The organism is Rhodoferax sp., from assembly GCF_044236835.1.
In the GTDB taxonomy this organism is placed as follows: Bacteria; Pseudomonadota; Gammaproteobacteria; order Burkholderiales; family Burkholderiaceae_C; genus Allorhodoferax.
On sequence record NZ_JBIIGC010000018.1, the window covers coordinates 1 to 57671 of the forward strand.

The 57671-nt window shown below is 61.2% G+C and carries 44 protein-coding genes and 1 pseudogene (1 of these 45 running past the window's edge); 22 read left to right on the forward strand and 23 right to left on the reverse strand.

What is annotated here, in order from left to right; translation table 11 throughout:
* Positions 1-296 (forward strand): hypothetical protein (locus ACILRC_RS12295; protein ID WP_395669708.1); only part of this gene is annotated, 296 nt, incomplete at its 5' end.
* A 15-nt stretch (positions 297-311) separates the two neighbouring features.
* Here the strand turns inward: ACILRC_RS12295 and ACILRC_RS12300 are convergent.
* From ACILRC_RS12300 to ACILRC_RS12345, 10 genes and pseudogenes are all read right to left on the reverse strand, one after another.
* Positions 312-428, reverse strand: a pseudogene (locus ACILRC_RS12300) (AAA family ATPase); the annotation flags it as partial.
* A gap of 31 nt (positions 429-459) precedes the next feature.
* Entirely contained in the window at positions 460-1791 is a 1332-nt protein-coding gene (locus ACILRC_RS12305) for a restriction endonuclease subunit S (protein WP_395669663.1), read from the reverse strand.
* Between the two features lie 14 nt (positions 1792-1805).
* Positions 1806-4760, reverse strand: coding sequence for a type I restriction-modification enzyme R subunit C-terminal domain-containing protein (locus ACILRC_RS12310; protein WP_395669664.1), 2955 nt, complete (start codon positions 4758-4760; stop codon positions 1806-1808).
* Positions 4761-4834: 74 nt separating this feature from the next.
* Positions 4835-6145, reverse strand: coding sequence for a TRAP transporter large permease (locus tag ACILRC_RS12315; RefSeq protein WP_395669665.1), 1311 nt, complete (start codon positions 6143-6145; stop codon positions 4835-4837).
* A complete protein-coding gene (locus ACILRC_RS12320) occupies positions 6142-6621 on the reverse strand; it encodes a TRAP transporter small permease (protein ID WP_395669666.1) in 480 nt (159 codons plus the stop codon). Before ACILRC_RS12320 ends, ACILRC_RS12315 begins: the two co-directional genes overlap by 4 nt.
* A gap of 3 nt (positions 6622-6624) precedes the next feature.
* Positions 6625-7644 (reverse strand): sialic acid TRAP transporter substrate-binding protein SiaP, encoded by a 1020-nt coding sequence (locus tag ACILRC_RS12325; RefSeq protein ID WP_395669667.1) that lies wholly within the window; start codon positions 7642-7644, stop codon positions 6625-6627.
* Positions 7645-7653: 9 nt separating this feature from the next.
* Positions 7654-8595 (reverse strand): dihydrodipicolinate synthase family protein, encoded by a 942-nt coding sequence (locus ACILRC_RS12330; protein ID WP_395669668.1) that lies wholly within the window; start codon positions 8593-8595, stop codon positions 7654-7656.
* Positions 8596-8646: 51 nt separating this feature from the next.
* Entirely contained in the window at positions 8647-9354 is a 708-nt protein-coding gene (locus ACILRC_RS12335) for a GntR family transcriptional regulator (RefSeq protein WP_395669669.1), read from the reverse strand.
* A 77-nt stretch (positions 9355-9431) separates the two neighbouring features.
* On the reverse strand, positions 9432-11069 hold the full coding sequence (locus tag ACILRC_RS12340; protein WP_395669670.1) for a methyl-accepting chemotaxis protein: 1638 nt from the start codon (positions 11067-11069) through the stop codon (positions 9432-9434).
* A gap of 322 nt (positions 11070-11391) precedes the next feature.
* A complete protein-coding gene (locus tag ACILRC_RS12345; RefSeq protein ID WP_395669671.1) occupies positions 11392-12096 on the reverse strand; it encodes a hypothetical protein in 705 nt (234 codons plus the stop codon).
* 1038 nt (positions 12097-13134) lie between these two features.
* On the opposite strand from ACILRC_RS12345, the gene ACILRC_RS12350 reads away from it, so the two are divergent.
* On the forward strand, positions 13135-16098 hold the full coding sequence (locus ACILRC_RS12350) for a putative bifunctional diguanylate cyclase/phosphodiesterase (protein ID WP_395669672.1): 2964 nt from the start codon (positions 13135-13137) through the stop codon (positions 16096-16098).
* Here the strand turns inward: ACILRC_RS12350 and ACILRC_RS12355 are convergent.
* Positions 16088-16900: an N-acyl amino acid synthase FeeM domain-containing protein gene (locus ACILRC_RS12355; RefSeq protein ID WP_395669673.1), complete on the reverse strand. Its 813-nt coding sequence runs from the start codon at positions 16898-16900 to the stop codon at positions 16088-16090. The two genes, ACILRC_RS12350 and ACILRC_RS12355, sit on opposite strands and share 11 nt — an antisense overlap.
* Before the next feature lie 201 nt (positions 16901-17101).
* The gene (locus ACILRC_RS12360) at positions 17102-17743 is read right to left on the reverse strand and encodes a nitroreductase family protein (protein ID WP_395669674.1); all 642 of its coding nucleotides are present in this window, start codon (positions 17741-17743) and stop codon (positions 17102-17104) included.
* A 271-nt stretch (positions 17744-18014) separates the two neighbouring features.
* On the opposite strand from ACILRC_RS12360, the gene ACILRC_RS12365 reads away from it, so the two are divergent.
* From ACILRC_RS12365 to ACILRC_RS12390, 6 genes are read left to right on the forward strand one after another with little or no spacing between them, the layout of a single operon-like run.
* Positions 18015-19184, forward strand: a complete 1170-nt coding sequence (locus ACILRC_RS12365; protein ID WP_395669675.1) for an ABC transporter substrate-binding protein — start codon at positions 18015-18017, stop codon at positions 19182-19184.
* A 49-nt stretch (positions 19185-19233) separates the two neighbouring features.
* The gene (locus ACILRC_RS12370; protein ID WP_395669676.1) at positions 19234-20154 is read left to right on the forward strand and encodes a branched-chain amino acid ABC transporter permease; all 921 of its coding nucleotides are present in this window, start codon (positions 19234-19236) and stop codon (positions 20152-20154) included.
* The gene (locus ACILRC_RS12375) at positions 20151-21125 is read left to right on the forward strand and encodes a branched-chain amino acid ABC transporter permease (protein ID WP_395669677.1); all 975 of its coding nucleotides are present in this window, start codon (positions 20151-20153) and stop codon (positions 21123-21125) included. The genes ACILRC_RS12370 and ACILRC_RS12375 overlap by 4 nt, the downstream gene beginning before the upstream one ends.
* Positions 21122-21889, forward strand: a complete 768-nt coding sequence (locus ACILRC_RS12380; RefSeq protein ID WP_395669678.1) for an ABC transporter ATP-binding protein — start codon at positions 21122-21124, stop codon at positions 21887-21889. The genes ACILRC_RS12375 and ACILRC_RS12380 overlap by 4 nt, the downstream gene beginning before the upstream one ends.
* Positions 21886-22602 (forward strand): ABC transporter ATP-binding protein, encoded by a 717-nt coding sequence (locus tag ACILRC_RS12385; RefSeq protein WP_395669679.1) that lies wholly within the window; start codon positions 21886-21888, stop codon positions 22600-22602. Before ACILRC_RS12380 ends, ACILRC_RS12385 begins: the two co-directional genes overlap by 4 nt.
* Positions 22603-22656: 54 nt before the next feature.
* Entirely contained in the window at positions 22657-23241 is a 585-nt protein-coding gene (locus ACILRC_RS12390) for a GNAT family N-acetyltransferase (protein ID WP_395669680.1), read from the forward strand.
* On the opposite strand, the gene pbpC is transcribed toward ACILRC_RS12390, so the two are convergent.
* From pbpC to aceE, 9 genes are all read right to left on the reverse strand, one after another.
* Positions 23238-25577, reverse strand: coding sequence for a penicillin-binding protein 1C (gene pbpC / locus ACILRC_RS12395; protein WP_395669681.1), 2340 nt, complete (start codon positions 25575-25577; stop codon positions 23238-23240). The two genes, ACILRC_RS12390 and pbpC, sit on opposite strands and share 4 nt — an antisense overlap.
* 10 nt (positions 25578-25587) lie before the next feature.
* On the reverse strand, positions 25588-30720 hold the full coding sequence (locus tag ACILRC_RS12400; protein ID WP_395669682.1) for an MG2 domain-containing protein: 5133 nt from the start codon (positions 30718-30720) through the stop codon (positions 25588-25590).
* A 202-nt stretch (positions 30721-30922) separates the two neighbouring features.
* Entirely contained in the window at positions 30923-31414 is a 492-nt protein-coding gene (locus ACILRC_RS12405; protein ID WP_395669683.1) for a DUF4442 domain-containing protein, read from the reverse strand.
* Positions 31414-31992, reverse strand: a complete 579-nt coding sequence (locus ACILRC_RS12410) for a TetR/AcrR family transcriptional regulator (RefSeq protein ID WP_395669684.1) — start codon at positions 31990-31992, stop codon at positions 31414-31416. Before ACILRC_RS12410 ends, ACILRC_RS12405 begins: the two co-directional genes overlap by 1 nt.
* Positions 31989-32876 (reverse strand): alpha/beta fold hydrolase, encoded by an 888-nt coding sequence (locus ACILRC_RS12415; RefSeq protein WP_395669685.1) that lies wholly within the window; start codon positions 32874-32876, stop codon positions 31989-31991. Before ACILRC_RS12415 ends, ACILRC_RS12410 begins: the two co-directional genes overlap by 4 nt.
* Positions 32877-33023: 147 nt before the next feature.
* On the reverse strand, positions 33024-33608 hold the full coding sequence (locus ACILRC_RS12420; protein WP_395669686.1) for a DUF2059 domain-containing protein: 585 nt from the start codon (positions 33606-33608) through the stop codon (positions 33024-33026).
* A gap of 345 nt (positions 33609-33953) precedes the next feature.
* Positions 33954-35810: a dihydrolipoyl dehydrogenase gene (lpdA, locus tag ACILRC_RS12425; RefSeq protein WP_395669687.1), complete on the reverse strand. Its 1857-nt coding sequence runs from the start codon at positions 35808-35810 to the stop codon at positions 33954-33956.
* 9 nt (positions 35811-35819) lie between these two features.
* Positions 35820-37532: a dihydrolipoyllysine-residue acetyltransferase gene (gene aceF, locus ACILRC_RS12430; RefSeq protein WP_395669688.1), complete on the reverse strand. Its 1713-nt coding sequence runs from the start codon at positions 37530-37532 to the stop codon at positions 35820-35822.
* 18 nt (positions 37533-37550) lie between these two features.
* The gene (aceE, locus tag ACILRC_RS12435; RefSeq protein WP_395669689.1) at positions 37551-40286 is read right to left on the reverse strand and encodes a pyruvate dehydrogenase (acetyl-transferring), homodimeric type; all 2736 of its coding nucleotides are present in this window, start codon (positions 40284-40286) and stop codon (positions 37551-37553) included.
* A gap of 261 nt (positions 40287-40547) precedes the next feature.
* On the opposite strand from aceE, the gene ACILRC_RS12440 reads away from it, so the two are divergent.
* The 5 genes from ACILRC_RS12440 to ACILRC_RS12460 all read left to right on the forward strand — a co-directional run bounded on the left by ACILRC_RS12440 (position 40548) and on the right by ACILRC_RS12460 (position 47245).
* The gene (locus tag ACILRC_RS12440) at positions 40548-42983 is read left to right on the forward strand and encodes a PAS domain S-box protein (RefSeq protein WP_395669690.1); all 2436 of its coding nucleotides are present in this window, start codon (positions 40548-40550) and stop codon (positions 42981-42983) included.
* A 4-nt stretch (positions 42984-42987) separates the two neighbouring features.
* Positions 42988-43614 carry a response regulator transcription factor gene (locus ACILRC_RS12445; RefSeq protein WP_395669691.1) on the forward strand — a complete coding sequence of 209 codons (627 nt, stop codon included), beginning with the start codon at positions 42988-42990 and terminating at the stop codon, positions 43612-43614.
* Positions 43615-43680: 66 nt separating this feature from the next.
* Positions 43681-44547 (forward strand): bifunctional methylenetetrahydrofolate dehydrogenase/methenyltetrahydrofolate cyclohydrolase FolD, encoded by an 867-nt coding sequence (gene folD / locus ACILRC_RS12450; RefSeq protein ID WP_395669692.1) that lies wholly within the window; start codon positions 43681-43683, stop codon positions 44545-44547.
* On the forward strand, positions 44544-46586 hold the full coding sequence (locus ACILRC_RS12455) for a M3 family metallopeptidase (protein WP_395669693.1): 2043 nt from the start codon (positions 44544-44546) through the stop codon (positions 46584-46586). Before folD ends, ACILRC_RS12455 begins: the two co-directional genes overlap by 4 nt.
* A 32-nt stretch (positions 46587-46618) precedes the next feature.
* On the forward strand, positions 46619-47245 hold the full coding sequence (locus ACILRC_RS12460; RefSeq protein WP_395669694.1) for a DUF4124 domain-containing protein: 627 nt from the start codon (positions 46619-46621) through the stop codon (positions 47243-47245).
* Between the two features lie 6 nt (positions 47246-47251).
* Here ACILRC_RS12460 and rpiA read toward each other — a convergent pair whose 3' ends face one another.
* Entirely contained in the window at positions 47252-47938 is a 687-nt protein-coding gene (gene rpiA / locus ACILRC_RS12465; protein WP_395669707.1) for a ribose-5-phosphate isomerase RpiA, read from the reverse strand.
* 133 nt (positions 47939-48071) lie between these two features.
* Between rpiA and ACILRC_RS12470 the strand changes: the two genes are divergently transcribed.
* Positions 48072-49151 (forward strand): quinone-dependent dihydroorotate dehydrogenase, encoded by a 1080-nt coding sequence (locus ACILRC_RS12470; protein ID WP_395669695.1) that lies wholly within the window; start codon positions 48072-48074, stop codon positions 49149-49151.
* Between the two features lie 33 nt (positions 49152-49184).
* Here the strand turns inward: ACILRC_RS12470 and ACILRC_RS12475 are convergent, their stop codons facing one another.
* A complete protein-coding gene (locus tag ACILRC_RS12475) occupies positions 49185-49658 on the reverse strand; it encodes a hypothetical protein (RefSeq protein ID WP_395669696.1) in 474 nt (157 codons plus the stop codon).
* Positions 49659-49784: 126 nt separating this feature from the next.
* Here ACILRC_RS12475 and ACILRC_RS12480 point away from each other — a divergent pair, with 126 nt between their 5' ends.
* From ACILRC_RS12480 to ACILRC_RS12515, 8 genes are all read left to right on the forward strand, one after another.
* On the forward strand, positions 49785-50546 hold the full coding sequence (locus tag ACILRC_RS12480; RefSeq protein ID WP_395669697.1) for an amidinotransferase: 762 nt from the start codon (positions 49785-49787) through the stop codon (positions 50544-50546).
* Positions 50547-50777: 231 nt separating this feature from the next.
* Positions 50778-51551, forward strand: coding sequence for a transporter substrate-binding domain-containing protein (locus ACILRC_RS12485; protein WP_395669698.1), 774 nt, complete (start codon positions 50778-50780; stop codon positions 51549-51551).
* Positions 51552-51589: 38 nt separating this feature from the next.
* Positions 51590-52300, forward strand: coding sequence for an ABC transporter permease (locus ACILRC_RS12490; protein WP_395669699.1), 711 nt, complete (start codon positions 51590-51592; stop codon positions 52298-52300).
* An 18-nt stretch (positions 52301-52318) separates the two neighbouring features.
* On the forward strand, positions 52319-53014 hold the full coding sequence (locus ACILRC_RS12495; protein ID WP_395669700.1) for an ABC transporter permease: 696 nt from the start codon (positions 52319-52321) through the stop codon (positions 53012-53014).
* 13 nt (positions 53015-53027) lie between these two features.
* Positions 53028-54242, forward strand: a complete 1215-nt coding sequence (locus ACILRC_RS12500; RefSeq protein ID WP_395669701.1) for a pyridoxal phosphate-dependent aminotransferase — start codon at positions 53028-53030, stop codon at positions 54240-54242.
* Positions 54239-56020 carry a 5-guanidino-2-oxopentanoate decarboxylase gene (locus ACILRC_RS12505; RefSeq protein ID WP_395669702.1) on the forward strand — a complete coding sequence of 594 codons (1782 nt, stop codon included), beginning with the start codon at positions 54239-54241 and terminating at the stop codon, positions 56018-56020. Before ACILRC_RS12500 ends, ACILRC_RS12505 begins: the two co-directional genes overlap by 4 nt.
* 6 nt (positions 56021-56026) lie before the next feature.
* Positions 56027-57532, forward strand: coding sequence for an aldehyde dehydrogenase family protein (locus ACILRC_RS12510; RefSeq protein ID WP_395669703.1), 1506 nt, complete (start codon positions 56027-56029; stop codon positions 57530-57532).
* Positions 57533-57540: 8 nt separating this feature from the next.
* Positions 57541-57671, forward strand: the 5' portion of a protein-coding gene (locus tag ACILRC_RS12515; protein ID WP_395669704.1) for an FAD-dependent oxidoreductase. 1972 nt of this gene lie beyond the right edge of the window; the window shows 131 of its 2103 coding nt (coding positions 1-131); its start codon is at positions 57541-57543; the stop codon falls past the right edge of the window.

Below are 57671 nucleotides of genomic sequence, written 5' to 3' on the forward strand. Positions count from 1 at the left end.
GCCTCGGCCTGGCGCAGAAAGCCAATGATCTGCTCTTCGCTGAATTTGCTTGTTCTCATGTCCATCATTCTCCGGGTGGATGGACTTCTTGGAAATTTGGCTGGTACGGTTTATGGGGGGCAGGTCACATCCTCTGGCGTTTCAGCAACCAGCCGCAAGTGCCCAAAATGCGTTTGGTTCGTGTAGCCCGGTCCGTGCCTGAGGGATTCGAACGATCTAGATGGACAATACAACAGCGATTCTTGCGTAAAGGTGTCTCGACCTGCTTGCCTGGACGCGATAGCGGCAATGACTGAGAAGTGAACGCCTTGAAGGACACTACTCTTCCCCGCGTTGTTTCCACCCACAAGAACATTAAGCCCTTGTAGTTCGATGTCCACCTTATCGACCTTCTTAAACTTTTCGAGTGTGAGTTTGGTGAGCTTCATTTAGGACATCCCTGTTGTACTTTGTAACTTCTTAAGGGCGAAAGAACGCCTTAGCCAACGTTGCCTGCCTCAAAGCCTGCGCGCGCTGGAGGTTGGCGTCGACCTCGGCTTCGACTTCGCGAATGATGGACAGGTGGCGGTCGACTTCAGCGACGATTCGGATTTGTTCAGCAAACGGCGGTGTCGGGATGGCAACCGCTTCCAGAACTTCCAGATTTATGTTCTTTTGCGCAGTCGCTGACGCAAAGCGGTCAAGACCATCTCTCGCAGTTCGGATGAAGCATTCAACGTACTCAACAGTTGGCGATCCAAGGTGCGGAATGAAACCAACAACGCTGTCAGGGAAACACGCTTTCAATTTCAGAATGCCCGTCTCGGCGATATTCGCGGCGATAGTGATGCACAGCGTACCGGGCGGCCACAGCCGACTTTGTGTAAGACCAAACTCACTGTACGTCTGTGTGAAGTCTGTGATGGAGCCATCCGAGCGGCGCACATCGCCGGTCTGAATAAAGGGAAATGGGCCGCCGTACAGTGCTTTGTCATCGCGCGGACGGTGCTTTGATTTGCCCCGATTCAACTCACCGAGTTGAGGCATCGTGGCCCAAGTCCAGCCTTCGGGCAACGCTTGCAGTTCGTCTGTCACTGGCGCTATTGGCTCTTTGTACTTGCCCTTGCCAGTCCAGCCCGCACGCCGCTCATCAAGAATCCGCTGCAAAAGCTGTTCGCCGGTTTCGTAGGTGCGGCCTTCGCGGCGGGCCAGGCTGGCTTCGGTTTCTACGAGGCGGCCTTCGACGGCGGCTTTGAGGACGGAGGCTTTGTAGCGTTTGAGGTTGGCTTTGACGCGTTCGAGGTTGGCGACGGCTTCGTCGAGGCGGGAGAACTGTTTTTCGAGTTCGGCGACGATTTCGTCTTGCTCTTTCAGTGTGGGAACCTCAATCTTGTGCGCGAGGAATGGACCGCGATTGATGTGCTTCATCGTGGATCCATGCAAGTGCTCAGACTTGATCATCTCCGCGATGGCCTTCTTCAGCGTGTAAAAGAGAAACTTCTTCGTGACAACAGACGTGTCCGGTACCACTTTGAAGATGTGCTGATTTAACAAGGCAGGCTCGCGATTCCAGATGAATGCGTCAAGCGTCGCGGACCAACTCACCAATATGTCGCCGGGGTTCACGACGTAGGCGGGATCAACCGCGCGTGTAGTTTTGTTCAGTGGTTTCGTGGGGCTGGTGAGGTTCTGTATTCGGATGATGGGCATGCCCTCATCGCCCCAGTCCGTGGGCTTGAAGGCCAAGCCGTTGATGTATTTCCCGGTCTCTCCAATGGTGCGCGTAGCCCAGTTTTGAGTCGCGTCACCCATAACCGTTACCGAACTCACGCCGCCAACTCCCGATTCAATTCCTCAATCACCTTAGGCAGCTCCTCACCAAAAAGCTGGTGCACCTTGCCCAGCCCGCCCTCGGTGTTGAACGGCGCGTATTCAAAGTCGTCTATCTCAATGCCAAGGTTGGCGGCTATGTGGTCGCGGATCATTTCTAGCCAGTGGATTTGTTCTTGGGTGAATGCTTCGACAGGCTCAGCATGAACGGAGGTTTTTGCGGCATTGTGCTGGGCCAGCCAGGCTTTGAAGTTGGCCTGCACGCGTTCAGGGTAGGGCACCAGCTCGTTGGTCTGCTGCATGGCAAAGCGCACCAGGCTGACCAGGTCGGTGAGCAGGCGGCGCTGTTTGGCGCCTTTGACCTTGTCTTTGCGCAGGGTGGCGTAGGCCTGCCACAGGGCGCCTTCGTCGATATTGAGCGGCGGGGCATGCATGGCGTCGGCCAAAGCTTTGACGTCTTCAAACTTCAGCGGCGCGCGCGTGGGCCTGCTGTACAAAATTTGCAGCGCGGTGATTTCGTCTTTGTGCTGGGCGATGAATTGCTCAAAGCTTTGCACCAGCGCGGTGGCGCGGTCGCTGCCTTCGCTAAAGCCGGCGTGCAGCAGGCTGTCTTGTGTGACCACGTCGATGACTAGGTCGGCCTTTTGCTTCATTTTTAGTAGCTGTTCGCGCAGTGTTGGCGAGGCGAAGGGCTTGGTTGCGTCTCTTAGCAGCCCTTCGACAAGCTCAGGGCGAACGGCTATTTCGTCGGGCGGACTAAGTGCTTCCACAATGCCGCGCGCCAGGTCGCGCAGGGTTTTGCCGCCACTCAGTTCCACCACCTTGGCGCGGTCGGCGTCGCTGGCGTCTTTGTCCAGCCGGGCCAACCTAGCGGCGATGCTGCTCAGCACTTCGTCTTCCACATTGCCCAGGCTCACCGCCTGCAGCAGCTTGTCCAGGGGCACGCTCTTTTTGCTGTCCATGGGGCGGCTGTCGGTTTTGTCGCGCTCGCACACCCCCACGCAGTCGACGATGACAAAGTGGTCTTTCTTCACACCCACGCCGTCCGGGCTGGGGTTGACCTGCGCCATGTCCGTGGGGTTGCACACGCGCACGCCACGGCCTTTCATCTGCTCAAAGAAGCTGCGGCTTTTGACACTGCGCATGAAGACGACGATCTCCACCGGCTTGATGTCGGTGCCGGTGGCGATCATGTCCACCGTAACCGCTACGCGCGGGTAGTAACCGGTGCGAAAGTCTTTAATCAGCTGCTCCGGGCTGGTGCCGCCGCCCTGGGCGCTGCGGTAGGTGATCTTTTGTGCGAACTCGTTGCCGCGGCCAAACTCTTCGCGCAAGATTTCCACAATTTTTTCGGCGTGGTTGTCGTCTTTGGCAAACACCAGCGTCTTGGGTAGCTCGGTACGGCTGGGGAACATGTCGGCCTGCCAGCGGTCGCGCAGGGAGCGCACCACGGTGCGGATCTGGTCGGGCGTTTGCACGGCGCGGTCCAGCTCTTCGGGCTGGTATTCAAAGTCGTCGTCCAGCTGCCAGGCGGTCTTGCGGCGGGTGGCTTTGTCTTGCGTTTCCAGCCAGAAGCCTTTGTCTACTTTGGCGCCCTGCTCGCTCACCTCGGTTTCAATGCGGTACACGTCGTAGTTGACGTTCACCCCATCGGCCACCGCCTGGGCGTGGCCGTATTCCATGACCAGGTTTTGGTTGAAGAAGCCGAAGGTCTGTTTGTTGGGCGTGGCGGTCAGGCCAATCAGGTACGCGTCAAAGTACTCCAGCACCTGGCGCCACAGGTTGTAGATGCTGCGGTGGGCCTCGTCGGTAACGACGATGTCAAACATCTCGATGGGTATGGCCTGGTTGTAGCCAATGGGCTCGGGGTCTTTGAACAGGGCCTCTATCTTCTCGGTCGATTCTTCGTCGGCCTCTTCCCCCAGCTCGCGCCCCTTGAGCAGGCTGAACATGCGCTGGATGGTGCAGATAACCACGCGGGCCGATGTATCAATCTGGTTGCCCTGCAGGTGCTGGACGATGTACTCCTCGCCGAACTTGTAGTTGTTGTAGGGGCTGGCGTAGGCGTCAAACTCTTTCTTGGTCTGGCGGGCCAGGTTGCCCCGGTCTACCAAAAACAGCACGCGGCGTGCGCCGCCAAACTTGATGAGCCGGTAGATGAAGCCAATGCTGGTAAACGTTTTGCCACTGCCGGTGGCCATTTGGATCAGGGCCTTGGGCTTGTTGGCGGCCAGGCTTTTTTCCAGGTTAGTAATGGCGCTGATTTGCGCAGGCCACAGCGCATAGTGCGCGCCACCGCTGCCCCACTCGGTCACCAGCTGGGGCATGTTCTGCATGCGAGCGAGGAAAGTGCCTTGCGGAACATAGGGCAGCCTCGGCTCCTCCACCCTTCCCCCTGAGCCCACCTCCGTTCGCCCTGAGCCCACATGCGTTCCCTCCCAGCCCATTTCCGTTCGCCCTGAGCCCACCTCCGTTCGCCCTGAGCTTGTCGAAGGGTGGGCTTCGACCGGCTCAGCCCGAACGGATTGCAGCCACTGCACCAGCAACTCGGGGCGAAAGAAGGCAAACACCGGTCGGGCGCGCGGCTCGGGGTCCAGGCCGTTGGTGAAGTGGGTTTCCACGCCGGTGCTTTCCCACACAAAGGGCAGCGGGCGCGCCCAGGCGGGCAGTGTGCGGGGCAGGCCTTGGGCGTAGCGGCTGCTTTGCAGCTCTACGCCGCGCAGTGTGGCGCCCTGCTTCTTGGCCTCGATGACGCCGCAAGCCTTGCCATTCACATACAGCAGGTAGTCGGCAAAGCCGAAGCCGCTTTGCAGCGCAAACTCGCGAATGGCAACGCCATGCACCCCAGCGTCCCCGGCCAGCAAATTGGCGTCGGCCGGGTTGCAAACGTGCCAACCTGCCGCGACAAGCAACTGATCGATACCGGCCCTGGCTTTTTGCTCTGGCGTCATTCCCACCCCCTTCGATTTCATTCTAGGTGAGACACGCGCGCCAGCGGCAGGCTGCAAGCGGCAGGCACAGCGCCTTAGCCAGTCGGCGCCGCGGTGCCGTAGCCCATGGTGCGGGGCAACCAGAGCACGATGTCGGGGAACACGGTAATCGCCACCAAGAGCAACAGCAGCATGACCAGAAACATCCAGCCCTCGCGCATCATGGCGCCAATCGGAATGCCGGTGAGCGCCTTGATAACAAACAGCAGCATGCCAAAGGGCGGGTGGATCAGGCCGATCATCATGTTGAGCACCACCAGCACACCAAAGTGCACCAGGTCCACGCCCAGCAGCTTGGCCGCCGGCAGCAGCATGGGCACAAACACCAGCAGCAGCACAGACACATCCAGAAAGCAACCCAAGATGAGGAACAGCGCGTTCACCATGAACAAAAACTGCAAGCGGCTCAAGCCCAGGCTGTCCACCCACGCGGCCATGGCCTGGGGCACGCCCTCGGAGGTGAAGGCGTAATTGAGCACAAAGGAGCCCGCCAAGATGATGGTGATGACCGCGCTGGCCCGGGTGGACTCCAGCACCACCGCCCCAAACGCCCGCCAGCTCAGCGCCCTGAACACAAAGGCCGCCAGCACCAGCGCATGCAAGGCCGCTACCGCCGCTGCTTCGGTGGGCGTGAAGGCACCCGAGTAAATGCCGCCCAACAGCACGATGGGCATCGACAAGGGCAGCGCGCCGCGAAACACGATGTTGGGCCACTCGCGCAGGGGGATCGGGTCTTCGCGGGGCATGTTGCGCTTGCGCGCAATAACGTGCACCACGCACATCATCAATATCGTCATGCACACGCCGGGCACCACGCCACCCAAGAACAAGGCACCCACCGACGCGCCCGACACCAGCGCGTAAATCACCATCGGGATCGACGGCGGAATGATGGGGCCCAGGGTGGCACTGGCCACCACCACCGCGCCGGCAAATCCGGGCGAATACTCGGGCTTCTTGAGCATTTGCTTGATGGTCACCAGCCCGGGGCCGGCCGCATCCGCAATGGCGCTGCCGCTCATGCCAGAAAAAATGACGCTCACCAAGATATCGACCTGCGCCAGCCCGCCACGCATGCGCCCCACCAAGATGCGGCAGAAGTCAAAAATGCGCTCGCTCACCGTGCCCGCATTCATGATGTTGGCGGCAAACACAAAAAGCGGCACCGCCAGCAGCACGTAGCTGTTGTACAGCCCGTTGCTCACCTGCTCGGCCACCAGCCCCAGGTCCTGGCCTTTGACGATCAGGTAGGCCACACCAGCCATCAGCATCGAAAAACCAATGGGCATGCGCAGCAGCATGCCCGACACCACCACACCCACCAAGGCCCACAGCGCCAAGCTCATGACAAGGTCCTTTGCACGTCCAGCCCCCGGCCCCGGATGGCCTCGCCAATCGCCCAGGCGCTGCGCACCACCAGCGCGACCAGCAGCAACACAAAGGGCAAAAAGATCCACTGGAACGAGATGTCGAGCACCGGCGACGTTTCGCGCCGCATGAAGTGCACATAGTCCCAACTGGCGGGAATGGCCCACAGCGCCAGGCCGCCGATCATCAGGTTGCCGACGATGCGCATCACGCGCCGGGTGGCGGTGCTCACGCTGTTCCAGACCAGGTCAAACACCACATGCTCGCGGTCGGGCACCATGATGGCGGCCGCCCACAGAATGGCCCAGAGGTACAAGATCACTGCCAGTTCGTCGGTCCAGGGCAGCGGCTTGTTGAAGCCAAAACGCGCCACGATCTGTAGCAAGAAGGTACAGAAAAGGCACACAAAAATCAGGCCACCGAACGCGTCGGCGGCCCGCTTCAAAAAACGCATGGCTTAGCGTGTGGCGTTGATGCGATCAAGCAAACCGGCGGGCCAGACCTGCGCGTAGTCGGACTTGGCGTAGGTCTCTTGCACTGCCTTGCGGAAGGCGTCCACATCCGGCGTGGTGACTTGCAGGCCCTGCTGGCGGAAGAAGTCGACGATTTGCCCTTCCTCGCGGATGCGGTTCTCGTTGTTGTACTGCGCTGCGGCCTGGGCTGCAGCACGCACGTTTTGCCGCTGCGCGGGGGTGAGCGCGTTCCAGGTTTTGTTGGAGATGGCAATGAAGATGCTGTCCACCAAATGGTTGGTCAGCACCAGTTGCTTGGTCACTTCGTAAAACTTGGCGGCGCGCACCGTGGGCAGCGGGTTGTCTTGCCCGTCGATGGTGCCGGTTTTGAGGCCCAGGTACACCTCGCCAAAGGCCAAGGGGGTGGCGGTAGCGCCCAAGGCTTCGCCCAAGAACAGCCACTCTTTGGTGCCCGGCATGCGCAGCTTGACGCCCTTGAGGTCGGCTGGCGTGCGCACGTTGCGCACCTCGCGCAGGTTGACTTGGCGGGTGCCCAGGTAGGCGGTGGCCAAGATGGTCACGTCCATTTTTTCAGAGACGGTTTTGAACAGGCCTTCGCCGATGGGGCCGTTGAACACCTTTTGCTGGTGGGCCGGGTCACGCACCACGTAGCCCGCGGTAAAGATCGAAAACTCGGGCACCAGCTTGGCCATGTCGAACGCGGAAATAGCCGACAACTCCAGGTTGCCGCGCGCCATCGCAGCCGGCTCGGTGCCTTGCTTGAACAGCGACGCGTTGAGATTGATCTGGGTGTCAAACTGGTTGGGCGACGAGGCATCCAGCGCATCTTTGAACACCGTCCACATCTTGGCGTGCCAGTCGTCGGGCACGGCGGGGGTGGAAATGCGCATCGGTACCTTGGTCTGCGCCAATGCGGCCGTGCCCAGGCTGAGCGCAGCACCGGTGGCCAACGCGGCCACGCCCGTGGCGAGCAGGCTGCGGCGGGTGGAAGAAATGGTTTTCATCGTTGTCTCCTAGGGGTGGGTGGGGAAATCGGTGCCGAGTTGCGCGCGCTGCAGCTGCGCGGTGAGTTCGGTATGGGCGCTGGGCGTCAGGGCCACCAGCGGTGGGCGCACCCGCAACCAGCCGGGTTCGCCGCGCAAGGTGGCCATCACGCTTTTCAGGGCCGGGATCAGCGCGTAGGGCTTGAGGGCTTCCAGGGTGGCGTCGACCCGCGATGCGTCTTGCGCGGTGCCCGCTGCCTGGGGGGCTAGCACCATGCGGTGCACCGTGCGCGGCAAAAAATTAGCCAAACCGCTGATGGCACCGGTGCTGCCCATGGCGCCCAAGGTGGGCAAATCCGGCTCAAAGCCCACATACACCGTCAAGGGCGGCATAAAGGCCTGCGCCAGCCGCACCGAGTGGGCACGGTCGCAGCTGCTGTCTTTGATGCCCACCACTATCTGTGGGTAGCGCGCTAGCAATTCGGCGATGACATGGTGGCTGAGGTGCACCCCGATCACTTGCGGTATGTGGTACAGGTACAGCCGCCAGTCGGTACGTTGCACACCCTCAATGATCTGGATGTAGCCGTTGAGGATGCCTTCGTCGCTGACGTCTTTGAAGTAGAACGCGGGCAACACCAAGCAGCCGTGCACGCCCAGCGCCACCGCATGGCGGGTGAGTTCCAGGGTGTCGACCAACGCAGCGCAGCTGGTGGACACCATGATGCGCTCGGCCGCAATGCCGCGGGCGATGAGCTGCTCGATGGCCTGCTTGCGCTCGGCCACCGAGAACGAGGGGCCTTCGCCGGTGGTGCCAAACACAGTGACGCCGCCGCAGCCCGCATTGATGAGCGCTTGCGCATGCGCGGCCAGCGCGGCTTGGTCGATATGGAGCTGCGCATCCAGCGGTGTGAGCATGGCCGGCCAAATGCCTTGGAAGCCATTGCGGGGGTTGGTCAGTGGGGTGGTCAATGGAACTCCGTGGACGGCTGGGGATGGTGGATGGGCCGGTGGTGGCAAAGGTCAGTGCGTCGCAGTGGCATGCAGCCTGGGCGCGCCGAGCACCCGCCGGTCTTGCCCCAGCACCCGCTGGTGCGCGCTGTGGATGTGGAAGGCTACTTTCGCCGCCACCGAGGAGGGGTCGCGCGACTTCAGGGCGTCAATCAGGTTGAGGTGCTCCTGCATCGCAGGCAGCAGCACCTCGGCAGACAAAGTGGAGCGCTCCAAATGAATCAGCCGCACCCGCAGGCTGTTGATGCGGTAGGTCTGGGAGATCAGCTCGTTGCCCAAGGTATCGATCATCAGGTCGTGCAAGCCCCAATCGACCGAGGTGGCTTGGGTGAGCAATGCGTCGGTGATCGGGCCAGCCTCGGCTTGGTGCACCACATCCAAGTGGGCTTGCTCGATGTCGGCCAAATCGGCGTCCGAGACGGACTGCACAAAATGCAGCGCCGCTTCGCGCTCCAGCATGGCGCGCAACTGGAATGCGTTGTGGATCAGCTTGAGGTCCACGTGGGCGATTTGCAGGCCCCGTTGCGGCACGGTGCGCAAAAGGCCTTCAGCCTCCAAGCGCGGAATCAGCTCGCGCACAGCGCCCAGCGGCATATCCAGCAGCTGCACCAGCTCGCGCTGCGACACGAATTGCCCGGGCCGAATGTGCGCCCGCAGAATCTGCTGGCGAAAGCTCTCGTAGGCGCGGGCGCGCAGGGATTGGGCAAGTGGGGTGGACATAGCGCACTAACATGTTAGTGCGCGCTCAAACGCGAGCGCCCCCGTGTTTACCCGCAACCAGGTCAGCGCGAAACGGGTCAGCGCAAGCGCTTGGGTTGCGCCGCCTGTGCCAGCGCGACAGTGCGCTTGACCGGCTGCGCGGTTTGCGCGTTACCGGCCAATTGGAACTGCTGCACCACTTGGGACAAGCGTGCCGCCTGCTCCCGCAGCGACTCCGCCGCAGCGGCGGACTCCTCTACCAAGGCGGCGTTTTGCTGGGTCATGCGGTCGATCTCGCCGACCGACTGATTCACCTGGCCAATGCCCGCAGACTGCTCGGATGCGGCCGCAGTGATTTCGCCAATGATGTCTCCCACGCGCTGCACACTACTCACAATGTCGCTCATGGCGGTGCCAGCGCCTTCGACATGGCGCACCCCGCCATCCACCGCCGCCACACTGCTTTGAATCAAGCCTTTGATGTCACTGGCCGCAGCGGCAGAACGCTGGGCCAGGCTGCGCACCTCGCTGGCCACCACCGCAAAGCCACGGCCCTGCTCTCCCGCACGGGCAGCTTCGACCGCCGCGTTGAGCGCCAGGATGTTGGTCTGGAAGGCAATGGAGTCGATCAAACCGATGATGTCGCCGATCTTGCGGCTCGACGCAGAGATCTCTTGCATGCTGGCAACCGCCTGCTGCACCACGCCACCGGCCTGCTGGGCCACATGGGACGCAGAGGCGGCCAACTGGTTGGCCATTTGCGAAGAAGACACAGTTTGTTGCACATTGGCCGTCAGCTGCGACAGGGACGACACGGCCTCTTGCGCATGGCTGGCGGTCTGTTCAGTGCGTTGGGACAGGTCTTGGTTTCCGCTGGCGATCTCCTGGCTGGCGCTGGCAATGTTGCCGCTGGCGTCGCGCACTTGCGCAACCAGTGCGCTCAGGCCTTGTTGCATGTCGCGCAGCGCCCGCTGCAGGTCGGCCACCTCGTCCTTACCCTCTGCGGCAATCTGCGTAGACAGGTCACCTCCGGCAATGGCCTGCGCCATCCTGCGAGCGTCCTCCAACGGGCGGCAAATGGAGTTCATATTCATGATCGTGGTGGGCACCACCACGACCACGGTGATTAGCACCGCCAGCACAAACAGCCACTGCGTTTGGGCGGACACCGCGTCTTGCTCGGCCACCGACTTAGTGACCTCCTCGCGCAGCACGCGATCCAGCTCGGTCATCAGTTTGTCGGCCTGGGCAAACTCATCTACCGCCTTGGCACTCATGCGGTTGGCCACAGTAGCGGTGTCGTAGCCGCTGGCCTGGAGCTGGCGCGCGACATTGGCAAACATCTCACGGTAGCTGTCCAGGCGCTTGATGATGTCGCGCACCACCGGGTTATCGACGTCTTCCTCACCCTCCAAAAACTGGCTGGCAATCGACTTGGCCTTGTCCTGGCTTTGGATCCATTTGGCGTAGGCCGCAGAAACCGCCTGGGGGTTTTCGTAGCTGATGATCATGTCTTTCTCATGCTGCCGAATCGCCCCCATCTCGCCACGCAACTCGGCCAGGTGGGTCACCTCGGCAAACGAGTGGTGCATGAACTCCTGGCTCATCCCGTGGATGCGAAACATACCCAACATGCCCGCACCGCCCAGCAATCCCAACAGCCCCAAAACCACGCCGATTGCGCCCAACATGCGTGCCCGAATCGTGAAATGCCGCATCGGAGAGAGAAAATTCATGGTTTACCGTCCTTTATCTTGATGCGCCGCAGACGTTGGGATGGCGCCGCTGCGAGCCATATCTACAGCCATAAACTGTGTGCGTTAAGGCGAGCGTTCGCGCTGAAGCATTCTAGGACTACCTACTTGGCACGCTGCTGGCATGTGCAGAGATGTGCCGCAGGTGTGAACTATGAACGGACTCGCTGCCCAGAAGCAAGCATTTGAGGATGCGTCCTTTGATGCAGATTAGGCTCCGCCCGCAAGGCGTACTCACAGTGGCTTTGGGCCTTCTCGCAATTGGTCTTGGCACCAACACATTTGGTTTGATTTGCCAGACTCCTCAGGGAACGGGTGGAAATGCCAAGCGCCCAGAAATCGAGTGGGCGGTACTCCTGACAGCTTCTTTCAGTTTGCGCCCCCAAACAACATGGGTCGGAAGCACCCGGTCTGGTACGACATGCGAGAAAGAATGTCCGGCGTCGGCCGCAATTGGGAGTGGAAGAAAAACCTGAACATCTATGAGGGCACCGGTCGACACCGCGTGGTAGCTGCTGATCAGAAACAGCTCCTTCCCAAGTACCAGCTTTCCAGCGTCGCGCAAGGCAATCAACTCTGGCTCCCAATCCTGCAACAAGGAGGTACTTTCAAAGGCGGGTGCCACCATCAGGCACTGAACGAATGTTGTATTGAACCCAGTGTTACCTTCGCGATAAATCATCTTGTCTGACTTGCACGAGGGAGAGTATTCCATCCAGCCCTCGTCCAATCCGCCGGGTGTTGCGCGTACCACCACGATAACCTGAGCGCCTGCTGCTGAATCTCGTAGAAAAACTTTGGACTGTACCGGCAAGGCGCCGGTCATTTCGCCTGTATAGGTGTGCTTGGTGTCAGCTAGCGGCAAGGACTTCCAGCCTGGCTCGGCGAACTTGATATTGATCCAGCCGACCGAAAAATCGTTGGCGACCGCACTCAAACTCCACAGTGCCAACGCACCACACACCAACCACCGCCGAACCAGCATGCACGCCCCCTGATTGAATTTCATAGTATTTCCCTTTTTTTGTGGCGGAACTGAAACTGACGAAACTCCGCCTACCGAGAACCAATAGCGGCTCAGTGCATCCCAGCAAAGGCTCTACGCACCACCATATCTTGTTTGGGGCCTCAGACTACCTCACGGAATGGGCGGAAATGCCAGGCGGCCAGAAATGGAATGGACACTTTTGCTAACCGCGTTCATCAACTCACGCCCCCAGACAAGGTGTCCAGGCGGAACCCCTTGGGGGACTGCTTGCCCAAGTGCACTCGCGTCCGTTGCGATAGGCAAAGATAAAAAAACCTGAACTTCCACATCTGTTCCACTAGCGACTGCGTGCCGGCTCAAGATGACAAAAAGCTGCGTACCTACAACCAAAGAGCCGGCGTCGCGCAATGCGATCAGGTCCGGCGCCAGTTCTTTTAGCACCGAGTTGGCTGTGTAAGCCGGGGTTACGACCAAGCACTTCGAAGATCTAGAGAAACCAGAGTTGCCTTCGCGATAAATGGAGTCATCGGATTTGCAGGGTCTGTCGTATGTCATGTAGCCAGGACCGGTGCCACCATTGGTTGCGTTGACAACCACGATTACCAGCCCCCCAGACGCAGCGTGGTCTCGCCAAAAAACCTTTGAACTTACAACCAAGGCGCCAACTCGGTCACCGCCGTAAGGTCGTTTGGTGTCTGAAAGCGCCAAAGATTGCCAGCCCTCCTCTGCAAACTTGACGTCAACCGACCCCACCGAAAACTCGGAGGCTGTGGCGCTCCAACTCAATAGCGCCAAGGCGCCAAACACGAACCACTTAGACAGTGGCCTCCCTGCTCCCTGGACAGCTTGCATATTGCCTCCGTGTTTTGTTGCAATGCACTTTAACTCACACCCGTGCCGGCGCTCCAGGATGTGAGCGCGACGCGCCGGGGCGGGCCTTCACCACAGGTGCAAGCGGCTCGGATAATGGGTTACGATGTGCTCTAAACAGAATAACCCGTTGGACACCGGACCACAGGAGCGACCCTTGGTCCGCTTTTTTTGGGCCCTTGGCTTGGCATGCACTCTGAACCCAATCCCTTTTCAATGGTGAAGGCCGTCATCGAGAACGCCCTGAACTGGCTGGGTACGCTGGTGTTTCCAGGGTTGCTGGTGGTGGTGTCGGTGGGCACCTTGGCTTGGCAGGTGGCACAAGCCAATTACCCTGCCGGGGAGACTCTCCCGATCCAGGTATGGGAACAACCCAAGTCCCATGCGGCAGGCACCGCGGACGCGGTGCTGCGCGAAGTGCTGCTAGCCAAACCCGTGGGCTCATTCAAAACCGAGCTCAGCACCAACGATTTCTGGTTTCTGGTGCAGGCGCCTGTCGCCAGAAATGGCGTTGGCAGCATTCTGGAGTTCCCCTCACGCCACACCTCCCAAATGACGTGCTGGGACAGCAAGACCGACCGCCTCATAGGCAGCGGTGACCGCAGCGCGGTGGAAGGCGCTTTTCAGCACAGCCAGGCGGGATTCGCAATTGCGGCATCTGGCCTGGAGGGGGTAAACCATGTGCTGTGCCGCGGCGCTTTTCGCGGACCGGCGAAGATTTCAGCAAAGGCCTGGGACCCCATGTCCCTTGCCCGCGCCCAGAAGGGGTATGAACTGACCGGCAGCCTGCTGGAAGCGGGCATCGGGGTCCTGACACTGACCATGCTGATTACCGCCTTGATCAACCGCAGCTGGCTGTACTGGGCGTTTGTGGGCTGGCTGATCTTGAATATGCGGATGGCGGCGATTTCGGAAGGAACCGATTTCTATTTCTTTGGATTGGGGCTCGGACCGGATCTCTTGATCGAGTCGCGGAAATGGACCGCTTGTCTGTTCTTCTCGATGACGGTTGCGATGTTTGGTCTGCTCTTTAAGAGCGAACTCGCAGCGGTGAGGGCCAATGTGTCGCTAACCGTTATGCAGCTTGCTGCAATTGTGCTTCCGGTCCTGTGTTTCTTCATGTCTTTTGAAGAGCTGCTGCAGTGGCTCTGGGTGTTTGTATCCCTTGGTGCTGCGGTCGGCGTCCTGAGTTTGTTCCATATCCTGCGCACTGCGAGATCCCGGGTGGCCATCTGGTACGCCGCGTCAATCGTCGTCACATTGATCGCTAGCCTCAACGAGGTGTTGGCGGCATCTTTTGGCGTCCTCACCTTGTCAAGTGCATTGAACAGTGCCACAGGTGCCCTGGCGGCCGCACTGCTGGTGGCCGCCGCTGTTGCGGAGCACATGCGTGCCGACCGGCTGGAAAAGCTAGAGGCCCAACGTGTACTGCGTACCGCCTACGAGGACTCGCCCATCGGCTTGTTTTCTATTTCCGCCACCGGCGCCATCCTGAACGCGAATCCGTCTTTTCGAAAAATGTTACGTACCCTGGGCTTGGACAAAGCCACCCAGGTATCCCAGATTTTTGAACGCAGGGTGACGCTCGACTTGGCGAGCCTGTACGGCACCAAGTCGCGCTTCATCGAGCTTCAAACAAAAGTCCACGACGCCCAGAAAAGCCAAGACCGGTGGTTTGCCATCAAGGCCTCCACCATGGATGGCAACACGGTGGAAGGTACTTTGCAGGACATCACGGAGCGCTTCATCGCGACCGAGCGACTTGAGTTTTTGGCCAACCACGACCCGCTGACGGAGTGCCTGAACCTGCGGGGTATCTCACGTACCTTAGGTCGGTTGGCCCGCCAACCCGCCGCCCTGGCCTACTTCGACCTGGATCGCTTCAAGCTGATCAACGACTTGTACGGACATTCAGCCGGTGACATGGTGCTCAAGCAGGTCTGTCACCGCATGCAGATGGTCGTAGGCACCGAGGCCATGCTTTCACGCGTAGGTGGGGACGAATTTGTTATCGCTTTTTCCGATTGCAACGTAGCCCAGGCCACTGCGCAGTGCGAGTCCATCATCAAATCCATCGCATCGGAGCCCTACCAGATTGGCCGGCAACGCTTCAGCCTCAATGTGTCGGCTGGCTTGGTAGGTACCGACCGCTTCAAGGACGCTCCGCTCAAGGAGGTGATCTCTGCCGCGGATACTTTGTGCCGCATGGCAAAAAAGCGACCAGCACAGCGGCTGCTGGTCATGGAGTCTGACAACAACTTCTTCCGCTCCCACAAAGAGGAGCTGGAGGTACTCGTTTACCTTGAGCGCGGTGAAGTGCCACAAGGCCTGTTCTTGATGATGCAGCCAGAGATTTCTTTGACTGAGCCCTTTGAATCATTGAATTTCGAGGTTTTGATACGCATGCGCAAGCTCGATGGCGACGTGATCTCCGCCGGCGTCATCATCGAGGCGGCTGAGATGCACGGAAAAACCGCCATCATCGACCGATGGGTGATGACCACTGCCATCGCCTGGATCGAAGCGCATCTGGGTGAGTTAAGCAACACGCGCTTCATCAGCATCAATCTTTCAGGTGGTTCACTTAACGACGAAGCCTTCACCGACGAGTTGTTTGCGCTATTTGAGCAGCATGCCCACATCGTCTCACTGCTGTGCATTGAGATCACCGAGTCCGTCGCGCTCACCGACATCACCAATGTGCAGCGGTTTATTGACAGGCTGCGCTCGCTGGGGGCCAAGGTGGCGATTGATGACTTTGGTGCCGGCTACTCGTCATTCGGGTACCTGCGCAATTTGTCTGTGGATGCGCTGAAGATCGACGGCTCCTTGGTCAAGGGAGCTGCACACAGCACCGCGGGACTTGCCATCATCGATGCCATCGGCAGCTTGGTCAACAGCCTGGGCATGAAGTCCATCGGCGAGTACGCCGAAGACCTCACCACCATCAAGGCGCTGGTCAATGCGGGAATCGATTACGCGCAGGGCTACGGAATCAGTCGGCCGGTCATGCCAGAGAGATTGCTCACCGCCAAGTCATGCGCGGACTTCATTGAAGACGGGGAGATTCTTGCGTTCATCACCCAGTTGCACACCGTGGAAGACCGCAACCTGCCGCTGTTCGATCCGCCGAACAACGGCCTCATCCATTGAACCGGATGGGTGCAAATAGCTCAGCTTCCAAAGTTGGGTTTTGTGCGTAGTCGTAACGGCTCACTGGCGCAGCGTGGTCTTGAGCGACACCTGCGCTGTCGGGGGCGCACTCCCCTTCAGGGCAAATCCACGGAAAATTCAATGGTGTCGCCGCGCTCATGTCCATATCGCCATGGTCCGTTCCCATGATGAATACATGCAAAGGGTGGTCCACGCTCCACATCTTGAGCGCTTCGCGCGGCGAGAGGCACATCACGCGGTGACCGATTCCACCGGCGTGGCGCATTGGATAGAAGCGACCGGGCTCGAGAACATCAGCGAACAACAGGCTTTCATAAATTCGATCAACCGGTCGGCGACCAGCCGCCAGCATCCAGTCGATCCGATTTTCCAGACAATAATGAAACTGGGCCTTGAACATGGCAGTGCGCACTAGGGATGCGTTGGGGCTGCCCTTGATGCACAGCCTGGTTGTCTCCATCATGCGCTTCTGCCGAAAGCGGTCACCAAGATGGATGGACGCTTGCAGCGGCAAGGGCTTGAAAACATTGGTGTGCATGCGCATGGTGCCCAGCAAGCTGTCGTCGAGCTTGGAGCGCACCACGATGACTTCGCAACCGAGGTCGTAATCGGAGCCTTCGGGGTCGATCAATCCGCGGGCAACGTCTGGCAGATGTTTGCCGTAGGAGGCAGCGCGAAACGCTGCCACATCACGAAGTTCTGACTGCTGCGCCATGCGCACCACGAAAGGCAGGGTTTCGGTGTGCTTGGGCGTATTCAGTGTGCTTGCGGTGGGTTTCATCGTGCGCTCCTAGACCAAAAAGTGAACCTTAGTCTAGGGGTCGGTGTACAGCCCAAAACCCGGGAAAAGCTCGAACAATCACCCGTTTATTCAGCCCATCTACCCGAGCGCGTGTGGTTTGTTGGCACAAACTCCCCGCTGGCGTGGCCGCCCAAGCGCCAAGTCCGCGGCCACGCATGCAGTGCCCATGCCGTTCGCTGCTTACTTCACCTCGGTTAGGAACTGGTCCAAGGGCCGACGTACCTTGGCAAGCTTGGCCAACCAGTCGCCCTCCTCCTGGCGGTAGCCCAACGGCAGGATCACTACACTGCGCAGCCCACGCGCGCGCAGACCCAGGATGTCGTCGAGCTTGGCGGGGTCGAAACCCTCCATTGGAGTGCAGTCCACTTGGGCCTCGGCAGCAGCCAGCAGAGCCACGCCCACTGCAATGTAGGCTTGGCGGGCGGCATGGGCATAGTTCACCTCGGCGTCACGTTGCGGGTAGCTGGCGAGCAGCATCTGCCGGTAGTTTTCCCAGCCCTCGTTCTTGAAGCCGCGCACCGCGTTGGTCAGGTCAAACATGTGGTTGATCCGCTCGACGGTGTAGTTGTCCCATGCCGCGAACACCAGCAGGTGCGAGCCGTCGGTGATTTGCGCCTGGTTCCAGGCGATCTCGCGAATCTTGGCGCGTACCTCTGGGTTGGTGACAGAGATCAGCTCGAACGGCTGAAGTCCGCTGGACGTAGGCGCCAAACGCGCGGCCTCCACAATGCGGTCCACCAACGGCTGCGGTACCGGGCGTTGGGGGTTGAGCTTTTTCGCGGCATAGCGCCAGTGCAGGTGGTCGGTCAAAGATGAGGACATGGGGGGTGCGTCGAACGCTCAGTAGTTGAGCGGCGATTATCCTCCCCGCACCCCAACGGAGGTACTCGCCCCCGCCTCGCCAATGCCCTGGCGTTTCACACACCGGTTGATGGCAGTGGTCGCACTGGGTTCATGGGTGCTCGAAACCGCGAGGGAGTTCCCGTGGGCAACAAGAGGTGTGCGAGCTGGTTCTATGAAAACCCTGATGCCCTGGGGCCCGGATAAAAAATAAAATCCCGCTGTTTTTCCTTCAACCCAAAGGTTCCCCAAGATGAAACTTTCGTCCAAGTCTTTCTCCGTCGCCTGCGCCATCGCGCTGACCAGTGCGGCAAGCTACGCCCAAGCGCCCCTGAAGATCGGCTTCTTGGGCACCATGTCGGGCCCGGCTGGCGCCTTGGGGCAAGACCAGTACGACGCCTTCATGCTCGGCATTGAGCACCTGGGTGGCAAGCTGGGCGACAGCCAGGTGCAGGTTCTGAAAGAGGACGACCAACTCAAGCCCGACCTTGGCGTAGAACTGGCCAAAAAGCTGATTGAGAAAGACAAGGTCAACATCATCACCGGTGTGACCTTCTCCAACGTGATGATGGCGGTGCACAAGCCCATCACCGATGCCGGAGTTTTCTTGATCGGCTCCAACGCGGGCCCCACCCCCATCACCGGCAAGGGCTGCAGCCCCATGTACTTCTCCACCTCCTGGAACAACGACTCCTTGCACGAGTCCATGGGCGCGTATGCGCGTGAGCAAGGCTATAAACGCGTGTACCTGATGGCGCCCAACTACCAAGCCGGTAAAGATGCACTGGCCGGCTTCAAGGCCCAGTACAAAGGCAACGGACTCGACGAGATTTATACCCAAATCAACCAGCCGGACTACTCGGCTGAAATTGCGCAAATGCAAGCGGCCAAACCCGATGCGGTGTACGTGTTTTACCCCGGCGGCATGGGCGTGAACTTTGTGAAGCAGTACCAACAGGCGGGTCTGTTGGGCAAGCTTCCCCTGTTGTCAGCGGCCACCGTGGACGGCACCAGCCTGCCAGCACTCAAAGACATCGCCCTGGGCATCATCACCAGCTCGCCCTACAGCCCCGACATCGACAACCCGCAAAACAAGAAGTTTGTCGACGACTTCCGCAAAAAGTACAACCGCCTGCCCTCGCTGTACGCTGCCCAGAGCTACGACGCTGCCATGCTGCTGAACTCGGCTTTGCAAAAGACCCAGGGCAAGTTGGACCGCGAGCCCTTGCGCGCAGCACTCAAGCAAGCCGACTTCAAATCGGTGGCTGGCCCGTTCCGGTTCAATAACAACCAGTTCCCCATCCGCAACTTCTACCGGGTCGATGTGGCCAAAGACAGCAGCGGCCAGGCCGCCTTTGTGACCAAGGGTGTGGTGCTCAAAGACCATCCCGACGCTTACGCCAGCCAGTGCGCCATGAAGTGATGGTGCTTCGCGCCGCACGGGCACCAGCGACACGCCCTGGCATGCGCCCATGACGTGGTCGCTGTTCTTCATCCAACTGCTCAACGGTCTGCAACTCGGGGTGCTGTTGTTCATGCTGTCGGCCGGCTTGACGCTGGTGTTTGGCATCATGAGTTTTGTCAACCTGGCGCACGGCTGCCTGTACATGATGGGCGCCTACTTTGCCGCTACGGTGTATGGCTCCACCGAGTCCTTCCTGGCCGCAGGCGTGGCGGCGGTGGTGGGTGGTGGTGTGTTGGCCGCTGTCGTGGAGCGGGTGGTGGCGCGGCCCTTGTACAGCCGCGATCACCTGGACCACGTGCTGGCCACCTTCGGACTCATTCTGTTTTTTAACGAGTTGGCGCGCTGGGTTTGGGGCGCGTCGCCCGTATATATGAATGTTCCGCCAGCCCTGTCAGGAACCATCGACATTTTTGGCGTGATGTACCCCAAGTACCGCTTCGCCATCATCAGCGTGGGTTTGCTGGCTGCGCTGGGCTGCTACCTGCTGATTGCCAAGACGCGGGTGGGCATGTTGATCCGCGCGGGCTCGCTCAACCCCACCATGGTGGCGGCTTTGGGCGTGAACATCCGTTTGCTCAACGCGCTGGTGTTTTCGCTGGGGGGCGCACTGGCGGGACTGGCCGGTTTGATGGGCAGCCCCATCTTGTCGGTGCAACCCGGCATGGGCGAACCGGTGCTGATATTGGTGATGATCGTCATCGTGATTGGCGGCATCGGCTCGGTGCAGGGCGCGTTTTACGCGGCGCTGATGGTCGGGGTGATTGACACCGCAGGGCGCGCCTTCTTGCCCCTGCTGCTGCGCGAGTTCATTGACCGCAGCAGCGCGCAGGCGGCGGGTCCGGCCATTGCCTCCATGCTGACCTGCATGTTCATGGCGGCCGTGCTCGCGCTGCGGCCCCAAGGCTTGTTCCCGGTGAAGAACCAATGAAGCTGCGCCTGCCCTTACTCATCACAGTGGGCCTGCTGATCGCGCTGGCGGTGCTGCCCCTGGTGGCGCGCTGGCTGGACGAGCCGTTTCTACTCACCTTCACCACCCGCGCCCTGGTGTTGGCGCTGGCCGCGCTGGGCTTGAACATCGTGCTCGGCTTTGGCGGCATGGTGAGTTTTGGGCACGCCCTGTACCTGGGCATCGGCGCCTACAGCGTGGGCATCTTGGCCCACCACGGGGTGGACAACGGGGCCGTGCAATTGCTGGTCACCGTGGTGCTTTGCGCGGTGGTGGGCCTGGCCACCGGCTGGGTATCGTTGCGTACCAGCGGCATCGGCTTCATCATGATCACGCTGGCGTTCGCCCAGATGTTTTATTACCTGTTTGTGAGCCTCAAGCAGTACGGCGGGGATGATGGCTTATCCATCGCCATGCGCAGCCAGTTAGTCGGACTGGACCTGGGCACGCCCGCGACCTTGTACTACACCGCCCTGGCCTGCATTCTGGCCGTGGTGGTGTGGACGCAGCACATGGTGCACGCGCCCTTTGGCATGGTGCTGCAAGCCTGTCGCATGAATGAGAGGCGCATGCAGTCTTTGGGGTTCCATACCCTGCGCTACAAACTCAGCGCCTATGTGCTGTCGTGCGTGGTTGCCGGTGTGGCTGGTTTTTTGTACGCCAACCTCACAGGCTACGCTTCGCCCGCCTACATGGCATGGACCTTGTCGGGCGAACTGATTGTGATGGTCGTCCTTGGTGGGATGGGCACGGTGCTGGGCCCCTTGGTCGGGGCCTTGACCTTATTGGGGTTTGAAGAACTGCTCAAAGGCATGACAGAGCGCTGGCCCATGGTGTTAGGGCCTTTGATCGTTCTGGTGGTGCTGGTCGCGCGCCGAGGCCTGTTCGGCCTGGCGCTGGACTGGGATGCACGCCGCGCATCACGCCAAACCTTACCTAAGGGTGTCGCGTGAGCGTCCACGGCACCGCACCCCTGCAAACCCAGGCCCTGGTCAAGCGCTATGGCGGCCTGCTGGCCACCGACCATGTGAGCTTGCGGTTGGCACAGGGTGAACTCCACGCCATCATCGGGCCCAACGGGGCTGGCAAGACCACCTTGATTGGCCAACTGGGCGGCGAGTTGCGGCCCGACAGTGGCGACGTGTTTTTGCAAGGTGAATGCGTCACCGCACTGGGCGCTGCCGACCGTGCGCTGCGGGGCTTGGCACGTTCGTACCAAATCTCGTCCACGTTCCCAGAGTTCACCGTGCTGGAGTGTGTGGCCTTGGCCAGGCAGGCCCACGATGGCCACAGCTTCGGCGCGTGGCGCGCTTTGCTGCAACGCAGTCAACTCGTAGACGCAGCCCAAAACGCGATTGCCCAGGCCGGACTGGACCACCGCACCGGCCAGCGGGTATCGGACCTCGCGCATGGTGAGCGCCGCCAGCTGGAGCTGGCCATGGTCTTGGTGGGCGAGCCCAAGGTGCTGCTGCTAGACGAGCCCATGGCGGGCATGGGCCACCAGGATGCATTGAAAGTGGTCGAGCTGCTGGCCACCCTCAAGGGCCGCTACACACTGCTGCTGGTGGAGCACGACATGCAAGCGGTATTCGCCTTGGCCGACACCATCTCGGTGATGGTCAACGGCGCCATCATCGCCAGCGGCAAGCCCCAAGAAATACGCCACAACGCCGAGGTGCGCACTGCCTACCTAGGGGACGAGGAGTTGCCCGAATGAGCACCGCCCCCCTGCTCCAAGCCCAAGACCTGGAAACCTGTTACGGCGATGCGCAAGCCCTGTTCGGCGCCAGCCTGTCGGTGGCAGAGGGCGAGTTTGTCACTTTGCTCGGACGCAACGGCATGGGCAAAACCACCACCGTGCGCTCCATCATGGGCATCATGGCGCCTCGGCATGGCCGCCTGCTGTTTGCCGGCCAGGACATCACGCACTTACCCTCGCACCAAATTGCCCGCTTGGGCATTGGCCTGGTGCCCGAGCAACGCCAGGTGTTTGCCAACCTCACCGTCCACGAGAACCTGGTAGCCACCGCGCACAACCGCCTGAACCATCGCGAACCCTGGACGCTGGAGCGGGTGTACCAATTGTTCCCGCGTCTCCAGGAGCGCGCAGGCAATTTGGGCGCCAACCTATCTGGCGGCGAGCAACAAATGCTGGCCATCGGACGCGCACTGATGACCAACCCAAGGTTGCTGATCCTGGACGAGGCCACCGAGGGCCTCGCGCCCTTGGTGCGCGCTGAAATTTGGGACTGCTTGCAAACCCTCAAGGCGTCGGGCTTGTCGGTCCTGGTGATCGACAAAAACCTGGTCCCGCTGATGCGCTTGGCAGACACCCATTTCATTTTGGAAAAAGGGCGAACGATCTGGCATGGCAGCTCCGGCAGTCTGATGGACGCACGCCACCAGCTCAAGGAGAGTCTGGGTGTCTGATGGGTGCGCTTGGTCGTACGCCTGCGGCAGTCGCTTTGGCAGGGCGCGGTGCCGATGAACCTGAATTCCAGCCGCCTGACTCTGCGCCCCGTGTGCCCTGCCGACCGGCCTATGCTGATCGCACTGGAAGCCGACACCGAGGTGATGCGCTTCCTCAACGGCGGGGAGCCTGTCCCCGAAGCGGGTCTGAGCGATGCTGACTTTCTGACGCCGCGCGGTGAAGAACCCGAGGTCCTAGCAGCCGAACTTCGCGAGAGCGGCACCTTCATAGGCTGGTTTGCCTTGTTTGACGACGGCCTGGTTGATGGGCTGAACACTGCGGAGATCGGCTACCGCCTGGCCCGATCCGCATGGGGTCAGGGCTATGCGACCGAAGGTGTCCAGGCCTTGGTCGACGCCGCGCTCAAGCACTTAGGTTATGACCGCGTACGCGCCGAGACGATGGCTGTCAATCTAGCCTCCCGCCGTGTACTTGAAAAATCAGGCTTTCGGTATGTCAGGACTGCACATCCAGAGCGCCATTGGCCCGTTCCCGGTGGTGAGCACGGTGAGCTTGTCTATGAAATTGGAATGAACTACCCGGTCAGGGTGCCCACCAGCCACAACCCTGAAGCTGTGCGAGGTTTGGATCTGCTCTAACGCACACTGACACTGGCCCGGTCAAAGCGACCATGCTCATCCATGACCGTGATGTCGACACGGCCCTTTTCGCTCAGTCTTTGCACCAGTGGAAGGCCCGCCGAACGGTGGGCAACCAGTCTGCCATTGAGCAGCCAATACACCTGCCCGCGGTGTCCCCGCACCTCGAGCCGGACCACCGGGTCCTGGTCTGGCCGGACACGCCGGATGACCTCGCCGTCAGTGACCCCTGAAATGCGCAGTCCCGCCTCCGGTTCACGTTGATTTTTGCACCCAGGATCCCAGGGCGGTGGGAACGCCTTTTTGCGCTGCTCAGGACCTAGCCAGGGCTCCAGTGCCGCTGGCCAGCGTGCGGCTTCGACCTGGCGACGCGGTCGCGTGCTGCACTGCGGAGTTACCCGCAAGCCGCTGGACGCATCGACTTGGTAGCTCAAGCGCATTGGGGCTGTGCGCAAACGGTCAGGAAAAGTCGGTGGCGCTGTGTCGTTAAGCAACCAAGCTAGGGCCTGCCTTTGGCATAGGCCCTCCTGGTCCGACTCGAAGCGCCCACCCAGCGGCCAACACACTTTCACTTGGCTGACCGACGCTGGTGGCGTACGCGACACCACCGCGTTGCCGTCAAGCGCGTCAAAGATGTCCACCAACAACGGCGCTGCCACGTTGGCACCGAAGAAGCCGGGATTGGGTGTGCCGTCTGGACGACCAATCCAGACACCGACCGTCAGCCTGTCCGAAACGCCAATGGCCCATGCGTCGCGAAAACCAAAGCTGGTCCCGGTCTTCCAGGCAATTCCGCGCCGTGCCCCCATGCCCGCCTCGACTGCCCGCCCAACGGGGCCACCCGACTCCAGAACATCACGGATGATGTATGCGGCGCCGGCCGAGAGCATGCGTTGCTCCACTTTGGGAGCCTGCGGCAGGTACCGTAGCGTTCCGGCCATGCCTTGGCGGGCGAAGGCTGTGTAGGCGCCAACCAGCTGCTCCAAAGATGTACTGGCACCGCCGAGGATCACTGACAGGTTGGGCGACTCGCCCTTTGGAAACTCCAGTTTCAAACCGCCGCTGCGCAATGCTGACACGAAGCGCTTGGGTTCGATGCGCTCCAGTACCTCCACCGCAGGCACATTCAGGGACTTCACCAAGGCCTCGGAGACGCTCACCGGTCCGTGGAAGCTTTGTTGGAAGTTACCTGGCTGGTACCCGCCAAACGATTGCGGCACATCGGCGAGCAGCGACTCTGAATGAATCAATCCCTCGTCTAAAGCCAATCCATACAGAAATGGTTTGAGTGTCGAACCGGGTGAGCGAGAGGCGCGCACCATGTCCACATGAGCGAAGCGCTCGTCATCCGAAAAATCTGCGGAACCCGCGTAAGCCCGAACCTCAAGGCTATCGTTGTCGACGACCAGTGCGGCCATAGAGACGCGTGGCGGCAAGCCACTGAGACGATGCGTCAGCAACAGTTCAACCGTCTGTTGTGCATAGGCGTCGACGGTGGTATCGACACGTTGGCGGCCAGCTGCCTGCCGCCGCAGTCGTTCTGCCAACAAGGGAGCCAACAGCGGGTCGCGTACCGTCTGGGCAACAACTGGCTCCTCAAGTGCGTCACGGACGTCATCGTCAAGCCATGTGCCAGCCATCCGACGCAGTACCTTGTCCCGCGCCTGGCGGGCGCGCTCCGGCGCACGGTCGGGACGCAATCGAGACGGAGCCTGCGGCAGCACCGTGAGCAACGCAGCGTCGGCATGGCTTAGCAAGCGGGCTGGCTTGCCAAGGTAAGCCCGACTTGCGGCCTCGACTCCCTGCAACGCACCGCCCATCGGGACGTGATTGACATAGAGGCCGAGAATTTCGTCTTTGGAGTAATGCGCCTCCAGCTGCAAGGCGCGCAACATTTGCTTGAACTTGCCCAGTATCGTCTTGGGCATGGGTTCGAGCATGCGCGCGACCTGCATCGTGATCGTCGAGCCGCCGGACACGATGTGGCCGTGGCGCGCCCATTGCCATGCCGCGCGGGCCAAGGCCAGCGGATTGACGCCAGGGTGCCAACGAAACCATCGGTCCTCATAACGCACAAGCGCCTCGATATAGCGTGGTGACACCTCCGCCAGCGTGACCGGGTGACGCCATACATGGTCGCGATCGGCAAATGCGCGCAAGGGCGTGCCGTCGCGGGCAACAATGAGCATTGCAGTAGATGCACCGGGGCCAGGCACGCGTGGTGGAAAAGCGCGGTCAACTATCAGCAGCACAACCAGAGCAGCCAGCACCCACCAGGCCCAAGTCGCAGGTGCTTTGGGCGCCCAACGCCAAGACGCGAGTCGATCCATGCGCATCCCCTTGCACTCAGGGCTGAGCGGTTAACGCAGCGGTGGACGCCTCCTCCTTGGCCTGCCGGGCATCGGTAACGGTCAGGGTGGCGTCGCTGACGGCTAAGCCATAGACGTCTGGGCGGTACATATCCTCAGCGTAGGTCGGCGGGAAGACAAACTTTCCCGGAGTCACCACGCGAGCGCGGTAGTACAACCGCAGCGTGCCTTGTAGACGGGCCGCAACAACAAAGCGGTCGTCACGAAACTCCACATGCTGAATGCGTGCATCCTGCATGGCATCGGCGGGATTGACACCTCCGATGGTGGTGCTGCCCATGCCCTCGCCCTGAGAAAGATTCAGGTTTTCAATTTCCAGTCCAGCTGGAATCTTGTCGACCACCATGCCGGTGTTCAGTCCGATACGCGCGTCGACGTTGATCCGTACGATCACCGATTCGCCAACACGCAGCGCACGCGAACGCAAAGGCGTGCCGTCGGCTTCAAAAAGTTCGCGCGACAAGGCGATGGCGTCACTGCGGTTGGCAGGCATCTTTGCCGGGTTGCCGCTCATGTTTAGCTGAACGTAGAGTTTTGCCTTGTGCGTATTCTTAAGGCGCAACCCACCTTGCAAAGTTGCCACGGCCAGCGACCTAAAGACAGGGCCCGAGGCGGTAAGCGTTTCTCGCCTTTGCGGGTCTGCAAGCTCCACCGTCCAACGCGCTTCGTTGTCGGTCTTGGTAGACAGGTTGCGACCAAGCAAAAACAGGGCGAGCTTTTCCTGCGTGCTGGTATGGCGGCTCTTGCCCAGTTCTGCAGCGGCAATGGCAACCAAATTGTCTTTGCCATCGACCTTTAGCTTGTGGTGCTCCAGGAGTGCATAGGACAGTGCCGCATCGCGTACCGGACTTCCATAATCGCCCCACCAATATCCTGCGTCTCGGCCTTTCTTGACGCCCTCGGCCAGCGCCGTTTGCGCACGGTTTTCATCGCCCATCCGTTGGAGCGCGAGTCCGAGATGAATCAGGGCCAGCCCCGAGTGGGCCTGCTCGCGCAGTTCGAACATCTGCCGCAATGTCGACAGCGGTGCCTTGGACTCGCGCGCAAGCACATACGCCCCATAAGCCAACACGCCAAAGCGGCCGGCTCCAGCGTAGCGGTGGTCCCGCCACCCATCCTCTCGGTAAGCCACCTTGCCGCGTGGTAAGCCCGCGGCGCCCTCCTGCAAGTTTTTCAGCAGAAACTCCATGGCGTTCCTGTGCATCGCCTGCGGAACATCGAACTCCTGCTCCCGGGCATCGATCAGGAAGTTGCTGACATAGGCGGATAGCCAATACTGGGTTTCGGACACGTTGCCCCACAGGCTAAAGCCACCGTTGGGTGCCTGCATCGCACCAAGGCGGGCAATGGCCTTACCAAGCATGTCGGCTCGCTGCTCACGGCTGTAAACCTTCAGTCCAAAGCGCCTGGCCCCCTCCTCGTCGACGAACACATGCGGGTAGGCAGTAGAGGTTGTCTGCTCGGCGCACCCGTAGGGATACACGAGCAACCCCTGTATCGCGCCACGCACATCGATCGGCGCCTGATCTGAAATCACCAAATGCGACTGAACGGTGCCCCGGATGAAACCACCCAGCTCCGCCTCTTTGACTTCGATACTTTCGCCGGGACCGATTGCGAGTAACTTGCTTACCTGTTGCAGCGGTGTCGCGGCCTGGACCTGCAAGCCAAAGCTGCGTTCGAGCTTGATGCCGCCATTGCTGCTCACCACAACCCGCACATCCGTTAGCCCCAAAGCGCTACCGGCCTCCATACCAAAGCGGACCGTCTGCTTCTGCTGGTCTTTCAGTGTCACTTCTCTCTCGGAATTTGTCAGCTTAAGACCTGCGCCACTGAGCACGCGCAGAGCTAATGTTTGTGTGCTTCCAGACAGATTGTGAAGGTCAACCGCGACCGTCGCGGAGTCACCCACGGTGAGAAAGCGCGGCATCATCAACTCAGCAACCAGCGGTGCCGCCACCACCGTTTCAAGCTCGGCATTGCCGAAAGTGTCAGGCGCCGCAACCACAGCCATCAGACGCAGCGTGCCGTTGAAGTCGGGCACGTTGAGCACAATGTCCGCTTCTCCCTGGGCGTTTAGCGCCACCGGACCAGAAAACAGGTCAACCAACATGACCTTCTTTGGCAGACTCTTGGTGACTTTAGGTGCGGCGTCGCCCCCAAACTTCAGCCTTCCCTTTTTGCCAGCCATCTTTTCGATCAGCCGACCGTAAACGTCGTACTGGTCGGCTCCATAGCGCTGTTTGCCGAAGAAATGTCCGTGTGGATCGGGAGTTACAAAACGGGTGATGTTGAGAATTCCAACGTCGACCGCCGACACCGTCACGATCGCCTGTTGGCCTGCGGCTGCGGGTGCCTTCACTTTCACCTTCAGTTTGCTGTCGGGCAGTACCTTCTTTGGCGCCTCCAGCGCGACGATCATTTTGCGGTCCTCCCGCTCAAGCGGCAGATGGGCCAAGCCCAAGGCGCGGGCCGGGGTGACCTTTTCGCCGCTGCTTCCGGGACGCATCACGGCGACCGACACATACAGGTCGTGCCGCTTCCAGTCCTTGTGCACCGGTACGTCAATCGTCGCGCCACCGACAGGCACCGTGACGCGCTTGAGCCACAGGGTTTGGTCCCCTTCCACCGTGACCAGTGCCTCGCCGGCGTGGGGGGGAGTGATGGTCAGTTTCGCAGTCTCGCCTTCTTTGTAGGCAGGCTTGTCAAACTTCATGGCGACTCGGTCTGGACGCACACCCTGCCCCTCTTCACCGCGCGCGTTCCAACCGGCATAGAAGCGCAGCTTCGAGACCAACCGAGTTTCCGGATCAGTAATCTCCAGCCGGTACCGGCCGTACTTGACTGGCAGACTGAGCTTGCCACGACCGCCCTGCGCAATGCCAACGCTGCCTGTGTCTACCAGCTCGTCGGTTTCAGTGAAGCCGCTGTGCCAACCGCGCTGGTCGTCGAAGCGCCAGTAGTAGTCGCGGTTCTCACGGAACAATCGAACCGGCAATGACTGTCCCGCCAACAGGGTGCCTTCGGCATTCACGCGGACCACCTCAAATTGGGCAAGACTGCCCTCACGTGCGTAGTCTCCGCTGAACAAGGGCCGCAAACCCACCATCACCGGCGCTGGCCAGATGTCGCGCTCGAAATTGCGCACCACCGGGCGGCCCCCGGTTTCCAACAGGCTCAAGGTGGTTCGAACGGAATACGGCGAGCGCCTGCCCTTGGCCGGTGACAGATCAACTTCGAGGTCGAGTTCGCCGTTCTCATCCAGTGTTTCCCGCTCGAGCTCAATACGATCGCGAGCGTTTTCTTCGTCAATGTCGCCAAACTCAAACCCTGGCAGTTTGCGGGCAAGGGGATTCTTTTGGCGCTCAAACACTGCGACCCCGACCAGTTGGTTACCGCTGGCCGGCGCACCATATAGATACGAACCCTTGACCGCAATGCGCAAGCTTTCTCTGGGCGACACCGTTGCCTGCTGGCTGGAGAGGTCAAGCTTCATACGCTCAGGCAAAAATTCCTCCACCCCAAAGCGGTAGCTGGTCGTCGCCAGCTTGTCGGCAGGATCGGAGCGCAACTCAAGAGTCCAGAACCCCGTCGGTGCGTCAGCTGGCAACTCAAGCCGCCGTTGGTAGTAGCCACCAACTTTGGCATCTGGGGACCAACTATCGGTGAACTGGCTTTTGCCATCCGGGCGACGCAGGATTGCTTGGATAGGTTGCGGGGCAACGGTTCTTCCGTCGGGATCACGGGCCAACACCGAAACGTCAAACTGCTCACCCGGCCGGTACAAATTGCGACCGGAGTATGCGAAGAGCCTCACTGGCCGTCCGGGCAAGCCCGTGACGTTGTACTCCGATAGATCGAGCGCTGGCTCTTTGAGCGTGATCATCGAGATTTGCTGACGGTGTCTGGCGACGACAACCTTAGCGCTGGCCGGCCGCTCAACGAAAGCGGCATGTCCATCGCCATCGGTCTGCGCGTGGGCAACAACTTTGGCGGCTTCGTCCAACCAGGCCACTTCGACGCCGGAGACTGCCTTTCCACTGGTCAGCGAGCTGACATACACGTCCGCTCCTTTCGCAAACAGCCGGGCGGAGAGGCCGAGATCGCTGACGTAAAAGTACGTAACCTGATACTCAACCCGAAATCGGTTGGGCTGGCTCATTACCGCGATGTAAATACCTGGCTCACGAAGCTCTTTGATTTCTTCCACCGGAATGAAGGTAACGCTGCGCTTGTTGGGTTTCTGCTCGGTGAGAAAGCGCCCCACAAAGACGCTGTCAGTGAGCTTGCCCATGGCGTCTAGCGACCAGTGGTTGATAGCTCCCTTGAGGTTCGTGGCGCGCCAATCTCCACCACCCTCGTCAAGGTAGTCATCGTCATCGTCCCGTTGCCGGCTCTGCACATTGCGTGGACCGCCTATCACCTTGTCGAGAAAGCGTGGCAGTTGGTCCGGCTTGACGCGCAGGAACTGAATGTCGACCTCAGGCACATTGACCGTCGTCACTGGGAGGCCGCCGTTTTGACTAGCCGGCAGAACCATCCCCAGACTGGGGAAAAAATAGGCCGGTGACAAGGTGGCGGTAAGGACTGAGTAGCGGCCATCCGCCGACAACTTTTCCCCAGAAGCGGAGGCAATTCCAGCGGAGACACGGATGACATAGCGTGTCTGCGGCTTGATGTGTGGGAAGTACAGAACACGCGGGTTGTCGGCAACAACCCAGGCGCCTTTTACCAACTTACCACCATCAGTTTTTACGTCGTCCGCCGATGTGCTGACCTGTGGCTTGGCAACGGATGGACGCTGGTCGTCATCATCCGCTTGGCGCGCCTGGACGCCATCTGCGGCGCGCTGTGGCATTTCGAAAACCTGAATGTGGTCGTCATGGCCATTGCGGGCGCTCATCGGATGGGTGAAGCTCAGGGCCAGAGCAGGCGCGCCCTCAAAATCACGGTTGGCAGCGTCGGCAATCTCGAAGGGGCCGACACCGAGGTCGTTGCCGTCAGCGCCACCACTTGTCGCGCGGAAGTGGATGACTGCAACAATAACCAAGGCCATGATGGCCACAAGTGCAGCAGACAAGACGACCAACCGCTTCGATTGCAAAGACATCAGTACTCCTCTCAACACATGTCGAGTAACTACCGGTTGATCACCAGCTCTTGGTCGACTTTACACAATGCAAAGGGAGTGATCGCGATCCATTGGGCGTTGACAAGCGATTTCAACGCAGCGCCTTCTTGACATGCGAGCTCCAAGATTTCTTCAAGTCGCATCACGCCGAAGAGGCAGAACTTACCGGTGCATCTTCGGCCTAAGAAGCACTGGGTTGGGCCGACGAGGCTGCGCCAGTGGAGCGCTTGCGGCGCAGGGCAATGGTTTTGTCAACGGTCGCAACCAAGGTCCCTTGGGCGTCGGTGACTTCGATGGTGGCAGTCCAGTCCAGATGATCGCGCGTCGCCAGCTGCTGGCGGATTTCGTCAAGTTGCGCAGGCGTGACCTGGAACACCGCACGCAGTTCGGCGTTGGATGCGTGTTTGAAGCGGATGTTCGCCGCTTTGTCCCAGACGGCGATATCGCGCCCCAGATGCAGACGGAAAATGGCAACGAAGAACGGGTCGGTCATTGCAAAAATTGAGCCGCCAAACTGCGTACCCATTGGATTGCGGGTCCATGCGCGGCTCTTCAGTCGCACCTCAAGTCCCAAAAGATCGCGGCGGATGGAAGCGAGACGAACGCCGGCACCGAAAAACGGTGGCCAAAAATTCCACAGCCAGAACAGATACGGGAGAAGTTTGCGCACCATCAGCTCTGCACCTTCGCGTTCAGCAACGTGTCCATCAGCAGCGTCATCTGCTGGGCCGCAAGCGTCAGCGGTGCAGTGCTGCGCTCCAGGCGGGCGAGCATGAAAGCACCTTCAAAACAGGCAATCACCATCTTCGCCAACGAGAGCGCTTGCGCTGCCGGCAGCGGTGCGAAGTGGCCAGCCAGCTGCTGTTCCCATTGCGCCATGATGTCCAGACATACCACGCGCAATGCCTCGTTCTCAGCGTGGAGGTCGAGCACCACCGCACCGACCGGACAACCGCTTTGAAAATTGCGGGCCTGCATCATCTTGGCTGCGAACAAAAAAATACTGGCAACGCCCTGCGTCACCGTAGGTGCCTTGGCAATTGCCGCCTCAGCCGAGACCGAAAACGCTTGCGCGTACATGCGCAAGGCCTCGGTCACCCATTGCTCTTTGCCGTCGGGAAAGAAGTGGTACAGCGAGCCCCGCGATGCGCCGCTCAAGGCAATCACATCGTTCAGGCCCGCGCCCGACAGGCCAGACTGCGACAGCAACTGCACCGTGGCATCCAGCACCTTTTGGCGGTTGGCGTTCATGGCGTGCTTGAGGTTGGAGTGAAGGCGGCGATGCGCGCATCGGCCCACGCATGGACATGTTCCCAGATCTGCCTGGATTCGGCGCGGAAGTAGCCCATGTGTCCAATGTTGCGCAGACCGTAATCCGCAGGTACCAGATCGCGGGACTCGACGGTCGCGCGCGTGTAACCCGCCATGAAGGCGTCGCGAGAGCGCGGCACGGCCCAAGCGTCGTCGATCGAGTTGGCTGCGACGATTGGCGTGGTCACCCGGGCAAAACCTTCAAGCTGCGCTTGTATAAGAGGGTCGTCGAAAAAGTAGCGCGGGAACTGACACCAGCGCCGCCACTGGCGGTACACATCGAGCGGTAGATCCTCACCCATGCCCAGAAGCTTGAACGGCAGATAGCCTTTCCACGCAGTGAGTATGGGTCCAATGAAACCCCACATTGCGCGCACCCTGAGCCGCTCCAGTGCAGGCATCCAACCGTGCCAACCCGCGCCGGTGCCGAAGGTGTACAGACCATCGACTTGACACTGCGGCGGCAACAGGCCCAACGCATGGCCACCGTACGAATGGCCGACCATGAGCAGGGGAAGATCAGGCCTGGCAACCGCACGAATCACCGTGGCGAGATCGACGCGCGCCCAGTCTAGGTAGTCCATCTTGTAACCGACCAGGCTTTTGGGCGCAGAGCCGCCCACACCACGGTAGTCGAAACTGAGGGCGACCATTCCGCGCGCGGCCAAGCTTTCGGCAAAGCGACGGTAGAACTGCTGTGTAACGGCGGTAGCACCCGCGATCACGACCACCGCTTTGGGCTGCTGCGCGTCAACCCAGTAACGTGTGGCGGCCAGGGTCTGTCCGTCAGGCGTAACAAGTGAGAAAGGTTCAGTGGAGTGCATACAGATTTCGTCCTTCTTCAAAATTATACAGAACGGTCTACATTATGCCGAACCCGAAAGGAGTCAGCTCTGAGTCAAGCTATTCGTGTCTATGGGACTTAGGGGAAGCGCCGCATTGCACCCCAAGAAAAGGGGTGGTCCTGACGCCTAGATAACAACGCCTTGTCGCTTGAATCGCGCCTTGATCCGCCTCTCAACGATGGGACCAATCGATTCGCCCCAACGTTGCCCGGCTTGCGTGCTTTCGTACACCAATCCAGGCATGCCACTGACGACCTTTTTTCCCAGGTCAGTCGAGTAAAACGCAATCAGTCCCTTGATTTCGGCTTCGTTGAAATGCTTGGCATGGAGCTGGACCATTTCGTTGATCAAACTGCCGATGTTTTCGTCAATTGCACCCATCACTTCTTCCGGCAAAGCCTGCAACACCTCGTCTGGGATATCAGGCCGTACCTTTTTGAGGAGCTGCGTCATTTGCGTTGCCATCGTCGCCCCCATTTGTTTGCCAATGGAGACAGCACCAGTCATGCGCAAAAGTTGCTCAATGTCTGCACGGCGCTCAGGCGAAAGGTCTTGCGCCTTGGCTGGCACAGCAAGGAACAACGCGAGGAGCCAAAACAAAGCGATGTGTCGCAAACTCATTTGAAAACTCCCATGTTGAAGTCGACCATGTTCCACAGTCTGGCTACGTTGAAAAAAGAGAATGAAACCGAATGCAGGCAAGTATGACACGGGCATTTTCCTTCGGAAGTCGCCCGACTCGCGCGGCTGGAGCCGCTGATGGGGAGCAGGCCCACTCCGCCAGGGCCCTGGATGCACCGCGCAATCAAGCCACCGATGAGTAACGGATGAGGTACTGACTTTGAGCTCGGCAGACCATCGGTGCACGACCCATGCGCCAGACGAGGTTCATCCAACAATGGAAGACTAAGGGGCAGCCGACAGGCTTGGGATCGCGTCGATAACGAGCTGCGGCTTTCCCCAAAGCACAACTAGGCGCCAAAGGCGGGAATAGGTCGTGACTGCTGAAAAGCGTTGCCAGCTCGGGCTTTGCAATACGGCGTGGCTGCAGAGGCCCTACTTCCGCGCGGGCGGCACGTCGGTACAAGACCCATGCGCCACCTCCGCCGCCATGCCGATGCTCTCGCCCAGCGTGGGGTGAGGGTGAATCGTCTTGCCGATGTCCACCGCGTCCGCACCCATCTCGATGGCCAGCGCAATCTCGCCGATCATGTCACCCGCGTGCGTACCCACCATGCCACCGCCCAGAATCTTGCCGTGGCCGTGCGCCTCGGGCGAATCATCGAACAGCAATTTCGTGACGCCTTCGTCGCGGCCATTGGCAATGGCGCGGCCGGAAGCGCTCCAAGGGAACAGACCTTTTTTGACCTTGATGCCTTGCGCCTTGGCCTGGTCTTCGGTGAGGCCGACCCAGGCCACTTCGGGGTCGGTGTAGGCCACGCTGGGTATCACGCGGGCATTGAATGCAGCAGCCGCCAGTTCTTTGTTGCCTTGCAATTCACCGGCGATCACTTCGGCCGCCACGTGGGCCTCGTGCACCGCCTTGTGCGCCAGCATCGGCTGGCCCACGATGTCGCCGATGGCGAAGATGTGCGGTACGTTCGTACGCATCTGGATGTCGACGTTGATGAAGCCGCGGTCGGTCACTGCGACACCGGCCTTTTCGGCAGCGATTTTCTTGCCATTGGGTGTGCGGCCTACGGCTTGCAGCACCAAGTCATAGACCTGCGGCGGTGGCGTGGCGCCGCCTGGCTCTGCCGACTCAAATGTCACCTCAATGCCCTGCGGCAAGGCGCGGGCGGAGACCGTCTTGGTTTTGAGCATGATGTTGTCAAAGCGCTTGGCGTTCATCTTCTGCCAGATCTTGACCAAGTCGCGGTCGGCACCTTGCATCAGGCCGTCCATCATTTCCACCACATCCAGGCGTGCGCCCAGCGTGCTGTAGACCGTGCCCATTTCCAAACCGATGATGCCGCCGCCCAAAATCAGCATGCGCTTGGGAACCGCTTTCAGTTCCAGCGCGCCGGTGCTGTCGACCACGCGCGGGTCCTGGGGCATGAAGGGCAGGCGCACGGCTTGTGAGCCTGCAGCGATGATGCACTTCATGAATGCCACCACTTTCTTGGTGCCAGTTTTCTCCTGACCGTCGCCGCTGGTTTCTTCCACTTCCACGTGGTTCGCGCCCACAAAGGCACCATAGCCGCGCACGGTGGTGACCTTGCGCATTTTGGCCATCGCTGCCAAGCCGCCGGTGAGTTTGCCGATGACTTTTTCCTTATGGCCGCGCAGCTTGTCGATGTTGACCACCGGCTTGCCGAACTCCACACCCAAGTCACCCAGATGGCTGACTTCGTCCATCACAGCGGCCACGTGCAGGAGTGCCTTGGACGGAATGCAGCCCACATTCAGGCACACACCACCAAGGGTGGCGTAGCGCTCAACGATGACGACCCTTAGGCCGAGGTCTGCTGCGCGAAACGCTGCCGAATATCCGCCGGGGCCAGCACCCAGGACGAGCAAGTCGCATTCAAGATCTGCACTGCCGCCGAAGGACGAAGCGGTAGAAACAGGAGCAGCGCCTGCCGCTACCGCAGCGGGCGCTGCCTTGTTCGAAGCGGGCGCAGTCACGGGCGCAGATGCAGATGCAACCGCCGGGGCCACAGTGGACGCTGCGCCCGCTGCCTCGAGCAAGAGCACCACAGACCCTTCTTTCACCTTGTCGCCGAGCTTGACCTTGAGCTCCTTCACCACACCGCCTTGGCTGGAAGGAATTTCCATGGAGGCTTTGTCGGACTCCACGGTGATCAAGCTTTGCTCGGGCTGGATGGTGTCGCCCGGAGCAACCATCAACTCGATGACGGTCACTTCTGCGAAGTCGCCGATGTCCGGAACTTTGATTTCAACGATGGCCATTTCAGTTCCTTAGAGCAACACGCGGCGGAAGTCGCCCAGAATCTGGCCGAGGTAGACGTTAAAGCGCGCGGCAGCCGCACCGTCGATCACCCGATGGTCCCAGGTCAATGAGAGCGGCAGCATCAACCGGGGCTGGAAGGCCTTGCCGTCCCACACCGGCTCGGTGGTGGAGCGGCACACACCCAAAATAGCCACCTCGGGCGCGTTGATGATGGGCGTGAAGTAGCGCCCGCCGATGCCGCCCAGGCTGGAGATGGTGAAGGTCGCACCCGACATTTCGGCAGGGCTGAGCTTGCCATCGCGGGCCTTTTTGGCGAGTTCGCCCATCTCGGTGGAGATCTGGAAGATGCCTTTTTTGTCGGCATCTTTGATGACCGGCACCATCAAACCGTTGGGGGTGTCGGCGGCAAAACCGATGTGCCAATAGTTCTTGTAAACCAGTGCGTCGCCGTCGAGGCTGCTGTTGAACTCGGGGTACTTCTTGAGCGCTGCCACACAGGCCTTGATCAAAAAGGCCAGCATGGTGACCTTGACGCCGCTCTTTTCATTCTCTTTGTTGGTGGATACGCGAAACGCCTCGAGGTCAGTGATATCGGCGTCGTCGTGGTTGGTAACAGCCGGGATCATGATCGCGTTGCGCAGCAGGTTGGCACCGCTGATCTTCTTGATGCGCGACATCTCTTTGCGCTCGACGGGTCCGAACTTGGCAAAGTCCACCTTGGGCCAAGGAATCAGCCCCAAGCCCGCGCCGTCGTTGTTCGATTGCACTTTGCTTTGCGCCGCAATGGCGGCGGTTTGCACTGCACCGGCCATCACCGAGCGGGTGAAAGCCTGCACATCCGACTCCACAATACGGCCCTTGGGCCCGGTGCCCTTGACTTCGTTAAGTGGCACACCCAGCTCACGCGCGAACTTTCGCACCGAAGGGGACGCGTGCGGCAGCCCCACCGTGCTGGCGCCGGGGACATGGGCGGGCGCGGCCAACGCAGCGGCTGGGGCAGCCGACACAGGTGCTGGCGTTGCAGTTGCAGCGCTGGTTGTAGGCACTGGCGCCGCGCTGACAGAAGCACTCGACGCGCCTGAAGGTGCGCCAGCGGCCGACGTAGACGCCGCGCTGGATGCGCCCTGCAGCACAGCGATCAAGTCACCGATATTGACCTTGTCGCCAACCTTCACCTTGAGTTCTTGCACCACGCCTGCCGCTGAGGACGGAATCTCCATCGACGCCTTGTCGGACTCCACTGTGATCAGACTTTGTTCGAGCTTGACAGAGTCGCCTGCCTTGACCATCAGCTCAATGACGGCCACGTCCTTGAAGTCGCCGATGTCGGGCACGCGCACTTCCACGGGACCGGTGGCCACGGGCGCCGCAGCCGGTGCCGTTGCTGCGCTCGCCTGCGGCGCTGCAGCCACCGCAGGCGCCGGGGCGGCCGAACCTGTAGCAGGCGCCGCCGATGCGGAGGAACCTGCTTGGGCAGCGGCATCCGCCACCTCCAGCAAAAGTACCACCGAACCTTCTTTGACCTTGCCGCCCAAAGCCACTTTGAGTTCCTTCACCACGCCTGCATGCGACGACGGGATTTCCATCGACGCCTTGTCAGATTCCACCGTGATCAGGCTTTGCTCGGCCTTGACGGTGTCACCCGCCTTGACCATCAGCTCAATGACCGCGACTTCATCCAAGTCGCCGATGTCCGGGACCTTTATTTCAACGATTGCCATGTTGTGTGTCTCCGGAACTTATGCGTAGAGCGGATTGATCTTGTCGGCATTGATGCTGTACTTCTCGATGCATTGCGCCACCCTGGCCACCGGCACGACACCGTCTTCGCTCAGCGCCTTGAGTGCGGCCAGCACGATGTAGTGACGATTCACCTCAAAGTGCTCACGCAATTTGCTGCGGAAGTCGCTGCGCCCAAAACCGTCGGTGCCCAACACTTTGTAGGTGCGGCCTTTGGGGATGAAGGGGCGGATCTGCTCCGCATAGGCCTTCATATAGTCGGTCGACGCCACCACTGGTCCGCTGGAAGCGGCCAACTGCTGCCCCACGAACGGTACACGGGGCGTCTCCAGAGGGTGCAACAGGTTCCAGCGATCAGCGTCTTGGCCATCGCGGGTCAGCTCGTTGAAGCTGGGGCAGCTCCACACATCGGCGGCAACACCCCAGTCCTTCTCCAGCAATTCCTGCGCGGCAATGCTTTCGCGCAGGATGGTGCCCGAGCCCAGCAACTGAACGCGTGGCGCCGCTGCAGCCTTGCCTTTGGCAGCGGCCTTGACCCCCTCTTTGCAAAGGTACATGCCCTTGATGATCTGCTCCTCGGTGCCTGCAGTGAGGCCGGGCATGGGGTAGTTTTCGTTGAGCAACGTCAGGTAATAGAAGACGTTGTCTTGCTTTTCCACCATACGCTTCAAGCCATGGTGCAGGATGACGCCCACCTCATGCGCAAACGTGGGGTCGTAGCTGATGCAATTGGGAATGGTGCCTGCCATGATGTGGCTGTGGCCGTCTTCGTGCTGCAAGCCTTCGCCGTTGAGCGTGGTGCGCCCCGAGGTGCCACCCAGCAAGAAGCCGCGCGCCTGCATATCGCCTGCGGCCCACGCCAGATCGCCGATGCGCTGGAAACCAAACATCGAGTAGTACACGTAAAACGGCACCATGATGCGGTTGCTGGTGGAGTAACTGGTCGCTGCCGCAATCCAGCTGCTCATGCCGCCGGCTTCGTTGATGCCTTCTTGCAGAATTTGGCCAGCCACATCTTCCCGGTAGTACATGACCTGGTCTTTGTCGACCGGGGTGTACTGTTGGCCTGCAGGGTTGTAGATGCCGACCTGGCGGAACAAGCCTTCCATGCCGAAAGTGCGCGCTTCGTCCACCAGAATGGGCACCACCCGTGGCCCCAGTGCCTTGTCGCGCAACAGCTGCGTCAGAAAGCGCACATAGGCCTGTGTCGTCGAGATTTCTCGGCCTTCCGCTGTGGGCTCAATCACTGCCTTGAATGTGTCGAGCGAGGGCACAGTAAAGCTCTCGTCGGCTTGGGTGCGACGGTGCGGCAAATAACCACCCAAGGCCTTGCGACGTTCGTGCAAATACTTGATCTCGGGCGTGTCGTCGGCGGGTTTGTAGAACGGCACGTTGGGCAAATCGCTGTCCGGTACCGGGATGTTGAAGCGATCCCGAAATGCCTTGATGTCTTCGTCGGTGAGCTTCTTGGTCTGGTGCACCGTGTTCTTGCCTTCACCCGACTTGCCCATGCCAAAGCCCTTGACGGTCTTGATCAGCAGCACAGTGGGTTCGTTTTTGTGGTGTACCGCAGCGTGGAACGCGGCGTACACCTTGCGCGAATCGTGACCACCCCGGCGCAGCTCAAAAATGGCTTCGTCGCTCATCTTCGCCACCATCTCGGCCGTACGCGGGTCCTTGCCGAAGAAATGCTTGCGCACATAGGCGCCGTCGTTGGCCTTCATGGCCTGGTAGTCGCCATCGACCGTGTCCATCATCAGCTTGCGCAAGGCGCCTTCCTTGTCGCGGGCCAGCAGCGGGTCCCAGCCCGAGCCCCACAGCAGCTTGATCACGTTCCAGCCTGAACCGCGGAACTCGCCTTCCAGCTCCTGAATGATTTTGCCGTTGCCGCGCACCGGGCCGTCCAGGCGCTGCAGGTTGCAGTTGATGACAAACACCAGGTTGTCCAGCTTTTCGCGTGCGGCCAAGCCAATCGCGCCCAGTGACTCCACCTCGTCCATCTCGCCGTCGCCGCAAAACACCCAGACCTTGCGGTTCTCGGTGTTGGCGATGCCGCGGGCGTGGAGGTACTTCAAAAAGCGCGCCTGGTAGATCGCCATCAAGGGCCCCAGACCCATCGAGACGGTGGGGAACTGCCAGAACTCTGGCATCAGCTTCGGGTGCGGGTAGCTGGAGAGCCCCTTGCCATCCACCTCTTGGCGAAAGTTGAGCAGTTGCTCTTCGGTCAAACGGCCTTCCAAGAAGGCACGGGCATAGACCCCTGGGGAGACGTGGCCTTGGATATAGAGGCAGTCACCTCCGTGCTCTTTGCCGGGCTCGTTGCTCTCTGCATGCCAAAAATGGTTGAAACCAGCACCAAACAGGCTGGCCAAAGAGGCAAATGACCCAATGTGGCCGCCCAGGTCGCCACCGTCAGCGGGGTTGTGGCGGTTGGCCTTGACCACCATCGCCATGGCGTTCCAACGCATGTAGGCGCGCAGCCGCTCTTCAATCTCCAAGTTGCCCGGTGAAGCCTCCTCCTGATCGGGCTCGATGGTGTTGACATAGCCTGTGTTCGCGGAGAAAGGCATGTCAATGCTGTTTTGCCGCGCATGTTCTAGCAGCTGCTCCAGCAAAAAGTGGGCGCGCTCGGGGCCTTCGGCTTCAATCACCGCGGACAGCGCGTCCATCCACTCGCGGGTTTCCTGGCTGTCTTGGTCGGCGGCGCCGCTTGCGCCCTGGGGTACTGCTGACATGGGGTCTCCTAGTTGCTTTTTGTCGACGTAATTTATTACGCGGGCAGGAGTTTCCCACAATTTATTTCTTATTTCAACCTATGCATTTTCATTTCATAATAAGAAATTCAACAGCATGCGACAGTACATGCACTCCCCTACACTCGCCTCGTGCCACCTCCCCCTCAACCACATCTGACTGGCCTGCGCGCGAGGCCCAGCGCCTCGCCCGCCATACGCTGGTGGCGCCGGCTCACTCCCCATCGGCAAGACCGGGTGGCCATGCTGGCGCCATTACTGGCTGTGGCCTTGTTCTTTGCCGCCATCGTCACCGCGCTGGTTTACCTGCACGTCGAAGAAGTTGCACGCGAACAAGAAGCTGTGCAGCGTGATGTTGAATACACACAGCAGCGCTTGCGCCTGCGGCTACTGGAGAGCCAAGAGCAGCTCGCTTCAGTGGCGCGAGAGACATCCAACCGCGAACTCGACACCGACGACTTTCGCGCCCGCGCCATGGCCTTGCTCGACCAGTACCCCGAAATGCAAGGGCTAGCCTGGATAGACGAGCGCCGACGCGTCAAAGTGGCGTCGGGCACCTTGAATACGCTTTCGCCCCCGCCACGCCAAGACATTCGACCGTCGGAAACGCAGGACGACTTCGCCGCCTTCTCGCAAGCGCGCGATATGAACCAACCAGCCTACCTGCTGCGCGCAGACAGCTTCGAGGATGTCCCGATGATGCGCATCTACGTCCCACTGACCGAGCGCAACCGGTTTGCCGGCGCTGTACTAGCCGAAGTGTCAGTGGACGCCCTGTACCGCCACGGAGTGCCCAATGAGGTGTCTGCTCGCTACGCGATCTCCTTGCTGGGCGAACAAGGCCGTGTTCTGGCTGGCATTGCGATCCCCAATAAGCCCGGCACCGCATGGCAAATGCCCTGGATACAGCGCACCGGCAGCTACACCATGCCGGTATCCCCTTTGGGCACTGGGCTGTCGATCCGCGGACAACCCTATCGGGCGTCTTTGGGACTGGTGGGCAGCGGGCTGTTTTGGTTGGTGAGCGCATTGAGCGCGATGACGGGCTGGATGCTGATCGCCAACTGGCGCCATACCCGGCGGCGGGTGCAAGCGCAGCAGGCACTGGTATCGGAGACCAACTTCCGCCGCGCCATGGAGAACTCCATGCTCACCGGCATGCGCGCGATGGACCTGACCGGTCGCATTACCTACGTCAATCCCGCGTTTTGCCAGATGACGGGTTGGAGCGAGGCCGAGTTGGTGGGGCGCAGCGCGCCCTTTCCCTACTGGCCTGAGAACGACCACGAGTTACTGATGTCGCGATTGCAGGATGAACTTGCCGGCAAACACGCACCGGGTGGCTTTCAGGTTCGGGTCAAGCGGCGCGACAACAGCATGTTCGATGCACGGCTGTATGTATCACCGCTGGTCGACGCGATGGGGCACCAGACCGGTTGGGTCACCTCCATGACGGACATCACCGAGCCCAACCGGGTGCGCGAACAACTGTCTGCGTCGCACCAACGATTTACGACCGTGCTCGAAGCGCTGGATGCGTCCATCTCGGTGGCGCCTTTAGGCGGGGATGAACTGCTGTTTGCCAACAAGCTGTACCGCCATTGGTTTGGCACCCAAGCCGATGGCCATTTGCGACTGGTGGCCCAGGCCGGCGTGCCCGCCAACCCGACCAGTGACGAGTCGCTTGACACCGTGGACTCCTTTGCCGGCCTGCCCACCGACGCGCTGGCCGACACCGAGACCGAGAGCGGCGAAGTGTTTGAGAGCGCGCTAGGCAAATGGCTGGAGGTACGCACCCGCTACCTGAGCTGGGTGGACGGCCGACTTGCGCAGATGGTGATTGCGACCGACATCAGCAGCCGCCGGCTGGCCGAGGAACAAGCCGCCACACAGGCAGAGCGCGCACAAAACGCCAGCCGCCTCATCACCATGGGCGAAATGGCCTCCAGCGTGGCACACGAACTCAATCAGCCACTGACCGCGATCAATAACTATTGCAACGGCATGGTCTCGCGAATCAAAGAGCACCAGATCAGCGAACCCGAGCTACTTGGCGCATTGGAAAAAACCGCACACCAGGCCCAGCGTGCCGGACAGATCATTCAGCGCATACGCTCGTTTGTGAAACGTAGCGAGCCCAACCGCAGCCCCTCCGACGTGAATCTCATTGTGGCCGAGGCCATCGAGCTGGCCGAGATCGAGCTGCGCAGGCGCAATGTGCGATTGAACCACTACATCGCGGCGCGCCTGCCGATGGTGATGGTGGATCCGATTTTGATCGAGCAGGTCTTGGTCAATCTGTTGCGCAACGCCGCCGAGTCCATCGACCTGGCGCAGCGGCCCACTTCGCAGCGTCTGGTCGAACTTCGGGTGGTGCCCAAGCAGATGGAAACCGGTGCGGTGCTGGAGTTCTCGGTGCAGGACAACGGCAACGGACTGGCACCCGAAGTGCTGGCGCGTTTGTACGAGGCGTTCTACTCCACGAAGGCCGACGGCATGGGTATTGGTCTGAGTTTGTGCCGTTCGATTGTCGAATCGCACCTAGGCAGAATGAACGGGGAGAACATCTACAATGGCGCCCACATCGCGGGGTGTCGCTTCTCCTTTTGGCTGCCACTGGCCGAGGCGCCTGACCCCGCCGCACGAACCACTGCCACGAGCTTGCCAACATCTGGATAACCCAATGAGCCTGATCCCGAAAAAAGGAACCGTCTATGTGGTCGATGACGACGAGGCTGTGCGGGATTCGCTGCAATGGTTGCTCGAAGGCAAGGGATACCGCGTGCGTTGCTTCGATTCGGCCGAGTCTTTCCTAAGTCGCTACGACGCGCGCGAAGTGGCCTGCCTGATTGTCGACATCCGCATGGGCGGCATGAACGGCATGGAGCTCCAAAACCGCCTGATCGAAAGCCGCTCACCCCTGCCCGTCGTCTTCATCACCGGCCACGGGGACGTGCCTATGGCGGTGGACACCATGAAAAAAGGCGCGATGGATTTCATCCTCAAACCCTTCAACGAAGGCCAGCTGGTGGGCCTGGTCGAGCGCATGCTGGACCACGCCAAGGATTCGTTTGCCGACTACCAACTGGCAGCCAACCGCGACGCGCTTTTGTCCAAGCTCACGCTGCGCGAGTCCCAGGTGCTGGAGCGCATCGTTGCAGGCCGACTGAACAAGCAAATCGCCGACGATCTGGGCATCAGCATCAAAACGGTCGAAGCCCACCGCGCCAACATCATGGAAAAACTCAGCGCCAACACCGTGGCAGACTTACTCAAAATCGCCCTTGGGCAGAATGCCCCCAAGGCCTGAATCCCCTCTGAACATCCTGCGTCCGACCCCTCGGGGCTGCGGGCGCTTTTTTGACTTCAAACGCCCATGACCCTGCCCACCACCGCCCAACGCATCGACGGCAATGCCCTCTCCTCCCAACTGCGCGGGGACATCGCCCGCCGCACTGCTGCCCTGCGTGCGCGCGGCTTGATACCGGGTTTGGCCGTGGTCCTGGTGGGTGACAACCCGGCCTCGCATGTCTACGTGCGCAACAAGGTCAAGGCCTGCGCCGAAGCGGGCATGCACTCGGTGCTGGAGCAGTACCCCGCCAGCATGTCGCAGGCCGATTTGCTGGCCCGCATCGACGCCCTCAACCGCGACCCCCAGATCCACGGCATCCTGGTGCAACTGCCGCTGCCCCCGCAGATCGACGCCAACTTGGTGATCGAGGCCATTTCGCCGACCAAAGACGTAGACGGCTTCCATGTCGCAAGTGCCGGCGCATTGATGGTGGGTCGGCCGGGCTTTTGGCCCTGCACCCCCTACGGCTGCATGAAGATGCTCGACTCCATTGGCTATTCACTGCGCGGCAAACATGCGGTGGTCATCGGACGCAGCAACATCGTAGGCAAGCCCATGGCGCTGATGCTGCTGCAACAAAACGCCACGGTGACCGTCTGCCACAGCGGCACCGCCAACCTGAAGTCCCATACCTTGCAGGCCGATGTGATCGTGGCCGCAGTGGGCAAGCGCAATGTGCTCACCGCCGACATGGTCAAACCTGGCGCGGTGGTGATCGACGTCGGCATGAACCGCAACGACGCGGGCAAGCTCTGTGGCGATGTGGACTTTGACGGCGTGAGCCAAGTGGCTGGCTACATCACCCCGGTGCCCGGCGGCGTGGGCCCGATGACCATCACCATGCTGCTGGTCAACACCCTCGAAGCCGCAGAACGCGTGGCCGCCGAATGAACCCCCTGCTGCAACCCGACGGCCTGCCGCTGTTCGACCAGATTCGCCCGGAGCATGTCGGCCCGGCCATCGACACCTTGCTGACGGCCGCCGATGCCGCCCTCGAGGCGGTCACGCGCCCCGAATATCCAGCGAAGTGGTCGGCCATTGCCGCCACCTTGGATGTCGCCACCGAGCGACTCGGCGCGGCCTGGGGCGCGGTGAACCACCTCAACGCCGTGGCCGACACGCCCGAGCTGCGCGCCGCCTACAACGCGGCCCTGCCCAAGGTCACTGAGTTTTGGACGCGCCTGGGCGCCGACGAGCGCCTCTATACCAAGTACCGCGCCATCGACACCGCCAGCCTCAACCCCGAGCAACAGCAGGCCCACAAGAACGCGCTGCGCAACTTTGTGCTCGGCGGCGCCGACCTGGTGGGTCCGGCCAAAGAGCGCTTTGCGCAGATCCAGGAGCAACAAGCCGCCTTGGGTCAGAAGTTCAGTGAAAACGCACTCGATGCCACCGACGCATTTGCCTACTACGCCAGCGCCGACATGCTCGAAGGCGTACCGGCCGACGTGCAGCAAACCGCGCGCGAAGCTGCCCAAGCGCAAGGCCGCGAGGGCTACAAACTCACGCTGAAAATGCCCTGCTACTTGCCAGTCATGCAGTTCGCACGCTCCAGCGCCTTGCGCGAAGTTTTGTACCGCGCCTACGTCACGCGGGCGTCCGACCAGCCCAGCGCCAGCGGACCCAACTTGGACAACACCCAAACCATCCACACCATCTTGGCCTTGCGCCTGGAAGAGGCACAGCTGCTGGGCTATCCCCACTTTGGCGCACTGTCATTGGTGCCCAAAATGGCCGACTCGCCCGAGACGGTGGTCACGTTCCTGCGCGACCTGGCCCGCAAAGCGCGACCTTTCGCCGAACAAGACCTCGCCGACCTGCGCCAGTTCGCCAAAGATCGCTTGAATTTGCAGGATCCGCAGCCCTGGGACTGGCCCTATGTAGGCGAACGGCTCAAAGAAGAGCGCTACGCCTTCAGCGAGCAAGAGGTCAAGCAGTACTTCACACTGCCCAAGGTGTTGGCCGGCTTGTTCAAGATTGTCGAAACCCTGTTCGACGTAGAGATCCGCATCGACAGCGCACCGGTATGGCATCCGGGCGTGACCTTCTACCGCATCGAGCGGCGCACTGCGCAGGGCCCGCAACTGGTGGGCCAGTTCTACCTGGACCCGGCCGCCCGCGCAGGCAAGCGCGGCGGCGCCTGGATGGACGATGTGCGTGGGCGCTGGTTGCGTCCTGACACGGGCCAACTGCAAACCCCGGTGGCGCATTTGGTCTGCAATTTCGCCGACGGCGTCGATGGCAAACCGGCGCTGCTCACCCACGACGATGTCACCACCCTGTTCCACGAGTTTGGCCATGGCCTGCACCACCTGCTGACCCAGGTCAACGAGCGTGACGTATCAGGCATTAGCGGTGTGGAGTGGGATGCAGTCGAGCTGCCCAGCCAGTTCATGGAAAACTTCTGCTGGGAGTGGAATGTGCTGCGCCACATGACCTCGCATGTAGAGACCGGTGAGCCACTGCCCCGGGCTCTGTTCGACAAAATGCTGGCGGCGAAGAACTACCAAAGCGGTCTGCAGACCTTGCGCCAAATTGAGTTCGCGCTGTTTGACATGCTGTTGCACACCGAGCATGTGCCCACTGCCGACTTCACCTCGCTGCTGCAAGAAGTGCGGGACGAGGTGGCGGTCATCGCATCGCCCACGTGGAGCCGCACCGCGCACACCTTCAGCCACATTTTTGCTGGCGGCTATGCCGCTGGCTACTACAGCTACAAATGGGCCGAAGTGCTGAGCGCAGACGCCTACGCCGCACTGGAAGAAACTGCTGCTCCCGACGGCACCCACAGCAAAGACACCGGGCAGCGCTACCTGCGCTGCATTCTTGAGGCCGGCGGCAGCCGCCCCGCGATGGAGTCCTTCCAGGCGTTTCGGGGCCGCGCACCGGATCTCGCGGCGTTACTTCGGCACCAAGGAATGGCAACCTAGGTCTTACACTGCCACGCAACCGAGGAACAGCCATGCCCGATTCCAAGATTGCTATGTCGGTCGCCGCAATAGCGCTTTGTCTGTGTGCCGGATTGCAGGCGCAGACGATTTACCGCATCGTGGGGCCAGACGGAAAAGTAACCTTCACCGACAAGCCGCCCAGCTCCCCTGAGCAAGGCACAGTGGCGTCCCTGGGTGTGGGCGCGGCTGCCACCGCCACCAACGCCAGCCTGCCCTTTGAGCTGCGCAGCGTGGCATCCAAGTTCCCCGTCACGTTTTACAGCACGGCCGACTGCCAACCCTGCGGCGCAGGACGCGGCTTGCTCACCGCGCGCGGCATACCGTTTACCGAAAAAACCGTTTCCAGCCCCGAAGACATCGCGGCGCTGCAGCGCCTGAGCGGCCAAACCGCCCTGCCCTTCCTGACCATCGGTGGGCAGAAAATTTCGGGCTTTTCCAGTGAAGAATGGAGCCAGACCCTGGACGCCGCTGGCTACCCCGCAGTCTCACAGCTGCCACCGAGCTACCGGCAGGCCATGCCCACGCCGCTGGTCGGTCTGCAAAGGCCCACTCCTACCCCAGAGGTCAGGCCTGCCAGCCCCACAAGCCCCTTACCGGACAGCACGTCCGCCGGCAACCCAGCCGGCATCAAGTTCTAGCGCCTCTCAATCGAAGTGCAATTCCCGCACCCCCGAGGCGGTGCCAAGCAAGCACACCTGCGCACGCTGGTGGGCAAACACGCCCGCGGTCACCACGCCCGGCCACTGGCTCACCATGGTCTCAAATGCCAAGGGCTGCGTGATCTTGAGGCCAGACACATCCAGAATCCACTGCCCGTTGTCGGTAACCAAGGGCGCGCCGGCATGCTGGCGCACGCCCGCCTGCCCGCCCAAACTGGCGAACTGAGCGCCCAGTCGGCGCGCTGCCATGGGAATGATTTCCACCGGCAGCGGGAACGCGCCCAGTGTGGCCACCAGTTTGGACTCGTCAGCGATGCAAACAAAACGGTCAGCAAGCGCAGCAACAATTTTCTCGCGAGTGAGGGCCGCACCCCCGCCTTTGACCATGCAGCCCTGGCCGTCAATCTCGTCGGCACCGTCGATGTACACCGACAGGCGGTCCACCGCGTTGGCGTCCAGTACGGTGATGCCCACCGCCCGCAGCCGTTCGGTGCTTGCCTCGGAACTCGACACCGCACCAGCGATCTGGTCTTTCATGCTGGCCAAGGCGTCGATGAACTTGTTCACGGTGGAGCCCGTGCCCACGCCCACGATCTCGCCGGGCACCACATAGCGCAGCGCAGCGCGCCCCACCAGGGCTTTGAGTTCGTCCTGGGTCCAGCGCTGCGGCATCGCTCCGCCTGATGCGCCCTCGGGCAGTTCGCCGCTGGCATTGGCGGGTTGCTCAGCGCGGTGCGCGGAAGAGTCGGGTTGGGATGGCATGGGGGAGAATCGCAGGAGTTAAAAATGACCGCAGGAATTATCCATGCCCCTTGTTCCCTACGGCCTGGCCCGTCCCTTTTTGTTTGGCCTGGACCCGGAACAGGCCCATGACCTGACCTTGGCGGCGCTGGCAGCCAGCCAAGGCAACCCCTTGCAACTCGCCTACCGCGCAACGCGGGTCGACGATCCGATCACCGTGGCCGGGCTGCGTTTCCCCAACCGGGTCGGCCTGGCTGCAGGTTTGGACAAAAACGCGCGTTGCATTGACGCCTTGGGCGCCATGGGTTTTGGATTTATCGAGGTGGGCACCGTCACACCACTGCCGCAAAGCGGCAACCCCAAGCCCCGCATGTTTCGTCTGCAAGAGGCCAATGCACTCATCAACCGGCTGGGCTTTAACAACCAAGGGCTGGCGGCTTTCGTGGCCAATGTTCAGCGCTCCGCTCTGCGCAGAAGCAAACACCCCAGTGTGCTGCTGGGGCTGAACATTGGCAAGAACGCGGCCACTCCGATGGAGCGGGCCACCGAGGACTACCTGCAGTGCCTGAGTGGCGTCTACCCGCATGCGGACTACATCACCGTCAACATCAGCAGCCCCAACACCAAGAATCTGCGCAGCCTGCAAACCGATGCGGCGCTGGATGGGCTGCTGGCAGCCATCGATACCCACAGCGCCGCGCTGGCCCAGCAGCACGGGCAACGCAAGCCGGTGTTCCTCAAGATTGCGCCCGACCTGGACGCCACGCAAATCGCGCTGGTGGCGGCCACGCTGCAGCGCTACGGTTGCGACGCACAAGGACGACCCACCCAAGCCTGGGGCGTGATCGCCACCAACACCACGGTTGCGCGCGATGCGGTGCAAGGCTTGGCGCATGCGCAAGAAGCTGGCGGCCTCTCGGGCGCGCCGGTGCTGGAGCTGAGCAACCGGGTCATCACCCAGCTGCGCCAGGCGCTCGGAGCGGACTTCCCCATCATCGGTGTGGGCGGCATCCTGAGCGCCGCCGACGCGGTATCCAAAATCGAGGCCGGTGCCGACATCGTACAAATCTACACTGGGCTGATTTACCGTGGGCCACGCTTGGTGGGCGAGTCAGCGCGTGCGATCCGCGCGCTGCGCCGTTGAGTAACGCAGCGACGCCAAAGACAGCCGACGCCTCTACTGCAGCTCCAGCGTACCGGTTGCTGCTGACAGCGCCAGCCGCTTGCCAGCAGGCACCGTCAAAAACGCGCGGGCGTCTGCAGCGGGCAGACCAAACACCAGGCTGGTGGGGCCATTGGCGTTGCTGCCGTAGCCATAGCCACGGGTTTCGGTCAGCAAGGTGTATTGCAGCTCGGTGGTGCTGGCGTCGCTGCAGGTGAGCGAGACCGATCCCGACGGTGTTGCGGTGTGGCGCATGCTGCCAGCGCAACGCAGCGCCACATTGGACCCCAATAGCACCCGGCCGGTGCGGTCTGGAATCAGCACCACCTCGCCCGAGATCAAACTGCCGTTGATGATGGCGTAGGCCGGCACCTTGGTAGAAACCAGACCCAAGGCTGTGTCGTTGACCTTGGCACATGCGCCAAGCGACACCACAAGGACAGCCAAGGCCAGTCGTCCCAAAGTGCGGGCGCAGCTTCGAAAAAACATGGCAATCCTCCGGGGCAGTGGCGATGTCAAAAGAGCAACGGGTGAGCTGGCATCTTACCGGGCCGCCTGCCTCAGCACGTTGCTCGGGTTTCCACCTAGCCGGAAATTCTGGCTATGCTGATGCTTATGCACTACACCCAAGCCATCTGCCGCGTGCCCTCCGATACCTGCGCACAAGGCCTGAGCACCGCGTCGCTTGGCAGCCCCGATCCCGAGCGCACGCGCACCCAATTCGACGCCTATGTGCGCACCCTCCTGGGACTGGGGCTCACCGTGACCCTGCTGCCCGCCCAGAGCGCTTTCCCGGACAGTCACTTCGTCGAAGACACCGCAGTGGTCGGCCCCGAGTTCGCGCTGCTTACCCACCCCGGGGCACCTTCTCGCCGTGGGGAGACAGCGACCATCGCGCCAGTGCTTGCGCGGTTTCGCACCGTGACAGAAATGGGTGCCGGCGCCCACATGGATGGTGGCGACGTGCTGATGGTGCACAAGCGATTTTTTGTTGGCCTGACAGGCCGCACCAATGAAGCCGGCGCACGCGCGCTGGCCCAGTTGGTCGAAACCTTTGGCTACTCGGTACAGACGATCGGGGTCAGCGACGGGCTGCACTTGAAATCACTGGTCAACTACGTCGGCCGCAACACGCTGGTGCTCAATGAAGCGATGGCACGGCACCCAGCACTGCAAGACTTCGAGCACATTGTGGTGGCACAAGAAGAAGAGTACGCGGGCAACACCCTGTGGATCAACGACACCCTGCTGACCCCCAGAGGCTTTCCCGACACGTTGGCGCAGCTGCAGCGCATTGGCCTGCCGATCATTACCCTGGACACCGACGAAATTCGCAAGATGGACGGCGGCCTGACCTGCCTGTCACTGCGCTTTTGAATGTTTGAGCTAGCGAACCTCCACCGTGCGCGCCGGCCAATCGGCTGCGCAACAGAGTTCGCCTGCAAGCTATCGCGCCCTGGGATGCCACAGCATCCGGGCGAGATCAAGGTCTTAGGCTCTGCTGAGCCTTGGGCCCTGTCCCGCGGCAAGCCACACAGCTCTTGGGCACGGTTCGCCGCGCCGCAGGGCCTGGGTGGCTTAGTTGTTGTCCAACTCTCAGGAGAAAAAATGAAATCGAATCGTTTCAAGTCAGTTCTTGGTTTGGCCGCGCTTGCATGCAGCGCACAGATGGCCCTGGCCGCAGACCTCAGAGTCAGCATTTCGGCGGAACCCTATCCACCGTTCTTCGAGAAGCAGGCCGACGGCAAGTGGAAAGGTTTTGAGATCGACCTGGCCAACAAGGTGTGTGCGGAAATGAAGGCCAATTGCAAGATTGGTGAGGTCGCCTGGGATGGGCTGATTCCGGCACTCCAAAGCAAAAAAATCGACGTGATCTTTTCGTCCATGTCGATCACGCCAGAACGCGAAAAAGTCATTGCCTTCAGCATCCCCTACTACTTTACCGAGGCTGAGTTCGTCGCTGCAAAAGGCTTCAAGGCGCCCACCACACCGGCTGGTCTGAAGGGCAAGATTCTGGGCGTGCAGTCCTCTACCACCCATGCGGATTTCGCAAAGAAGTACTACGCCAAGGACACCAGGGTCAAGTACTACAACACCCAGGACGAACTCAATGCCGACATGATCGCCGGACGGGTCGACATCATGCTGCTTGACGCTCTGCCAGCGGTCGACTTTTTGGCCACCAAACCCGCCGCCAACCTAGAGAGCAAAGGCTATGCACCCAAAGACCCGTTGTTTGGTCCAGGGGTGGGTGCTGGGGTGCGCAAGGAAGACAAAGAACTCAAGCAAAAGCTCGACGCTGCGATCAAAAAGCTCTATGCCAATGGCGAGTTCGATGCGCTACAAAAGCGCTACTTCAAGACCGACATCAAAGCCAAGTAAGCACCACCCGTTTGGCCACACCCCGATGAGGACGCTGCATGCACTGGGTTGACCAGTTTTTGCAAACGGTGGTGCTGCAGTGGGGCCCGGTGCTGTTGCAAGGCGCCGTGGTCACGCTGCAGATTTCGCTGGGTGCCTTTGCAATGGGTCTGGTCATCGGGCTCTTGGTAGCCATAGCCAAACTCAGCGGCGTGCGCGCCTTGGTGTTGGGGGCCAATGTCTACATCACCGTGTGTCGCGCAGTGCCAGAGCTGCTGCTGATCTTGCTGCTGTTTTACGCGGGCAGCGATCTGGTCAATGCACTCATGGATTGGCTGGGGCGCGAACCCGTGGAAATCAACGGTTTCATCTCGGGCATGGTGGTGCTGGGCATTGTGCAAGGTGCGTACGCGTCCGAAATCATTCGGGGCGCGATTTTGGCCATTCCACCGGGGCATTTCGAGGCCGCACGGGCGTTTGGTTGCAGTCAATCCATGATCGTTCGACGTATCTTGGTGCCAGCCATGATGCCATTCGCCCTGGCCGGTCTGTCCAATTTGTGGATGACCTTGCTCAAGGACAGCGCGCTGATCAGTGTGGTGGGCTATAACGAGTTGCTGTTTACCGCCAAGCAGGCTGCCGGCTCAACCAAGATGTATTTGCTGTTCTATCTGTCGGTTGGCGCGATGTACCTGGCCATCACCTTGCTGTCCAACCGGGTGGTGGCGCATGTCGAAGGCCGCTTTCGCCGCTGGATGCCTTCGCTTTAGCGGTACCCGGAGCATCCCATGGACTTTGAATGGCTTAGTACCTACCAGTCGTACTTTTTGCCGGCGCTGCAAACCACGCTGGCGCTGTTGCTGTACTCCGGCGTGTTGGGCTTTGCCTTGGCGATTGCGGTGGGCTTTGCACGCGTGTCCACGAACCCGCTCATCGCATTGCCCAGCCTGGCATTCACCAACACGATACGGGGCACCCCGCTGCTGGTGCAGATCTATGTTTTGTACTACGGGCTGGGCATGTTGTTTGCCGAGTACCCGGCGGTGCGCGACAGCTTCTTGTGGGAGTACCTGCGCGATGGATTCTGGTACGTCGTGCTGGCGCTGGCCGTTAGCGTGGGCGCCTATGTGGGCGAGGTCATCCGGGGTGGTCTGCGTGGGGTTCCTAAGGGCGAACTGGAAGCCGCCAGTGCGCTGGGCATGCCCTGGGGCCTGATGGTTCGGCGTATCTGGCTGCCGCGCGCTTTGCAAATCCTGCTGCCATCGTTGGCAGGTGAAACCGTGCTGCTGCTCAAGAGCACCGCGCTGGCCTCCACGGTGGCGGTGATGGATGTGCTGGGCGCTGCCAACTTTGTACGTACCCAGACCCTACGCACCTACGAACCCTTGCTGGTGACGGCTGCGCTGTACCTGGTGCTGGCGCTGCTGATCGAGTGGGGTTTTCGCCGCATCGGACGCAGGCTGCCCACCCACCGCCCACTTTGAAACCCTTTGTCCCATGCATTACTCCCACCTAGTCACACGCATCGCCGGCGACGCAGTAGACGCCTGGCACATCCACTTTGAGGCACAAGCAGCCCAGCAGCGCGGTGAGGATGTGATTGTCTTGAGCGTGGGCGACCCCGACTTCGCCACCCCCGAGTGCATCACCGAAGCAGCAGTCCAGGCCCTGCGCTCAGGCGACACGCACTACACCCCGATTCCCGGGCGCGACGCGCTGCGCCAGGCCATCGCCAAGCACCACGAAGACCGCAGCGGCCAAGCCGTTGCGCTGGAGCAGGTGATCGTCACCAGCGGCGCCCAGAACGCGCTCTTCAGCGCCGCAATGTGCCTGTGTGAAGCCGGCGACGAGGTGCTGGTGCCCGAGCCCATGTACCTCACCTACGCCGCCTGCATCCGCGCCAGCGGCGCCAGCCTGGTGCCGGTGCCGGTCGATGCAGAGCGCGACTTTGCGCTCGATCCGCAGGCGCTTGCGGCCGCCATCACGCCGCGCACCCGGGCCATTTTTCTGGCCACCCCGTGCAACCCCACGGGTGTGGTCATGCCACTGGAGTGCCTGCAACAGATTGCCGCGCTGGCCATCGCGCACGACCTGTGGGTGGTGTCTGACGAGGTCTATGCCGACCTCACCTTTGAGCAGGCCCACACCAGCATCGCAGCGCTGCCCGGCATGGCACAGCGCACGGTGACGGTTGGCAGCCTGTCCAAATCACACGCCATGGCGGGTTGGCGCTTGGGCTGGGCGATTGGGCCCGAGACCTTGATCGGGCACATGTCCAACTTGGTCCTGTGCATGCTGTACGGCATGCCCGGATTTGTGCAGCAAGCCGCGCTGGAGGCGCTGGCACAGGCCCACACGGTGGTGCCGCAGATGCGTGACGAGTACCGCCGCCGACGCGACCTGGCCTACGGTTTGCTCTCCAAGGTGGAAGGATTGCAGTGCCGGCTGCCGCAAGCGGGCATGTTCATGCTGATCGACATTCGGGGCACCGGCTTGTCGGCCCACGAATTTGCTTGGGGCTTGTTCCAGCAAACCGGCGTCTCGGTGCTGGACGCGCAGGCGTTTGGCTCGACGGCCAAGGGTTTTGTGCGCCTGGGCTTTGTCGTTGATGTGGCGCGCTTGACCGATGCCTGCACACGCATTGCCGCCTACGTTCTGGGACTGCGGCAAGCACCCCGCATATTGGCAACCGCGCCACAGGGCACACCATGAACGCACAACCTCAAACCCTGAGTGGGCAACTGATTGATCTGCTGCTTGGCTATGGGGTCGACACGGTGTTCGGCATTGCCGGGGTGCACACGGTGGAGCTGTACCGTGGCCTGGCCGAGCGGCGCATGCGGCATGTGACGGCGCGCCACGAGCAAAGCCTGGGTTTTATGGCCGATGGCTATGCGCGTGTGACCGGTCGGCCCGGTGTGTGCTTTGTGATCACTGGCCCCGGTCTAACCAACATCCTGACCGCCATGGCCCAGGCCTACGCCGACTCGGTACCGATGCTGGTGGTCTCCGGTGTCAATCCGGCTGGGCGCATGGACTCGGGTGATGGGTACTTGCATGAGTTGCCGCACCAGCAGGCGATGACCACACACGTCTGCGCCTTCAGCCACACCATTCAGCATCCAGCCGAGTTGCCCCAGGTGCTGGCCCGCGCATTTGCAGTCTTTGATGCTGCCCGACCCAGGCCGGTGCACATCGAGATTCCGTTGCACCTGATGGCTGCCCCGGCGGAGTCGCTCCAGCGCAAGGCACCTGCCCGACTTCAGTCAGGTCCTGCCGCACACTCCGCTATCTGCGCGGCCGCCTCCGCGCTGGCGTCGGCCCAACAGCCGCTGATGCTGGTGGGCGGTGGCGCGGTGCATGCGGGCGCGGATGTCGCGGCGCTGGCCGAGCGACTGGACGCACCGGTGGTCATGACCATCAACGCCCGCGGGCTGCTGGCACCCGACCACCCATTGGGGGTGTCGGCAAGCCCGTCGTTTGCTGCGGTGCGTTCGCTGGTGGCACAGAGCGACGTGGTGCTGGCGGTTGGCACCGAGCTGGGACCGACCGACTACAACAGCTACGAACGCGAACCCTTCCAACTCCCCGGCAGGCTGATGCGCATAGAGATCGATGCGCAGCACATGGTGCGTAACCACCCGCCTGATATTGCGCTGTTGGGAGACGCCAAAGCCAGCGTGTCCGCACTGTCGCAGGAGCTTGGCTCCGCAAACCCGCAATCCATGCAAGCGGTGCCACCATCAGCAAGACTGCACCCAGAACCTGCGCCGCTTACCCGGGGCGCCCAGCGCGCCCACGCCACCCGCGTGGCGGGGTACCAGGAACTGGCGCCGAGCATGCGCGCCGACCTCGACTTCTTGCATGCCCTGCGCGATGCGCTGCCGAACGCGCGCTTTGTGGGCGACTCCACCCGCTTGGTGTATGCGGGCAACATGGGTTTTGCGGCCCTGCAAGCCCGCACTTGGTTCAACGCGTCGGTAGGCTTTGGTGCGCTGGGTTATGGCATGCCCGCTGCAATTGGCGCTGCGCTGGGTGAACCCGAACGCTGCGTCGTGTGTCTGGCCGGGGATGGCGGCTTTCAATTCACACTGGCCGAGATGGGAACTGCGGTGGAAGTGGGCGCAAAGCTGACGGTGGTGCTGCTCAACAACCAAGGCTACGGAGAAATCAAGTCGGCGATGCAGGCCGCCGGTGTCACGCCCCTTGGCGTGGACTTGCACACGCCGGACTTTGTCGCTGCCGCCCTGGCCTATGGCTGGCAGGCACGCCGCTTCATCTGGCCGACACACCTTGGAGCCCAGACTGCGACAGCCCACACGACACCAGCCAGCGCACCAGCCGACGCACTGAACGACGCCACCCTCCCACCCCAAGCAAGTCCGCTGCACCAACTTGCAGGCGAGATCGCCATGGCCGTGCGGCAGGCCAGCGCGCCGCTGCTGATTGAGCTAATGGCCTCAACCTCTGCACCCACCTTCCAACCCTAAGCCACCATGGACATCAACCCCCTCCTGCAAGCCCTGCATGTCTCGCCCTCCGCCTACCAAACAGGAACACTGGCGAGCCACAGTCCCATCGATGGCAGCGTGATCGGCCGGGTCCATGCTGCCAGCCCGGCAGACGCGCAAGCGGCCGTGGCACGCGCGCAGGTCGCATTTTTGCGTTGGCGCAATGTGCCTGCACCCCAGCGCGGCGAACTGGTGCGTCTGCTAGGCCAGGTGCTGCGCGAGCACAAAGACGCGCTGGGTCGCCTGGTCTCGCTGGAGGTGGGCAAAGTCCACTCCGAGGGCCTGGGTGAAGTGCAGGAAATGATCGACATCTGCGACTTCGCGGTGGGGCTCTCGCGCCAGCTGCATGGGCTGACCATGGCCAGCGAGCGCCCAGGCCACCGCATGATGGAGACCTGGCATCCGCTGGGCGTGGTGGGGGTGATTACCGCGTTCAACTTCCCGGTGGCGGTGTGGTCTTGGAACACGGCCCTGGCGCTGGTGTGTGGCAATGCGGTGGTCTGGAAGCCCAGCGAGAAAGCGTCCTTGTGCGCGCTGGCAGTGCAGGCTTTGCTGGAGCAGGCCTGCCAGCGGTTTGGCCAACCTGCCCTCACCGAGAACCTGTGCCAGGTACTGCCCGGCTTGGCGGATGTCGGCCAAGCCTTGGCGGCGCATCCCCAAGTCGCCTTGGTGAGCGCCACCGGCAGCACCCGCATGGGCCGCGCTGTGGCGCAACAGGTGGCGGCGCGCTTTGGGCGCAGCCTGCTCGAGCTGGGCGGCAACAACGCGATGGTGATTGCACCCAGCGCCGACCTCGACATGGCGGTGCGCGCGGTCGCATTTGCCGCAGCAGGCACAGCGGGCCAACGCTGCACTACGGCGCGCCGGCTGATCGTGCACCACAGCATCCACGCGCAGGTCATGGCCCGCCTTGAAAAAGCGTACGCCAGTTTCGTCATTGGCCGCCCCGATGCCGCAGGCACGCTGCTGGGACCGCTCATTGACCGCGCTGCTTTTGAGGCCATGCAGGCGGCGCTGCAACAGGCGCAAAGCGAGGGCGGCGTCGTGGTGGGGGGCCAGCGTGTTTTGCAGTCGGAGTATCCCGATGCCTACTATGTGCAGGCGGCCTTGGTGGACATGCCGGGCCAAACCGCAGTGGTGCAACAAGAGACCTTTGCGCCGATTCTGTACGTGCTGCAGTACGACACGCTGGAGCAGGCCATTGCGCTCAACAACGCGGTGCCCCAAGGTCTATCCAGCGCCATCTTCACCCTCAACCTGCGCGAGGCCGAAGCCTTTATCGCCGCCAGCGGCTCGGACTGCGGCATTGCCAATGTCAACATTGGTACCTCGGGCGCAGAAATCGGCGGTGCGTTTGGTGGCGAAAAGGAAACCGGCGGTGGCCGCGAATCCGGCTCCGACGCTTGGCGCGCCTACATGCGCCGCGCCACGAACACCATCAACTACTCCGCCGCGCTGCCCTTGGCGCAAGGCGTGCAGTTTGACTTTTGAGCACCGCCATGACCCAACGCGATCCCCGCTTTGATATCTTGTTTGAACCGGTACGCATTGGCCCGGTCACCACCAAAAACCGCTTCTACCAAGTGCCCCACTGCAACGGCATGGGCCACGGCAAGCCCGCCGCACTGGC

Coding starts and splice junctions, on each gene's coding strand:
- ACILRC_RS12305 (WP_395669663.1), bottom strand. CDS start 1,791: ATGGGTGACGCGACTCAAAACTGGGCTACGCGCACCATTGGAGAGACC.
- ACILRC_RS12310 (WP_395669664.1), bottom strand. CDS start 4,760: ATGACGCCAGAGCAAAAAGCCAGGGCCGGTATCGATCAGTTGCTTGTC.
- ACILRC_RS12315 (WP_395669665.1), bottom strand. CDS start 6,145: ATGAGCTTGGCGCTGTGGGCCTTGGTGGGTGTGGTGGTGTCGGGCATG.
- ACILRC_RS12320 (WP_395669666.1), bottom strand. CDS start 6,621: ATGCGTTTTTTGAAGCGGGCCGCCGACGCGTTCGGTGGCCTGATTTTT.
- ACILRC_RS12325 (WP_395669667.1), bottom strand. CDS start 7,644: ATGAAAACCATTTCTTCCACCCGCCGCAGCCTGCTCGCCACGGGCGTG.
- ACILRC_RS12335 (WP_395669669.1), bottom strand. CDS start 9,354: ATGTCCACCCCACTTGCCCAATCCCTGCGCGCCCGCGCCTACGAGAGC.
- ACILRC_RS12340 (WP_395669670.1), bottom strand. CDS start 11,069: ATGAATTTTCTCTCTCCGATGCGGCATTTCACGATTCGGGCACGCATG.
- ACILRC_RS12345 (WP_395669671.1), bottom strand. CDS start 12,096: ATGAAATTCAATCAGGGGGCGTGCATGCTGGTTCGGCGGTGGTTGGTG.
- ACILRC_RS12350 (WP_395669672.1), top strand. CDS start 13,135: ATGCACTCTGAACCCAATCCCTTTTCAATGGTGAAGGCCGTCATCGAG.
- ACILRC_RS12355 (WP_395669673.1), bottom strand. CDS start 16,900: ATGAAACCCACCGCAAGCACACTGAATACGCCCAAGCACACCGAAACC.
- ACILRC_RS12360 (WP_395669674.1), bottom strand. CDS start 17,743: ATGTCCTCATCTTTGACCGACCACCTGCACTGGCGCTATGCCGCGAAA.
- ACILRC_RS12365 (WP_395669675.1), top strand. CDS start 18,015: ATGAAACTTTCGTCCAAGTCTTTCTCCGTCGCCTGCGCCATCGCGCTG.
- ACILRC_RS12370 (WP_395669676.1), top strand. CDS start 19,234: ATGACGTGGTCGCTGTTCTTCATCCAACTGCTCAACGGTCTGCAACTC.
- ACILRC_RS12375 (WP_395669677.1), top strand. CDS start 20,151: ATGAAGCTGCGCCTGCCCTTACTCATCACAGTGGGCCTGCTGATCGCG.
- ACILRC_RS12385 (WP_395669679.1), top strand. CDS start 21,886: ATGAGCACCGCCCCCCTGCTCCAAGCCCAAGACCTGGAAACCTGTTAC.
- ACILRC_RS12390 (WP_395669680.1), top strand. CDS start 22,657: ATGAACCTGAATTCCAGCCGCCTGACTCTGCGCCCCGTGTGCCCTGCC.
- pbpC (WP_395669681.1), bottom strand. CDS start 25,577: ATGCGCATGGATCGACTCGCGTCTTGGCGTTGGGCGCCCAAAGCACCT.
- ACILRC_RS12400 (WP_395669682.1), bottom strand. CDS start 30,720: ATGTCTTTGCAATCGAAGCGGTTGGTCGTCTTGTCTGCTGCACTTGTG.
- ACILRC_RS12405 (WP_395669683.1), bottom strand. CDS start 31,414: ATGGTGCGCAAACTTCTCCCGTATCTGTTCTGGCTGTGGAATTTTTGG.
- ACILRC_RS12410 (WP_395669684.1), bottom strand. CDS start 31,992: ATGAACGCCAACCGCCAAAAGGTGCTGGATGCCACGGTGCAGTTGCTG.
- ACILRC_RS12415 (WP_395669685.1), bottom strand. CDS start 32,876: ATGCACTCCACTGAACCTTTCTCACTTGTTACGCCTGACGGACAGACC.
- lpdA (WP_395669687.1), bottom strand. CDS start 35,810: ATGGCCATCGTTGAAATCAAAGTTCCGGACATCGGCGACTTCGCAGAA.
- aceF (WP_395669688.1), bottom strand. CDS start 37,532: ATGGCAATCGTTGAAATAAAGGTCCCGGACATCGGCGACTTGGATGAA.
- aceE (WP_395669689.1), bottom strand. CDS start 40,286: ATGTCAGCAGTACCCCAGGGCGCAAGCGGCGCCGCCGACCAAGACAGC.
- ACILRC_RS12440 (WP_395669690.1), top strand. CDS start 40,548: ATGCTGGCGCCATTACTGGCTGTGGCCTTGTTCTTTGCCGCCATCGTC.
- ACILRC_RS12445 (WP_395669691.1), top strand. CDS start 42,988: ATGAGCCTGATCCCGAAAAAAGGAACCGTCTATGTGGTCGATGACGAC.
- folD (WP_395669692.1), top strand. CDS start 43,681: ATGACCCTGCCCACCACCGCCCAACGCATCGACGGCAATGCCCTCTCC.
- ACILRC_RS12455 (WP_395669693.1), top strand. CDS start 44,544: ATGAACCCCCTGCTGCAACCCGACGGCCTGCCGCTGTTCGACCAGATT.
- ACILRC_RS12460 (WP_395669694.1), top strand. CDS start 46,619: ATGCCCGATTCCAAGATTGCTATGTCGGTCGCCGCAATAGCGCTTTGT.
- rpiA (WP_395669707.1), bottom strand. CDS start 47,938: ATGCCGCAGCGCTGGACCCAGGACGAACTCAAAGCCCTGGTGGGGCGC.
- ACILRC_RS12470 (WP_395669695.1), top strand. CDS start 48,072: ATGCCCCTTGTTCCCTACGGCCTGGCCCGTCCCTTTTTGTTTGGCCTG.
- ACILRC_RS12475 (WP_395669696.1), bottom strand. CDS start 49,658: ATGTTTTTTCGAAGCTGCGCCCGCACTTTGGGACGACTGGCCTTGGCT.
- ACILRC_RS12480 (WP_395669697.1), top strand. CDS start 49,785: ATGCACTACACCCAAGCCATCTGCCGCGTGCCCTCCGATACCTGCGCA.
- ACILRC_RS12485 (WP_395669698.1), top strand. CDS start 50,778: ATGAAATCGAATCGTTTCAAGTCAGTTCTTGGTTTGGCCGCGCTTGCA.
- ACILRC_RS12490 (WP_395669699.1), top strand. CDS start 51,590: ATGCACTGGGTTGACCAGTTTTTGCAAACGGTGGTGCTGCAGTGGGGC.
- ACILRC_RS12495 (WP_395669700.1), top strand. CDS start 52,319: ATGGACTTTGAATGGCTTAGTACCTACCAGTCGTACTTTTTGCCGGCG.
- ACILRC_RS12500 (WP_395669701.1), top strand. CDS start 53,028: ATGCATTACTCCCACCTAGTCACACGCATCGCCGGCGACGCAGTAGAC.
- ACILRC_RS12505 (WP_395669702.1), top strand. CDS start 54,239: ATGAACGCACAACCTCAAACCCTGAGTGGGCAACTGATTGATCTGCTG.
- ACILRC_RS12510 (WP_395669703.1), top strand. CDS start 56,027: ATGGACATCAACCCCCTCCTGCAAGCCCTGCATGTCTCGCCCTCCGCC.